The 54,548-nt window shown below is 66.0% G+C and carries 58 protein-coding genes, 1 tRNA gene, 1 pseudogene and 1 riboswitch (1 of these 61 running past the window's edge); of the genes and pseudogenes, 29 read left to right on the top strand and 31 right to left on the bottom strand.

The annotated features are described in order from the left end of the window. Positions 1-77 carry the final stretch of an alpha/beta fold hydrolase gene (locus DFR43_RS07300; protein ID WP_133597177.1) on the top strand. 850 nt of this gene lie to the left of the window's left edge, so 77 of the gene's 927 nt are visible here — the last part of the coding sequence; its start codon lies off the left edge, out of view; it ends in the stop codon at positions 75-77. Between the two features lie 14 nt (positions 78-91). On the opposite strand, the gene DFR43_RS07295 is transcribed toward DFR43_RS07300, so the two are convergent. Further along, the gene (locus DFR43_RS07295) at positions 92-943 is read right to left on the bottom strand and encodes a lysophospholipid acyltransferase family protein (protein WP_133597175.1); all 852 of its coding nucleotides are present in this window, start codon (positions 941-943) and stop codon (positions 92-94) included. Between the two features lie 136 nt (positions 944-1,079). Here DFR43_RS07295 and metK point away from each other — a divergent pair, with 136 nt between their 5' ends. After that, complete coding sequence (gene metK / locus DFR43_RS07290) at positions 1,080-2,261, top strand: methionine adenosyltransferase (protein WP_133597172.1); 1,182 nt, start codon at positions 1,080-1,082, stop codon at positions 2,259-2,261. Between the two features lie 68 nt (positions 2,262-2,329). On the opposite strand, the gene rfbD is transcribed toward metK, so the two are convergent. From rfbD to rfbB, 4 genes are all read right to left on the bottom strand, one after another. Continuing rightward, on the bottom strand, positions 2,330-3,280 hold the full coding sequence (rfbD, locus tag DFR43_RS07285; RefSeq protein WP_133597170.1) for a dTDP-4-dehydrorhamnose reductase: 951 nt from the start codon (positions 3,278-3,280) through the stop codon (positions 2,330-2,332). Next, positions 3,277-3,717 carry a type II toxin-antitoxin system VapC family toxin gene (locus DFR43_RS07280; RefSeq protein ID WP_133597168.1) on the bottom strand — a complete coding sequence of 147 codons (441 nt, stop codon included), beginning with the start codon at positions 3,715-3,717 and terminating at the stop codon, positions 3,277-3,279. Before DFR43_RS07280 ends, rfbD begins: the two co-directional genes overlap by 4 nt. Then, positions 3,714-3,971, bottom strand: coding sequence for a FitA-like ribbon-helix-helix domain-containing protein (locus DFR43_RS07275; protein WP_133597166.1), 258 nt, complete (start codon positions 3,969-3,971; stop codon positions 3,714-3,716). Before DFR43_RS07275 ends, DFR43_RS07280 begins: the two co-directional genes overlap by 4 nt. A gap of 84 nt (positions 3,972-4,055) precedes the next feature. Beyond that, positions 4,056-5,114, bottom strand: coding sequence for a dTDP-glucose 4,6-dehydratase (gene rfbB, locus DFR43_RS07270; protein WP_133597164.1), 1,059 nt, complete (start codon positions 5,112-5,114; stop codon positions 4,056-4,058). 171 nt (positions 5,115-5,285) lie between these two features. Here rfbB and DFR43_RS07265 point away from each other — a divergent pair, with 171 nt between their 5' ends. Next, entirely contained in the window at positions 5,286-5,549 is a 264-nt protein-coding gene (locus tag DFR43_RS07265) for an acyl-CoA-binding protein (RefSeq protein ID WP_133597161.1), read from the top strand. On the opposite strand, the gene DFR43_RS07260 is transcribed toward DFR43_RS07265, so the two are convergent. Further along, positions 5,519-6,685, bottom strand: a complete 1,167-nt coding sequence (locus DFR43_RS07260; RefSeq protein ID WP_133597159.1) for an aminopeptidase — start codon at positions 6,683-6,685, stop codon at positions 5,519-5,521. The genes DFR43_RS07265 and DFR43_RS07260 overlap by 31 nt on opposite strands. Beyond that, the gene (locus DFR43_RS07255) at positions 6,682-8,742 is read right to left on the bottom strand and encodes a molybdopterin-containing oxidoreductase family protein (protein WP_133597157.1); all 2,061 of its coding nucleotides are present in this window, start codon (positions 8,740-8,742) and stop codon (positions 6,682-6,684) included. Before DFR43_RS07255 ends, DFR43_RS07260 begins: the two co-directional genes overlap by 4 nt. 110 nt (positions 8,743-8,852) lie before the next feature. Between DFR43_RS07255 and DFR43_RS07250 the strand changes: the two genes are divergently transcribed. Then, positions 8,853-10,070, top strand: coding sequence for a M20 aminoacylase family protein (locus DFR43_RS07250; RefSeq protein ID WP_133597155.1), 1,218 nt, complete (start codon positions 8,853-8,855; stop codon positions 10,068-10,070). Here DFR43_RS07250 and DFR43_RS07245 read toward each other — a convergent pair. The 4 genes and pseudogenes from DFR43_RS07245 to DFR43_RS07235 form a co-directional block, all read right to left on the bottom strand. Then, entirely contained in the window at positions 10,022-10,819 is a 798-nt protein-coding gene (locus tag DFR43_RS07245) for a type III pantothenate kinase (protein WP_133597153.1), read from the bottom strand. The genes DFR43_RS07250 and DFR43_RS07245 overlap by 49 nt on opposite strands. Positions 10,820-10,870: 51 nt before the next feature. Continuing rightward, entirely contained in the window at positions 10,871-11,284 is a 414-nt protein-coding gene (locus DFR43_RS13805) for a rhodanese-like domain-containing protein (RefSeq protein WP_245988866.1), read from the bottom strand. Positions 11,285-11,482: 198 nt separating this feature from the next. Beyond that, positions 11,483-11,995 (bottom strand): annotated as a pseudogene (locus tag DFR43_RS13800) (MBL fold metallo-hydrolase); the annotation flags it as partial. Between the two features lie 24 nt (positions 11,996-12,019). Further along, positions 12,020-12,265, bottom strand: coding sequence for a metal-sensitive transcriptional regulator (locus DFR43_RS07235; RefSeq protein WP_133597149.1), 246 nt, complete (start codon positions 12,263-12,265; stop codon positions 12,020-12,022). A gap of 176 nt (positions 12,266-12,441) precedes the next feature. Here DFR43_RS07235 and icmF point away from each other — a divergent pair, with 176 nt between their 5' ends. Beyond that, positions 12,442-15,735 (top strand): fused isobutyryl-CoA mutase/GTPase IcmF, encoded by a 3,294-nt coding sequence (gene icmF, locus DFR43_RS07230; RefSeq protein ID WP_133597147.1) that lies wholly within the window; start codon positions 12,442-12,444, stop codon positions 15,733-15,735. 49 nt (positions 15,736-15,784) lie between these two features. Beyond that, entirely contained in the window at positions 15,785-16,696 is a 912-nt protein-coding gene (locus tag DFR43_RS07225; protein WP_342776095.1) for a DMT family transporter, read from the top strand. Here the strand turns inward: DFR43_RS07225 and DFR43_RS07220 are convergent. Further along, a complete protein-coding gene (locus DFR43_RS07220; protein ID WP_133597145.1) occupies positions 16,687-17,319 on the bottom strand; it encodes a 5-formyltetrahydrofolate cyclo-ligase in 633 nt (210 codons plus the stop codon). The genes DFR43_RS07225 and DFR43_RS07220 overlap by 10 nt on opposite strands. A 9-nt stretch (positions 17,320-17,328) precedes the next feature. Here DFR43_RS07220 and DFR43_RS07215 point away from each other — a divergent pair, with 9 nt between their 5' ends. The 4 genes from DFR43_RS07215 (at position 17,329) to DFR43_RS07200 (ending at position 22,057) form a co-directional block, all read left to right on the top strand. Continuing rightward, entirely contained in the window at positions 17,329-19,326 is a 1,998-nt protein-coding gene (locus tag DFR43_RS07215; protein ID WP_245988861.1) for a lytic transglycosylase domain-containing protein, read from the top strand. A gap of 24 nt (positions 19,327-19,350) precedes the next feature. Next, positions 19,351-20,295 carry a complex I NDUFA9 subunit family protein gene (locus tag DFR43_RS07210; RefSeq protein WP_133597143.1) on the top strand — a complete coding sequence of 315 codons (945 nt, stop codon included), beginning with the start codon at positions 19,351-19,353 and terminating at the stop codon, positions 20,293-20,295. Positions 20,296-20,379: 84 nt separating this feature from the next. Then, positions 20,380-20,685 (top strand): metal-sensitive transcriptional regulator, encoded by a 306-nt coding sequence (locus tag DFR43_RS07205; RefSeq protein WP_133597141.1) that lies wholly within the window; start codon positions 20,380-20,382, stop codon positions 20,683-20,685. Between the two features lie 52 nt (positions 20,686-20,737). Continuing rightward, the gene (locus tag DFR43_RS07200) at positions 20,738-22,057 is read left to right on the top strand and encodes a multifunctional CCA addition/repair protein (protein ID WP_133597344.1); all 1,320 of its coding nucleotides are present in this window, start codon (positions 20,738-20,740) and stop codon (positions 22,055-22,057) included. Between the two features lie 10 nt (positions 22,058-22,067). Here DFR43_RS07200 and trxC read toward each other — a convergent pair whose 3' ends face one another. The 3 genes from trxC to DFR43_RS07185 all read right to left on the bottom strand — a co-directional run bounded on the left by trxC (position 22,068) and on the right by DFR43_RS07185 (position 23,915). Further along, complete coding sequence (gene trxC, locus DFR43_RS07195; protein ID WP_133597139.1) at positions 22,068-22,511, bottom strand: thioredoxin TrxC; 444 nt, start codon at positions 22,509-22,511, stop codon at positions 22,068-22,070. 77 nt (positions 22,512-22,588) lie between these two features. Then, positions 22,589-22,783, bottom strand: coding sequence for a DUF2905 domain-containing protein (locus tag DFR43_RS07190; RefSeq protein WP_133597137.1), 195 nt, complete (start codon positions 22,781-22,783; stop codon positions 22,589-22,591). A gap of 10 nt (positions 22,784-22,793) precedes the next feature. After that, entirely contained in the window at positions 22,794-23,915 is a 1,122-nt protein-coding gene (locus tag DFR43_RS07185; protein WP_133597135.1) for a class I SAM-dependent methyltransferase, read from the bottom strand. Between the two features lie 7 nt (positions 23,916-23,922). On the opposite strand from DFR43_RS07185, the gene DFR43_RS07180 reads away from it, so the two are divergent. From DFR43_RS07180 to DFR43_RS07155, 6 genes are read left to right on the top strand one after another with little or no spacing between them, the layout of a single operon-like run. Beyond that, on the top strand, positions 23,923-24,660 hold the full coding sequence (locus DFR43_RS07180) for a hypothetical protein (RefSeq protein WP_133597133.1): 738 nt from the start codon (positions 23,923-23,925) through the stop codon (positions 24,658-24,660). Next, positions 24,653-25,456: an SDR family NAD(P)-dependent oxidoreductase gene (locus DFR43_RS07175; protein WP_133597131.1), complete on the top strand. Its 804-nt coding sequence runs from the start codon at positions 24,653-24,655 to the stop codon at positions 25,454-25,456. Before DFR43_RS07180 ends, DFR43_RS07175 begins: the two co-directional genes overlap by 8 nt. After that, positions 25,453-25,866: a dihydroneopterin aldolase gene (locus DFR43_RS07170; RefSeq protein ID WP_133597129.1), complete on the top strand. Its 414-nt coding sequence runs from the start codon at positions 25,453-25,455 to the stop codon at positions 25,864-25,866. The genes DFR43_RS07175 and DFR43_RS07170 overlap by 4 nt, the downstream gene beginning before the upstream one ends. Beyond that, entirely contained in the window at positions 25,863-26,246 is a 384-nt protein-coding gene (locus tag DFR43_RS07165) for a dihydroneopterin aldolase (protein ID WP_133597127.1), read from the top strand. Before DFR43_RS07170 ends, DFR43_RS07165 begins: the two co-directional genes overlap by 4 nt. Before the next feature lie 19 nt (positions 26,247-26,265). Next, entirely contained in the window at positions 26,266-27,198 is a 933-nt protein-coding gene (gene ttcA, locus DFR43_RS07160) for a tRNA 2-thiocytidine(32) synthetase TtcA (RefSeq protein ID WP_133597125.1), read from the top strand. Between the two features lie 3 nt (positions 27,199-27,201). After that, positions 27,202-27,852, top strand: a complete 651-nt coding sequence (locus DFR43_RS07155) for a DUF4136 domain-containing protein (RefSeq protein WP_133597123.1) — start codon at positions 27,202-27,204, stop codon at positions 27,850-27,852. 43 nt (positions 27,853-27,895) lie between these two features. Here the strand turns inward: DFR43_RS07155 and DFR43_RS07150 are convergent, their stop codons facing one another. Continuing rightward, the gene (locus DFR43_RS07150) at positions 27,896-28,876 is read right to left on the bottom strand and encodes a chemotaxis protein (protein WP_133597121.1); all 981 of its coding nucleotides are present in this window, start codon (positions 28,874-28,876) and stop codon (positions 27,896-27,898) included. Positions 28,877-28,967: 91 nt separating this feature from the next. Between DFR43_RS07150 and DFR43_RS07145 the strand changes: the two genes are divergently transcribed. After that, the gene (locus tag DFR43_RS07145; RefSeq protein WP_211338617.1) at positions 28,968-29,618 is read left to right on the top strand and encodes a histidine phosphatase family protein; all 651 of its coding nucleotides are present in this window, start codon (positions 28,968-28,970) and stop codon (positions 29,616-29,618) included. A gap of 27 nt (positions 29,619-29,645) precedes the next feature. Here DFR43_RS07145 and ruvB read toward each other — a convergent pair whose 3' ends face one another. Together ruvB and ruvA are read right to left on the bottom strand one after the other, a co-directional pair. Further along, positions 29,646-30,704 carry a Holliday junction branch migration DNA helicase RuvB gene (gene ruvB, locus DFR43_RS07140; RefSeq protein ID WP_133597117.1) on the bottom strand — a complete coding sequence of 353 codons (1,059 nt, stop codon included), beginning with the start codon at positions 30,702-30,704 and terminating at the stop codon, positions 29,646-29,648. A gap of 10 nt (positions 30,705-30,714) precedes the next feature. Next, on the bottom strand, positions 30,715-31,290 hold the full coding sequence (gene ruvA / locus DFR43_RS07135) for a Holliday junction branch migration protein RuvA (protein ID WP_133597115.1): 576 nt from the start codon (positions 31,288-31,290) through the stop codon (positions 30,715-30,717). 31 nt (positions 31,291-31,321) lie between these two features. Here ruvA and DFR43_RS07130 point away from each other — a divergent pair, with 31 nt between their 5' ends. From DFR43_RS07130 to ybeY, 3 genes are read left to right on the top strand one after another with little or no spacing between them, the layout of a single operon-like run. Further along, entirely contained in the window at positions 31,322-32,263 is a 942-nt protein-coding gene (locus tag DFR43_RS07130) for a PhoH family protein (RefSeq protein WP_133597113.1), read from the top strand. 9 nt (positions 32,264-32,272) lie between these two features. Next, a complete protein-coding gene (locus tag DFR43_RS07125) occupies positions 32,273-33,169 on the top strand; it encodes a metallophosphoesterase family protein (protein WP_245988860.1) in 897 nt (298 codons plus the stop codon). A gap of 16 nt (positions 33,170-33,185) precedes the next feature. Then, entirely contained in the window at positions 33,186-33,644 is a 459-nt protein-coding gene (gene ybeY / locus DFR43_RS07120; protein WP_133597111.1) for an rRNA maturation RNase YbeY, read from the top strand. Here ybeY and DFR43_RS07115 read toward each other — a convergent pair. The 4 genes from DFR43_RS07115 to tyrS are packed head-to-tail and all read right to left on the bottom strand — an operon-like array spanning position 33,632 to position 37,016. Further along, positions 33,632-34,369, bottom strand: coding sequence for a hypothetical protein (locus tag DFR43_RS07115; protein ID WP_133597109.1), 738 nt, complete (start codon positions 34,367-34,369; stop codon positions 33,632-33,634). The genes ybeY and DFR43_RS07115 overlap by 13 nt on opposite strands. Then, on the bottom strand, positions 34,366-34,809 hold the full coding sequence (dtd, locus tag DFR43_RS07110) for a D-aminoacyl-tRNA deacylase (protein WP_133597107.1): 444 nt from the start codon (positions 34,807-34,809) through the stop codon (positions 34,366-34,368). Before dtd ends, DFR43_RS07115 begins: the two co-directional genes overlap by 4 nt. Then, positions 34,806-35,735, bottom strand: coding sequence for a cation diffusion facilitator family transporter (locus DFR43_RS07105; RefSeq protein WP_133597105.1), 930 nt, complete (start codon positions 35,733-35,735; stop codon positions 34,806-34,808). Before DFR43_RS07105 ends, dtd begins: the two co-directional genes overlap by 4 nt. 24 nt (positions 35,736-35,759) lie before the next feature. Then, positions 35,760-37,016 carry a tyrosine--tRNA ligase gene (gene tyrS / locus DFR43_RS07100; RefSeq protein ID WP_133597103.1) on the bottom strand — a complete coding sequence of 419 codons (1,257 nt, stop codon included), beginning with the start codon at positions 37,014-37,016 and terminating at the stop codon, positions 35,760-35,762. A 206-nt stretch (positions 37,017-37,222) separates the two neighbouring features. Between tyrS and DFR43_RS07095 the strand changes: the two genes are divergently transcribed. Beyond that, positions 37,223-38,557, top strand: a complete 1,335-nt coding sequence (locus DFR43_RS07095; protein ID WP_133597101.1) for a M23 family metallopeptidase — start codon at positions 37,223-37,225, stop codon at positions 38,555-38,557. An 18-nt stretch (positions 38,558-38,575) separates the two neighbouring features. Next, entirely contained in the window at positions 38,576-39,697 is a 1,122-nt protein-coding gene (locus DFR43_RS07090; RefSeq protein ID WP_133597099.1) for an anhydro-N-acetylmuramic acid kinase, read from the top strand. Positions 39,698-39,770: 73 nt separating this feature from the next. Here DFR43_RS07090 and erpA read toward each other — a convergent pair whose 3' ends face one another. The 3 genes from erpA to rplM form a co-directional block, all read right to left on the bottom strand. Then, positions 39,771-40,136, bottom strand: a complete 366-nt coding sequence (gene erpA / locus DFR43_RS07085) for an iron-sulfur cluster insertion protein ErpA (RefSeq protein WP_133597097.1) — start codon at positions 40,134-40,136, stop codon at positions 39,771-39,773. Positions 40,137-40,323: 187 nt separating this feature from the next. Next, positions 40,324-40,716 carry a 30S ribosomal protein S9 gene (gene rpsI, locus DFR43_RS07080; protein ID WP_133597095.1) on the bottom strand — a complete coding sequence of 131 codons (393 nt, stop codon included), beginning with the start codon at positions 40,714-40,716 and terminating at the stop codon, positions 40,324-40,326. Between the two features lie 9 nt (positions 40,717-40,725). After that, complete coding sequence (gene rplM, locus DFR43_RS07075; protein WP_133597093.1) at positions 40,726-41,157, bottom strand: 50S ribosomal protein L13; 432 nt, start codon at positions 41,155-41,157, stop codon at positions 40,726-40,728. Positions 41,158-41,339: 182 nt separating this feature from the next. On the opposite strand from rplM, the gene DFR43_RS07070 reads away from it, so the two are divergent. Beyond that, positions 41,340-42,257 (top strand): 23S rRNA (adenine(2030)-N(6))-methyltransferase RlmJ, encoded by a 918-nt coding sequence (locus DFR43_RS07070; RefSeq protein ID WP_133597091.1) that lies wholly within the window; start codon positions 41,340-41,342, stop codon positions 42,255-42,257. Positions 42,258-42,300: 43 nt separating this feature from the next. After that, positions 42,301-43,092: a DUF3047 domain-containing protein gene (locus DFR43_RS07065; RefSeq protein WP_164499712.1), complete on the top strand. Its 792-nt coding sequence runs from the start codon at positions 42,301-42,303 to the stop codon at positions 43,090-43,092. 3 nt (positions 43,093-43,095) lie between these two features. Here DFR43_RS07065 and metF read toward each other — a convergent pair whose 3' ends face one another. The 3 genes from metF to ahcY are packed head-to-tail and all read right to left on the bottom strand — an operon-like array spanning position 43,096 to position 46,123. After that, a complete protein-coding gene (gene metF, locus DFR43_RS07060) occupies positions 43,096-43,923 on the bottom strand; it encodes a methylenetetrahydrofolate reductase [NAD(P)H] (protein ID WP_133597087.1) in 828 nt (275 codons plus the stop codon). Further along, positions 43,908-44,684 (bottom strand): TlyA family RNA methyltransferase, encoded by a 777-nt coding sequence (locus DFR43_RS07055; RefSeq protein WP_133597085.1) that lies wholly within the window; start codon positions 44,682-44,684, stop codon positions 43,908-43,910. The genes metF and DFR43_RS07055 overlap by 16 nt, the downstream gene beginning before the upstream one ends. A gap of 2 nt (positions 44,685-44,686) precedes the next feature. Beyond that, positions 44,687-46,123 carry an adenosylhomocysteinase gene (gene ahcY / locus DFR43_RS07050; protein ID WP_133597083.1) on the bottom strand — a complete coding sequence of 479 codons (1,437 nt, stop codon included), beginning with the start codon at positions 46,121-46,123 and terminating at the stop codon, positions 44,687-44,689. A gap of 62 nt (positions 46,124-46,185) precedes the next feature. Next, positions 46,186-46,324: riboswitch (S-adenosyl-L-homocysteine riboswitch) on the bottom strand. A gap of 155 nt (positions 46,325-46,479) precedes the next feature. Here ahcY and DFR43_RS07045 point away from each other — a divergent pair. Both DFR43_RS07045 and DFR43_RS07040 read left to right on the top strand, forming a co-directional pair. Further along, positions 46,480-47,409 carry a polyprenyl synthetase family protein gene (locus DFR43_RS07045; protein WP_133597339.1) on the top strand — a complete coding sequence of 310 codons (930 nt, stop codon included), beginning with the start codon at positions 46,480-46,482 and terminating at the stop codon, positions 47,407-47,409. Between the two features lie 13 nt (positions 47,410-47,422). Next, positions 47,423-47,499, top strand: a tRNA-Pro gene (locus tag DFR43_RS07040). Between the two features lie 120 nt (positions 47,500-47,619). Here DFR43_RS07040 and DFR43_RS07035 read toward each other — a convergent pair. Together DFR43_RS07035 and DFR43_RS07030 are read right to left on the bottom strand one after the other, a co-directional pair. Beyond that, positions 47,620-48,789: a patatin-like phospholipase family protein gene (locus DFR43_RS07035; protein ID WP_133597081.1), complete on the bottom strand. Its 1,170-nt coding sequence runs from the start codon at positions 48,787-48,789 to the stop codon at positions 47,620-47,622. Between the two features lie 31 nt (positions 48,790-48,820). Beyond that, complete coding sequence (locus DFR43_RS07030; protein ID WP_133597079.1) at positions 48,821-49,012, bottom strand: YgaP family membrane protein; 192 nt, start codon at positions 49,010-49,012, stop codon at positions 48,821-48,823. 154 nt (positions 49,013-49,166) lie between these two features. Here DFR43_RS07030 and DFR43_RS07025 point away from each other — a divergent pair, with 154 nt between their 5' ends. From DFR43_RS07025 to groL, 3 genes are all read left to right on the top strand, one after another. Beyond that, positions 49,167-51,221, top strand: coding sequence for a PhoX family protein (locus DFR43_RS07025; protein WP_133597077.1), 2,055 nt, complete (start codon positions 49,167-49,169; stop codon positions 51,219-51,221). Positions 51,222-51,430: 209 nt separating this feature from the next. Beyond that, a complete protein-coding gene (gene groES, locus DFR43_RS07020; protein WP_133597075.1) occupies positions 51,431-51,721 on the top strand; it encodes a co-chaperone GroES in 291 nt (96 codons plus the stop codon). A 122-nt stretch (positions 51,722-51,843) separates the two neighbouring features. Continuing rightward, entirely contained in the window at positions 51,844-53,478 is a 1,635-nt protein-coding gene (groL, locus tag DFR43_RS07015) for a chaperonin GroEL (protein WP_133597073.1), read from the top strand. An 80-nt stretch (positions 53,479-53,558) separates the two neighbouring features. On the opposite strand, the gene DFR43_RS07010 is transcribed toward groL, so the two are convergent. After that, on the bottom strand, positions 53,559-54,416 hold the full coding sequence (locus DFR43_RS07010) for a DUF6279 family lipoprotein (RefSeq protein WP_164499711.1): 858 nt from the start codon (positions 54,414-54,416) through the stop codon (positions 53,559-53,561). Between the last annotated feature and the right edge of the window lie 132 nt (positions 54,417-54,548).

Raw genomic sequence — 54,548 nt, 5'->3', positions numbered from 1 at the left:
ACTGGCTGCTGCATGAAGCGCCACAGGCGGTGCGCGAATACATCGCCGCCCAATTGCCCACTAGACCGGCCTCCTGAGCCGCGCCAGCGTCTCAAGCGGCTGGGGAATCGCCCGAGCGGGGGCCTTTGAAACGGGCATAGCCCCAGAGGTACTGCTGCGGGCATTGCCGGATCAAGGCTTCCATCGCCCGATTCATTTGCGCGGCGATGTCGTCGCTGCGCTCGGCCAAAGGCTCATCCATCACCGCCGCCCAAGGCTGCACATGCACCACGAAGCCACGCCCACCAGGCAAGCGCTCGCCCCAGGCCAGCAACACTTGCGTGCCCTCGACCTGGGCAAACCGTCCGGACAGCGTCATGGTATAGGCAGGACGGCCCCAAAACGGCGCCCACACCCCCATGCCATCGGGCGGCACCTGATCGGGCAGCAGCCCCACCGCCTCCCCACGCCGCAGTGCCCCGATGAGCTGCCGCACGCCACGCAGCGTGGCCGGCGCCGAGGCCATGCCGGGCCGGTTGCGCGCCGCTTCCAAGACCGGCGCCAGTGCCCGCTTGCGCGGCGGCCGAAACAGCACCGTCATGGGCTTGAGGTGCCCGAAGCGCTGCGCATAAGCCTGCGCCGTCACTTCGAAGCAGCCCATGTGAGGGGTCAGAAAGAGCATCCCCTGACCGCGGGCCAGGGCCGCTTCGATGTGCGCGGCCCCTTCCCAGCCCACCCGCACCGGCGGGCCGAACCACAGGCGCGGCAGTTCCAGCACCTGCTTGCCCGCCTCGCCCACCGACTGCCGACACTGCCTGGCGGAGAGCCCGGCCAGCGCCGTGTGCTCGCGCCAGCGCCGCCGGTACGCCGGCACCAGCAGCCACACCAGCCAACCCAGCGCCCAGCCCAGCGCGTGCAACATCGGCAGCGGAAAGCGCCCCAAAACCCTGAACAGCAACAGCATGCGAACGACAGATTACAATGAATGCATCGCCGAGTTACTGAACAACTTGCGGGCGATTCACAAATTCAGCTAAAGCGTTCGCCATAGCACTTCATGCCCGGCGACCGCCAGGCACATTTTCAAGGAGTGTATTCAAATGGCGAACGATTTCCTCTTCACCAGCGAATCGGTGTCCGAAGGCCACCCGGACAAAGTGGCCGACCAGATTTCCGATGCCATCCTCGACGCCATCTTCGATCAGGACCCGCGCAGCCGCGTGGCCGCTGAGACGCTGTGCAACACCGGCCTGGTGGTGCTGGCGGGCGAAATCACCACCAACGCGCACGTGGACTACATCCAGGTCGCGCGCGACACCATCAAGCGCATCGGCTACGACAACACCGAGTACGGCATCGACTACAAGGGCTGCGCGGTGCTGGTGGCCTACGACAAGCAGAGCAACGACATCGCGCAGGGCGTGGATCACGCCAGCGACGACTACCTCAACACCGGAGCCGGCGACCAAGGTTTGATGTTTGGCTACGCCTGCGACGAGACGCCCGAGCTGATGCCCGCCCCCATCTACTACGCGCACCGCATCGTCGAGCGCCAGGCGCAACTGCGCAAGGACGGCCGCCTGCCGTTCCTGCGCCCCGACGCCAAGAGCCAGATCACGATGCGCTACGTCGATGGCCGCCCGCACAGCATCGACACCGTGGTGCTGTCCAGCCAGCACAGCCCCGAGATGAGCGACGGCAAGCACATGAAGCCCGAATTCATCGAGGCCTGCATCGAGGAAATCATCAAGCCAGTGCTGCCCAAGGAATGGCTGCATGAGACGCGCTACTTGATCAACCCGACCGGGCGCTTCGTCATCGGCGGCCCGCAGGGCGACTGCGGCCTGACCGGGCGCAAGATCATCGTGGACACCTACGGCGGCGCCTGCCCGCACGGCGGCGGCGCCTTCAGCGGCAAGGACCCGACCAAGGTCGACCGCTCCGCCGCCTACGCCGCGCGCTACGTCGCCAAAAACATCGTCGCTGCCGGCCTGGCGCGGCAGTGCCAAATCCAGGTGAGCTACGCCATCGGCGTGGCGCGGCCGATCAACGTCACCGTCTACACCGAAGGCACCGGCGTCATCCCAGACGAGAAAATCGCCAAGATCGTGGGTGAGGTGTTCGACCTGCGACCCAAGGGCATCATCCAAATGCTGGACCTGCTGCGCCCGATCTACAGCAAGACCGCCGCCTACGGCCACTTCGGCCGCGACGAGCCCGAATTCACCTGGGAACGGACGGACAAGGTGCAGGTGCTGCGCGACCTGGCGGGTTTGCAGTGAAGCGGTCAAGGGGCTGAGAGGCCAAAGGGATGAGGCATCTGCGCACCCTGGCCCCTATCCGCTGGCCCTCAGTCCGGCATCGCCGCCAACAACCGCTCCACCCCCTGCTGCCAGGCGGGCAGGTGCAGACCGAACGTGGCTTGCAGCAAGGCGGTGTCGAGCCGGGAATTGTGCGGGCGGCAGGCGGGCGTGGGAAAGGCGTTGCTGGGCACGGGGTCGATGGCCTGGACGCGCCATCCGGCCTGGGGGTGAAGCTGGCGCGCCCGTTCGATGGCGAACTGGGCGTAGCCGTGCCAGGAGGTCTCTCCGCCAGCGGCGAGGTGGTAAGTGCCCTGCCCTTGGCCGGTCCGCAGCACTTGACGCACGGCATGGGCGGTGACGTCGGCAATCAGATCGGCCCCGGTGGGGGCGCCGAACTGGTCGTCCACCACGCTCAGGCGCTCGCGCTCCCGGGCCAGCCGCAGCATGGTCTTGGCAAAATTGCCGCCACGCACGCCATAGACCCAGCTGGTGCGGAAAATGAGGTGCTGGCGGCCGGCTTGCAAAATGCGTTGCTCGCCTTCGAGTTTGGTCAGGCCATAGACGTTGAGCGGGCCGGTGGCATCGCCCTCCTGCCAAGGTGTGTGGCCACTGCCGTTGAAGACGTAGTCGGTGCTGTAATGCACCAGCCAGGCGCCGACCTCGTGCGCGGCCTGCGCGAGCACGCCGGGGGCTTCGGCATTGATGCGCCGGGCCAGTTCGGGTTCGGTTTCGGCCCGGTCTACGGCGGTGTAGGCCGCGGCATTGACGACGACGTGCGGGCGCACGGCATGAACGGTGCGCGCCAGGCCGACCAAATCGGTCAGGTCGCCGCACAAAGGGTGTTCCAGCGGGGGCAGCCCCTGCCAGGCGGGTAGCTGGGCGGCTTGTTGAGGCGTCAGGCCATCGCGGTCCAGCGCGATGAGGTGGCCCAGTGGCGCCAGGCTGCGTTGCAGCTCCCAGCCGACTTGGCCGTTTTTTCCGAAAAGCAGGATTTTCATACGGGATTGGGCAGCCAAGGGTTGAGAACATCGAGCCCTTCGATGCCCGTGAAATCGGCGACGTTGCGAGTCACGAGCGTGGCCTGATGCAAAAGTGCCAGGGCAGCGATTTGGGCATCGGCATGTCCAATCGGCTGCCCGGCGCGGCTGCGCTGAGCCTTGACCACGGGGTACATGTGTGCAGCGGCGACATCGAAGGCCCACAGGCGGCCGGCGAAGTCTTGAGCGAACATGGTCCTGGTGGCGGCCTGCAGGGCACGTTGCCGTTGTCCGGCTGGCATCAGGGCCAGGCCAGCCTCGATGTCGGCCACGGTGATGGCGCTGGTGTAAAGGCAGTCTGGCGTCTGCCGCGCCACCCACTCCAGCACCGCTGGATGGGGTTGAGGCCGCATCCATTCCGACACCACATTGGTATGAAGGAGGTAGCGCTCGGTCATGCATCGAAACGGGGCAATTCGCGCTCGTTTTCACGGCGCGGGGGCGCACGCCAATCGTCGCTCTCCAACCCATGGAAACGCTGGCGAACCCGCTGTAGCCACGCGGCGCCATCCGGGGTGAGTTCACCCGAGGTCAGGGCTTCGGCCAGGATGAGGCGCGCTTCTTGCTCCATCGAGCGCCCATGTACGGCCGCGCGCAACCGCAAGCTGCGTTTGAGGTGCTCGTCCAGATTGCGTATGGTGAGTGTGGCCATGAGTTGAAGACCTCCGAGGGGGGCATGACGACTGCATTGCATTCAATGTAATCAATGGCTGCGACGCAGTCAAAGCAGCCAAACTCAACGGCCGTACTGCTTCTGCACCCACTCCCGATACGCCCCGCTTTGCACGCGCTGCACCCAGTCGGGGTGGTCGAGGTACCACTGCACGGTTTTGCGGATGCCGGTCTCGAAGGTTTCGGCGGGCTTCCAGCCCAGCTCGCGCTCGATCTTGCGGGCGTCGATGGCGTAGCGCCGGTCGTGGCCGGGGCGGTCGGCCACATGGGTGATCTGCTCGCGGTAGGAGCGACCGTCGGCCCGGGGGCGCAGCTCATCGAGCAACGTGCAGATGGTGCGCACGATCTCCAGGTTGGGCTTTTCGTTCCAGCCGCCGATGTTGTAGGTCTGCCCCGGCTGGCCGGCCTCCAGCACGCGGCGGATGGCGCTGCAGTGGTCGCGCACATACAGCCAGTCGCGCACCTGCTGCCCGTCGCCGTACACGGGCAACGGTTTGCCGGCCAGGGCGTTGACGATCATCAGCGGGATGAGTTTTTCCGGAAAGTGATACGGCCCGTAGTTGTTGGAGCAGTTGGTGGTGAGCACCGGCAGCCCGTAGGTGTGGTGCCAGGCGCGCACCAGGTGGTCGGACGCAGCCTTGCTGGCGCTGTAGGGGCTGTTGGGCTCGTAGCGGTTCGTCTCGGCAAACGGGGGATCGTTGGGCCCCAGGGTGCCATAGACCTCGTCGGTGCTGACGTGCAGGAAGCGGAAGGCGGTTTTATTCGCTTCGGGCAAGGCCGACCAATAGGCCCGCACGGCTTCGAGCAGGCGGAAGGTGCCGACGATGTTGGTCTGGATGAAGTCTTCCGGGCCATGGATGGAGCGGTCCACATGGCTTTCGGCGGCGAAGTTGAGCACCGCGCGGGGCTGGTGCTCGGCGAGCAGCCGCTCCACCAAAGCCCGGTCGCCCATGTCGCCTTGCACGAACACGTGGCGCGCATCGCCCTGCAGGCTGGCGAGGTTTTCCAGATTGCCGGCGTAGGTGAGCTTGTCGAGGTTGAGGACGGGCTCGCTGGACTGCGCAAGCCAGTCGAGCACGAAGTTGCTGCCGATGAAGCCGGCGCCGCCAGTGACGAGGATCATGAATGCAGAAAAGGCGTCTGAGCGAAAAGAGGCTGCAATTATCGGCCAGTTGACAGCTGCCCCGCCCTGCGCCGGCCCGAGGCGAGCATTCGGGGGCACAATGGGACTGTACGCCGGTGGCCAACGGGCCGCCGCCTCAACCGATGGATGCATTCACTCAGAGGAGCCCGCATGGTGACCGACACCGATCTGAAAGCCGCATTTGAAGCCGCCGTGGCGTCCACCAAGGACCTGACCCAACGGCCCGACAACGCCACGCTGCTGAAGCTGTACGCGCTGTACAAGCAGGCCACCGAGGGCGACAACGCCACCACCAAACCCGGCTTCAGCGATCTGGTGGGCCGCGCCAAGTGGGACGCCTGGGCCGCCCTCAAGGGGCTCAGCGCCGAAGAAGCGATGCAACGCTACATCGATCTGGTGGGCACGCTGGAGTGAAGCGCCGCGGCTGAGACCAATCCCTGCAACCGGGCTTCGCGCTGGGGTCGTGGCAGGCGGGCCAATTCACGCACGGCCCGGTAAAAGGCGGCAAAGTCCCGCCCCTGCTCATGGAACAGCGCCTCGAATGCCGGCACCCACTCGTCATAGGCGGCCTGAATGGCAAACAAGGCGTTGTTGGCTTGCTTCACCCATTCGTCGTAGCCGGCAAAGCCGTCCCATGCGGCCTTGAGTGTTTCGTAGCGTTGGCCAAATGCCTCGATGATCCGGGCTTTTTCCGCATCGGTGCGCCCGGCGGGCCAACCCTCCTGGGCCGCCTGGGTGTACAGCGCCTGCAAGGCGTCGCGCGTCTGACGGGTCAAGGCGCGAAAAGCCTGGCGGCGCTCGTCGAAAACCCGGTAAGCGGCCCGGGCCTCTTCACTCGCTGCCTGTGCCAGCCACAGGGTGCCGCCGATGCGCTCCACCGCCGTGGCAAAGGATTCGTTGAAGGCCGTGTCGCCGGCCACATACACCAGTTGGTGGGCCAGCTCATGGAAGATGAGCCGGGCCAGTTCCCCGTCCGGCAGGTGGATGAAGGTGTTGAGCAAAGGATCGCCGCCCAGCCAGTTGGTCCAGCCCAGGGTGGAATAGGCCGGCACCGGGTACACGCCCACGTCCCAACGGTCGGGCAAGCCGGCCGCAAAGGCCCGCGCGGCGGCTTCGTCGTAAAACCCCTTGTACCCCATGCAGCCGGCCACCGGGAAGCACCAGGCGTGCAAGGCCAGCGCATGGGGCGGCGCGGCCACCACATTCCAGACCACGGCGCGGCGTTGCAGATCGGCGTAGCGGGTGTAGCTGGCATTGCGGGGCAGGTGCAGCACATCGGCGGCAAAGGCGCGGATGGACTGCGCCAAGACCAGCCGCTGGCGCAGACGCTCGGGGGTATCGGGGTCGGCCAGCCAATCGGTCACCGGGCGTGCCGCACGCATCACGGCCAGGTGCCCGCTGACCGACTGCAGGTAATACGCCGGATCGGTCACCCACTGGCGGGTGGGTTCATCGTAACGGGCCACGCCGTCGCCCGATGGCGTGCCGGCGCAACCGGCCAGCAGCGCCAGCCCCGCCCACCAACCGATCCAGGGGAGCGCGCGCTTCATGCGCGGCGCACCTCCACCAGGCAATCGTAGAAGGTGGGCGCGCGCCCCAGGTCGGTCAGGCGCTGGTGGGTGAGCTCGTTGACGTTGGTGCCATTCAAGCCCAGCTTGCGCCACCAGATGCCCAGCCCATTGACCACGCCGGGGCGTGCCCGCTGCCCCACCCGCGCCACGCATTCGTAGCGGCCACGGTCGTTGAAGACGATGACGCGGTCGCCATCGGCCACCCCGCGGGGGGTGGCATCGTCGGGGTGCATTTCGAGCACCGGCTCGCCCTCCACGTCGCGCAGCGATTGCACGTTGACAAAGGTGGAGTTGAGGAAGTGCCGCGCCGGCGGTGAAATCATCGCCAGCGGGTAGCGTGGGTCGCTGCCCACGGCTTCGTGGTTGGGCAGCACTTGTGGCAGGCCGTCCATCCCTTGGGCCTGCAGGCGCTCGCTGAAAAATTCGCACTTGCCAGAGGGGGTGGGAAAGCCGCCCGCGGCAAACGGCGCGTCGGGCAGTGGCAGGCTGGCAAAGCCTTGTTGCAGCAAGGTGTCGAAATCGACCGCCGCGCCGAAGGCCTGACGGCACAGGGTTTCGTCGTCATCGTTGAAACACGGCTCGTCAAAGCCCATGCGCCGGGCCAGCTCACGAAAGATTTGGGTGTTGGGCCACGCCTGCCCCAGTGGAGCGATGGCCGGGCGGTTGAGCAGCACGTCGGTGTGCCCGTAGCTGGCGTGGATGTCCCAGTGCTCCAGTTGGGTGGTGGCGGGCAGGACGTAGTCGGCGTGGTCGGCGGTGTCGGTGAGGAAGTGCTCCAGCACCACGGTGAACAGGTCGTCGCGCGCAAAGCCGGCGGCCACCTTGCCCGACTCCGGGGCCACGGCCACCGGGTTGCTGTTGTAGACCACCAGCGCCTCGATGCGCGGGCCGAATTCGGGTGAGGCGGGGCGCAGCAGATCGTCGCCGATGGTGCTCATGTTGATGAAGCGCGGCGCGGGCACGCCCGAGCGCTGCAGCAGATCGGGCCGCTGCAACACATCGCGCTGCAGGGGAAAGGCGCCAGAATTGCTGAGCAGCAGGCCCCCGGCGCGATGGCGCCAGGCCCCCAGCACGGCGGGCAGACAGGCCACGGCACGCACGGCATTGCCGCCGCCGCGGGTGCGCTGCATGCCGTAGTTGAGGCGGATGGCAATCGGCTCCTGCCGCTCGAAGCAGCGCCCGATGTCCTGCGCCAGCTTCACGATCTGCTCGGCCGCGATGCCACAGACCGCCGCGGCGCGCTCGGGCGGCCATTCCAGCGCCCGGTCACGCAGCTGTGGCCATCCCAAGGTGTGCCGGGCGATATAGCCATGATCGAGCCAGCCGTGGACGATGCACTCGTGCATCAAGGCATAGGCCAGGGCGGCATCCGTGCCGGGCAGGATGGCCAGGTGTTCGTGGCATTTGTCGGCTGTCTCGCTGCGACGCGGGTCGATGCAGACCAGTTTGGCCCCCTGGCGCTTGGCCTCCTGGGCGTAGCGCCAGAAGTGCAAGTTGCTGCCGATGGAGTTGCTGCCCCAGATCAGGATGAGCCGCGACTCCGCGAAAAACTCCACCCGCATGCCCAGCTTGCCGCCCAGCGTGTACTCCAGGCCGGCCGCGCCGGCCGAGGCACAGATGGTGCGGTCGAGCCGGGAAGCGCCGAGGCGGTGGAAAAACCGCGCGGCGATGCTCTCGCCCTGCACCAGCCCCATGGTGCCGGCGTAGCTATAGGGCAGGATGGCTTGCGGATCGCGGATGGCGATGGCCTGCAGCCGCGCAGCGATGTCGTCCAGCGCCTCGGCCCAGCCCACAGGCTCGAACCGGCCGCTGCCCTTGGGGCCGGTGCGGCGCAGCGGGGTCAGCACGCGCTCGGGGTGGTAGGTGCGCTCGGTGTAGCGCGACACCTTGGTGCACAACACGCCGCCGGTTTGCGGGTGGGCCGGATTGCCCTGCACCTTGACGGCCACGCCGTCGGTGACGGTGGTCAGCAGCGCGCAGGTATCCGGGCAGTCATGGGGGCAGGCGCCCCGAATCACTTGGGTAGAAGCAGACATGGGCCGATTGTGCGACAGGCCATCAAAGCCCACCAGAGCGATCCGACAAAGACCACCACGACCCGGCTTTTTGGGTACGATGCCCTTTTGGAACCGACGAGGCAACGGCGATGAAACTCAACGACACCATCCTGGCCCAGGCTGCGCGCCTGACACAGATCCGACGCGACCTGCATGCCCACCCCGAGCTGTGCTACGAAGAAGTGCGCACGGCCGACATCGTCGCGGCCCAACTCACCGAATGGGGCATCGAGGTGCACCGCGGCCTGGGGGTGACGGGCGTGGTGGGGGTGGTGCATGGGCGCGACGGCGGCGCTTGTGGCCGGGCCGTGGGACTGCGGGCCGACATGGATGCGCTGCCCATGACCGAGCTCAACACCTTTGCCCACGCCAGCCAGCACCCGGGCAAGATGCACGCCTGTGGCCACGACGGTCACACCGCCATGCTGCTGGCCGCCGCGCAATACCTGGCCCAACACCGCGACTTCGACGGCACCGTGATCCTGATCTTCCAGCCGGCGGAAGAAGGCGGTGGCGGCGCGCGCGCGATGATCCAGGACGGCCTGTTCGAGCGTTTCCCTGTGGAAGCGGTGTTTGGCATGCACAACTGGCCCGGCTATCCGGTCGGCACCTTTGCCGTCAGCCCTGGGCCGGTCATGGCCTCCAGCAACGAATTCAAGATCACCATCCGCGGCAAGGGCAGCCACGCCGCCCTGCCCCACAACGGCATCGACCCGGTGCCCATCGCCTGCCAGATGGTGCAAGCCTTCCAGACCATCATCACCCGCAACAAAAAGCCGGTGGATGCGGGCGTGATTTCGGTGACCATGATCCACGCCGGCGAAGCCACCAACGTCGTGCCCGACCACTGCGTGCTGCAAGGCACGGTGCGCACCTTCACGCTGGAGGTGTTGGACCTGATCGAGCAGCGCATGCGCGAAATCGCCCAACACACCTGCGCGGCCTTCGGGGCCGAATGCGAATTCGAATTCCGGCGCAATTACCCGCCCACCGTCAACACCCCCGCGGAAACCGAGTTTGCCCGCGAGGTGATGCGCGCCATCGTGGGCGACGAGCAGGTGCGTGTGCAGGAACCCACCATGGGCGCGGAAGACTTCGCCTTCATGCTCCAGGCCAAACCCGGGGCCTATTGCTTCATTGGCAATGGCGACGGCTCGCACCGGGGCCGCTATGAGGGCGGCGGACACGACGCCGGGCCCTGCACGCTGCACAACCCGCGCTACGACTTCAACGACGACCTCATCCCACTGGGCGGGACTTACTGGGTGGAGTTGGCCACGCGTTGGCTGGCCGGGCCAAAGCGCTGATCGGCGATCGCCAGCAGCCCATCGAAGATCAGGCTTTCCACCAGTTCGAACGGCACCGTCATGCTGGGGGCCATCTTCCAGGCGGCGCCCCCGGTCATGATGCACATGGGCTCCTCGCCCGTGTGGCGGCGCAGATTGTCCACCATGCGCTGCACCGCGCCAGCGATGGCGAAGGTGCCGCCACTGGTCAGCGCATCGCTGGTGTTGGTGGGGAAGTTGCGCACCTCGCCGGTGGGCACGTGCAGGCCGGCGGTCCCGGACTCCAGCGCCCGCAGCATGATGCCGTGCCCCGGCAGGATGATGCCCCCCAGAAAGCGGCCATCGGCGTCGATGGCCTCCACCGTCACCGCGGTGCCGACCATGACCAGCACACAGGGCTTGCGCTGGGCACGTGCCACCAGCCGCTGCCGTGCGCCGATCATCGCGACCCAGCGGTCCGAACCGAGGCGGGCAGGATGGTCGTAGCCGTTCTTCAAGCCCGCTTCCTCGCTGCTGGACACCACCCATTGCGGCGCGACGTCCCACAGCTCCAGCTGTTCTTCCACCCGGCGCTTGACCGCGTCCCCGGCCACGATGCATCCCAGCACATGCGCAGGCGCACGCAACTGGGCCCAGTCGCCTTCGGCGAGCTTCTCGATGTTTTCCAGGAACTGCACGCCGTGCGCCAGCATGCGCGCTCCCACACCGGGCTCCTCGTACAGCGCCCACTTCAGGCGCGTGTTCCCCACATCCAGTGCTAGCAGTGTCATGCGGGGATGATAGCGTTGCACGCGCCGGGTCGGCGTTGCCGGGCTGGACGGTCAGTTCTGGCGCCAGGGCAGACCGTGGAAACGCCAGCCGCCCTTGTTGCCCCGGTGGGCTTGGCCGTCGGGGTCGCCTTCAAAGCCTTCGAGGATGTTGTAAGCCTCCAGGCCCAGCTCGGTGGCCCGCTTGGCGGCGGCGATCGAACGGGCGCCACTGCGGCACAGCATCACCAGCTTGCGGCCCTGCGCGGCGAGGGCCTGGATGCCGGCGTCGAAATCAGGATTGGGCACCATGCCGGGCCACTGCTTCCAGGCCAACGGCACGGCACCGGGCACGAAGCCCACCCATTCCCGCTCGGCATCGGTGCGCACGTCCACCAGCACCGCTTCGCCGGCCTGCACCCACTGCCAAGCCAGTTGCGGCGACACGTCGCCCGCATAGCCGCTGGCGGGCCGGGGATGTTGCAGCAGCGCCCCATCGGCGTCGTGCCGCAGACCGGAAGTGAGGTTGGCCGGCACGGCCTCGTCGATGCGCTTGGGCTTGGGCAGGTTGAGGCTGTTCATCAGCGCCACGAATTCCTCCAGCGTCTTGCCCGCCACACGGGCGTTGTGCTGTTTCTCGTGGCCAATGGTGCTGTGCGTGCGCCCCTGATAGTCGTGGCCGGGCCAGACGATGGTGTCATCGGGCAGCTTGAACAACACCTGGGTGAGGCTGTGGTACATGGCTTCGGGGCTGCCGGACTGGAAATCGGTGCGGCCACAGCCGTTGATGAGCAGGGTGTCGCCCGTGAACACGTGGCGCTGGCCATCGGCCTCCCAGGTGAAGCACATGCTGCCGGCGGTATGCCCCGGCGTGGCCAGGGCGCGAATCTTCTGCCCGCCAAAGACGAGCTCGTCACCGTCGTGCAGCTGGCGCGACGCGGTGGTGATGCCGCAGGCCGCTGGCGCGGCCGTGCGTGCGCCCGCGTGCTCGGCCAGCTTGCCGGCGCTGGTGATGTGATCGGCGTGGGCATGCGTCTCCACCGTCCAGACCAGCCGCAAACCGTATTCCTTGAGCACGGCCAAATCGCGGTCGAGTTGTTGGTCCACGGGGTCGATGATCAGGGCGTCGCGGGTGTCCACGTCGAACAGGACGTAGGTGTAGGTGCTGGAGTCGGGGTCGAAAAGTTGGATCGGTCGCATGGTCGGATGGCACGGGTAGGCGGTTCAGGAAAAACGGGCCAGCATGTCGGCCACGTCGTCGGGGGGCGTGTCGCCCTGCGCGATCAGGCAGCCCACCATGATAAAGAAAGACTTGTCCAGCGCCTTGCGCGCGGCCGCGAGTTGCTGCGCCACCCGCTCGCAGTCGGTGTCGGCCTCGATCAGGCGCTGGATGCCACGCAACTGCCCTTCGATGCGGCGCAGTCGCAGCAACAGGGCTTTCTTGCGTTCCGGGTCGCTGACGGCAAGCATGACCACCTCCTGGCTTAATACTATATGGGGTATTCTAGTCACTGAGGGCCGCGCCGACAACCCTCCCAAAGATTCTCAAGCCGATCAATTGACGGTAATATTGACGTTTACGTAAACGTCAATTAAAAATCTGCCAACCACCGCCCACCCGGGCATCGCCATCACGGAGACAACCGATGACCAACCTGTCCGCCGAATTCCAGGCCCTGGCGGAATACCGCCCCACGCACAAGGTGCGCTTCGTCACCGCCGCCAGCCTGTTCGACGGGCACGACGCGGCCATCAACATCATGCGCCGCATCCTGCAAAGCATGGGGGCGGAGGTGATCCACCTGGGCCACAACCGCAGCGTCGACGAGGTGGTCACAGCCGCCTTGCAGGAGGACGTGCAGGGCATCGCGGTCAGCTCCTACCAGGGCGGGCATGTGGAGTACTTCAAGTACATGGTGGATCTGCTGCGCCAACGCGGCGGCGAGCACATCCAGGTGTTTGGTGGTGGCGGCGGCGTGATCGTGCCCAGCGAAATCCGCGAGCTGATGGACTACGGCGTGGGCCGCATCTACAGCCCCGAAGACGGCCAGCGCATGGGCCTGCAAGGCATGATCGGTGAGATGGTCATGCGCTGCGACCGTGACCTCTCGCCCTATGCGCCGCGCGACATCGCGGCCATCCAGGGCCATAGCGACGCCGCCTGGCGGGCGCTGGCGCAACTGATCACGGTGGTCGAGAATGGCCAGGCCGACCCGGCCTTGCTGGAGAGCCTGCGCGCGGCAGCGGCCGGCACGCGGGTGCCGGTGCTGGGCATCACCGGCACGGGCGGCGCGGGCAAGAGCAGCCTGACCGACGAACTCATCCGCCGCCTGCGGCTGGACCAGGAGGACCGCTTGCGGGTGGCCGTCATCAGCATCGACCCGAGCCGGCGCAAGAGCGGCGGGGCGCTTTTGGGCGACCGCATCCGCATGAACGCCATCGGCCCGTGGCAGCAAGGCCCGCGCGTGTACATGCGCAGCCTGGCCACGCGCGACTTCGGCAGCGAAATCTCGGCCGCGCTGCCGGACGTGATCGCCGCCTGCAAGGTGGCCGGCTTCGACCTCGTGATCGTCGAGACCTCCGGCATCGGCCAGGGCGACGCCGCCATCGTGCCGCATGTGGATGTACCGTTGTATGTGATGACGCCCGAATTTGGCGCGGCCAGCCAGCTCGAAAAAATCGACATGCTGGACTTTGCGGAGTTCGTCGCCATCAACAAATTCGACCGCAAAGGCGCGCTGGACGCCCTGCGCGACGTGGCCAAGCAGGTGCAGCGCAACAAGGAGGCCTGGGGCAAGCGGCCGGAGGAGATGCCGGTGTTTGGCACCATGGCCGCGCGCTTCAACGACGACGGCGTGACCGCGCTCTATCAGGCGCTCAAGGCCCGGCTGGCCGAGCTGGGGCTGGGCCTGCAGGAAGGGCGTTTGCCCCTGGTGCATGTGCGCCACAGCAGCAACCAGACCCCCATCGTGCCGCCGGCACGCACCCGCTATCTGGCCGAAATCGCCGATACCGTGCGCGGCTACAAGCGCAAAGTGCACGAGCAGGCCCGACTGGCGCGGGAAATCCAGCAATTGCGCGCCACCGCGAGCATGCTTACCGTGCACAAATCCGGCCGCCCCAAGGCCGCCGAAGCCGTGCTCGACTTGGCCCAGCAGCGCGAAGAGCGGCAGGACCCCGCCGCCCGCAAGCTGCTGGCGCAGTGGCCCGCCATGCAGCAGGCCTACGCGGGCGACGAGTATGTCGTCAAGATCCGCGACAAGGAAATCCGCACCCAGCTCACCCACACGACGCTCAGCGGCAACAAGATCCGCAAGGTCGTGCTGCCGAAGTACGAGGACCACGGCGAGCTGCTCAAGTGGCTGATGCTGGAAAACGTCCCCGGCAGCTTCCCCTACACCGCGGGGGTGTTTGCCTTCAAGCGCGAGGGCGAGGACCCGACGCGCATGTTCGCCGGCGAGGGCGACCCGTTCCGCACCAACCGGCGCTTCAAGCTGCTGTCGGAGGGCATGCCCGCCAAGCGGCTGTCCACCGCTTTCGACTCGGTAACCCTGTACGGCGCCGACCCGGACCCGCGGCCGGACATCTACGGCAAGGTCGGCAACTCCGGCGTGTCCATCGCCACGCTGGACGACATGAAGGTGCTCTACAGCGGCTTCGACCTGTGCAACCCCAGCACCAGCGTGTCCATGACCATCAATGGCCCGGCGCCCACCATCCTGGCCATGTTCATGAACACCGCCATCGACCAGCAGATGGACAAGTTCCGCGCCGACAACGGCCGCGAGCCGACCGACACCGAAGCGGCCAAGATCAAGGAATGGGTGCTGGCCAACGTGCGCGGCACGGTGCAGGCCGACATCCTGAAGGAGGACCAGGGACAGAACACCTGCATCTTTTCCACCGAGTTCAGCCTCAAGGTGATGGGCGACATCCAGGAGTATTTCGTCCACCACAATGTGCGCAACTTCTACTCGGTGAGCATCAGCGGCTACCACATCGCCGAGGCCGGCGCCAACCCCATCAGCCAACTGGCGTTCACCCTGGCCAATGGCTTCACCTTCGTCGAGGCGTATCTGGCGCGCGGCATGCATATCGACGACTTCGCGCCCAACCTGAGCTTCTTCTTCAGCAACGGTATGGACCCGGAGTACACCGTACTGGGCCGCGTGGCGCGCCGCATCTGGGCCGTGACCATGCGCGACAAGTACGGTGCCAACGAGCGCAGCCAAAAGCTCAAGTACCACATCCAGACCAGCGGCCGCAGCCTGCACGCACAGGAGATCGCCTTCAACGACATCCGCACCACGCTGCAGGCGCTCATTGCCATCTACGACAACTGCAACAGCCTGCACACCAACGCCTACGACGAGGCCATCACCACGCCCACCGAGGAATCGGTGCGCCGCGCGATGGCGATCCAGCTCATCATCAACCGCGAGTGGGGGCTGGCGAAGAACGAAAACCCCAACCAGGGCGCTTTCATCATCGAGGAGCTGACCGAACTGGTCGAGGAAGCGGTGCTGGCCGAGTTCGAGCGCATCGCCGAGCGCGGCGGGGTACTCGGCGCGATGGAGACCGGCTACCAGCGCGGCCGCATCCAGGACGAGAGCATGCACTACGAGATGCTCAAGCACACCGGTGAGCTGCCCATCATCGGCGTCAACACCTTCCGCAACCCGCATGGCGACCCGATCCCCGAGTCGCTGGAGCTGGCCCGCTCCACCGAGGAGGAAAAGCAGTCGCAACTGCAGCGCCTGCGCGACTTCCACGCCCGCCACGCGCACGAGGCACCGGCGATGCTGCAGCGCCTGAAGGACGCCGTCATCGAGAACCGCAACGTCTTCGAGGTGCTGATGGACGCCGTGCGCTGCTGCTCGCTGGGGCAAATCACGCAGACGCTGTTCGAGGTGGGCGGCCAGTACCGGCGCAACATGTGAGTGCCCCAGTGGCCCCTGGGGCCTCCGGCGCAGCGGCTATATTCGGTCGGTGACTCAGGCCCACCCCCAACCCTCCGGCAATTTGCGCAGCATCACCGCCATGATCGCGGCGGTGGGCTGTTTTTCACTCATGGACACCGTGCTCAAAGTGCTTGCCGGGCACTACCCCGCCCTGCAAGTCGCGGCGATGCGCGGCATGGTGGCGCTGCCGCTGGTGTTCGCCTACCTGAGCTGGCGCCAAGCCTGGGGCAAGGTGTGGCGGCTGCGCTGGTCGCTGCACCTGCTGCGTGGCGTGCTGGCCGTGGGCATGCTGGGGCTGTTCACCTATGGGGTGCGCGGGCTGCCGCTGGCCAACGCCTACACGCTGTTCTTCGTGGCGCCTTTGCTCATCACGGTGCTGGCGGTGCCGTTTCTGGGCGAGCGGGTGCCCAAGGCCCACTGGTGGGCGGTGGCGATTGGGCTGGCGGGCGTGCTGGTGGCGCTGCGCCCCAGCCCTGACGCCTTCCTCGGCTGGGCGGGCCTGGCCGTGCTGGGCGCGGCCGCCTGCTACGCGGCTTCGGCAGTGGCCGGCCGGCTGCTGTGCCGCACCGACCCACCCGAAAGTCTGGTGCTGTGGTCGATGATGATGCTGTCGATCATGGGTGGCCTGCTGGCCGCCCCGGGGTGGGTACCGGTGGCAGCCGATCACTGGGGGCTGCTGGCGGCACTGTCGCTGACAGGCTTTGGCGGTCAATTGGCCATCACCGAGGCATTCCGTCACGGCCAGGCTTCGGCCGTGGCGCCGTTCGAATACACGGCACTGGCTTGGGGCATTGGCCTGGATTATCTGCTGTGGGCGGTGCTGCCCGACGGCTTCACCCTCACGGGCGCCAGCATCATCATCCTGGCCGGGCTGTACCTGCTGCGCCACGAACGGGTGCACCGACAGGCTGCGGTGCACACCAGCGCCGATCACCCCTGAGCCCCACCCGGCTCCAGCGGCCACGCCACGCCGTGGTCATTGAGCACGGCGTCCAGGGGGATGTCGTGCGGTTCCGGTTCCAGATCGGGCAGGAAGCCGATGCTGTAGCTCAAGCCCACGGTGAACGGACGGGGCTTGAGTTCATTGAGCGTGCGGTCATAGAACCCCCCGCCATAGCCCAGACGATAGCCCCCCGGCCCATAGCCCAGGCAAGGCACGAACAGCAGGGTGGGCTCGACGATCTCGGTGTCTTTGGGCTTGGGAATGCCGTAGGCGTCTTCCTCCATCGGGCAGCCCGGGTACCAGCGGTGGAAGGTCAAGGTGCGCGTAGCCTTGTTGATGACCGGCAACCCGATCTTGCGGCGGCGGCTGGCGGCCAGCGCATCGGCTTCCATGCCGGCCTCCTGCCACCGAAACAGCGCCGGCAAGGGGTCGAACTCGCCCTTGATGGGCCAGTAGGCGCCGATGACTTCGTCGGGCCGCTCCACCAGCCAGACGCGCATGACGCGTTGCAGGGCGTCGTTGCGGGCCAGGCGATCCTCCAGACGCAGCCGGGCCTGGAGCAACTGTTGGCGCCACTGCGCCTTGAGCGCTTTCTGGTCAGCAGGGGGTTTGTTGTCCATAATTCCCTTATGCGATGTTTTCCCACGCCCAAGCGCCACCTGTTGTGCATGGTCGCCGCCATCTTACTGCCTGTGACGGCCCTCTGGACGCCCGTCGCGGCCCAGACGCCTTCGGCCGCCGAGCGCGCCCTGCTCGACATGCGGCAAGCGTTTCAGGCACGCAACACCCAGCGCCTGACGGCGCTGCTGCCCCAGGTGACTGGCCACCCCTTGGAGCCGCTGGCCGGCTACTGGGAGTTGACCGCCCGCCTGCCCAACGCGGCCCCGCAGGAGATCCGCGCCTTCATGCGCCGCTGGGCCGGCACCTACTACGAAGACCGGCTGCGCAACGACTGGCTGCTCGAACTCGGCAAGGCCCGCGACTGGGCCACGTTCAGAGAGGAACTGCCCCTCTTTCGCATGAACGATGACCGCGAAGTGGCCTGCTACGCCCTGGTGGCCGACACCGAACGCCCGGCGGCCGAGCGCGCGGCCGAACTGCCTGCCCTGTGGCTGGCGCAACGCCGCGCCGACGACGGCTGCGCCCTGGCGGCCGAGCGGCTGCTGGCCACAGGCGCGTTGCCCGCCGATGTGGTCTGGCGCCGCGCACGGCTGGCGATGGAGCGCAATCAGCCGGCCATCGCCACCCAAGCCGTGGCCTTGCTCGACCCGTCGTGGGTGCCGCTGGTCCAGACGGTGCACAGCGACCCGGAACGCTACCTGGACGAAAAAGTCACCGCCATTCGCACCCGCACCAAAGAGCTCGTCACGCTGGCGCTGATCCGGCTGGCGGTGCGAGACCCCGAGGCAGCTGCCGCCGAAGCGTCCAAGCTGCGCTGGAAGGCGCAACTGACCCAGGAAGAACAAAGCTGGGTGTGGGGCGTGATCGGCCGGCGCCTGGCCCAGCGCTTGAGCCCCGATGCGATGGAAGCCTTTGCCAAGGCCCGCCACGAACACCTGAGCGACGAACACCTGGCCTGGCGGGTGCGCGCCGCGCTGCGCGCAGGCGCTTGGAGCGATGTGCACGACACCATCATGGCCATGAGCCCGGCGCAGCGCGACGAACCCGTATGGACCTACTGGCTCGCCCGCGCCCTGTTGGCGCAAGGCCACCCGGCCGCCCGCGCCCAAGCGCACGCCTTGTTTGACCGCATCGCCGGCCCGCAAGGCTTCTACGAGCAGTTGGCTCTGGAAGCGCTCGGACGCCCGGTGACCGTGCCTGCCGCGCCCGCCCCGCTGACGCTGGCAGAAGTGGCTGCCGCGCGCACGCACCCCGGTCTGCAACGGGCCCTGCTGGCCATTCAAATCGGCCTGCGCACTGAAGGTGTGCGCGAATGGCATTACACCGTAGCGTTGCACACCCCAGGCGGCATGAGCGACCGGGAACTGCTGGCCGCGGCCGATTTCGCCTGCAGCCGCGAAGTCTGGGACCGCTGCATCAACACCAGCAAACGCACCACGACCGAAATCGACCACCGCCAACGCTTCCCCATGCCGTTTCGCGACGCCGTGGTGCGTCGCTCCCAGGAAATCGGGCTGGATCCGGCTTACGTGTATGGACTGATCCGCCAGGAAAGCCGTTTCATCATGGACGCGCGCTCGCACGTGGGGGCTTCGGGCCTGATGCAGGTCATGCCGGCCACGGCCACGTGGACGGCCCGCCAGATCGGCCTGCGCAACTTCCGGCCCGAGCAGATCACCGACCGCGACATCAACATCACCATCGGCACCGCTTACCTCAAACTCGCGCTGGACGACTTCGAAGGCTCCATGCCCCTGGCCGCCGCGGCCTACAATGCCGGACCGGGACGTCCGCGCCAATGGCGCAACGGCCCGATCCTGGAGGCAGCGGTCTGGATCGAAAACATACCGTTCGAGGAAACGCGGGACTACGTCAAACGGGTGCTGGCCAACACCACCAATTACGCGGCGCTGATCACCGGGCAGCCGCAGCGGCTCAGCAGCCGGCTTGGCACCGTGGGTCCCCGGCCAGCCACCGCCCGCGCCCCCAATACCGATCTTCCCTGACATACCAGCCTCTACGCGCCCGACATGAAAAAAGTCCTGGTTCTCGGCGGCACCGGTTTCGTGGGCCGCCATGTGTGCGAACAACTCAACCGCTTCGGCATCCGCGCCACCGTGCCCACGCGGCGCATGATCCATGGCCGCAGCATCCAGATGTTGCCGCTGGTGGACGTGATCGAAGCCGATGTGCACGACCCCGCCACCTTGCAGCGCCTGCTGCCTGGGCACGATGCGGTGATCAACCTGGTGGCCGTGCTGCACGGCAACCGGGCCCGCTTCGAACAGGTGCACGTGGCCTTGCCGCAAAAGCTGGCCCAGGCCATGCAATCCACGGGCGTGCAGCGGCTCGTGCACATCAGCGCGTTGGGGGCCAACGTCGAGGGGCCCTCCCTGTACCAGTCTTCCAAAGCCCGGGGTGAAGCGGTGCTGCAAAGCGCTGGCCTGGCGCTGACCATCCTGCGCCCCAGCGTGATCTTTGGCGCCGAAGACCGCTTCCTCAACACCTTTGCCCGCCTGCAACGCGCCTTCCCCGTACTGCCCCTGGCGGGCAGCCGCACCCGGTTCCAACCCGTGTGGGTCGGTGATGTGGCGCAGGCCGTGGTGCATTGCCTGCGGCAGCCCCAAACCATCGGGCACACCTACGAATGCGTCGGCCCGTCGATCTATACCTTGGCAGAACTGGTTCGGCTGGCTGGCCGGCTCAGTGGCCGACAGCGCCCCATATGGCCACTGCCGGTGGCGCTGGGCTATTTCCAGGCCCTGCTGCTGGAATGGCTGCCGGGCGAGCCCCTCATGAGCACGGACAACCTGCGCTCCATGGAAGTGGACAACGTGGCCTCCGGCACCCTGCCTGGGCTCGAGGCGATCGGCATCACAGCGCAAGCGCTGGAGCCGGTCGCCGCCAGTTACCTGGACATGGCAGGCCGCGCCGATCCGTTGCTGGCGCTGCGCGAGCAAGCCTCGCGCCGCTGACCTCTGGTAAACCCGCAAGGCCACGGCGCATCGCCCGTTTTTTTGGCACACTTGTGCCTTTCAGCCTGATCGAAAGTCGCAGCCATGACCACTGCCAAACCCGCCCCCTCCCAGGCCACGCCCCGTGTCGTAAACGCTTATCGTTCCGAACACCAGCGTGACATCGTGAACCGGCTGCGCCGCATCGAAGGGCAGGTACGCGCCCTGGTGGAGATGGTCGAAAGCGGGCGCCCGTGTGAGGACGTGGCCCAGCAAATGTCGGCCGCACGCAAAGCCATGGACAAAGCCTTCTACCGCATGATGGCCTGTACCGTGCTGGAAGCCGTCAGCGGCAGCGATGCCGAAGCCGACGTGGAGCGCTCCACCCGGATCCTGGAAAAATACGCCTGATGCGCGGCAACGGCCCCCGGCTGGCCACGCCAGTCACACCGCTTCAAGCGTGATGGACATCTATCTGGTCGGTGGTGCCGTGCGCGATGGCCTGCTCGGGCACTTTCACACGGCGCACCGCCTGCCCAATGGCGCCGTGCACGCCGACCGGGACTGGGTGGTCGTCGGGGCCACGCCCGAGGCCATGCTGGCCCAGGGCTTCCTGCCCGTCGGACGCGACTTCCCCGTTTTTCTCCACCCCGTGACGCGGGAAGAATACGCGCTGGCCCGCACCGAGCGAAAGACGGCGCGTGGCTACCACGGCTTTCACTTCAACGCCGACCCCAGCGTCAGCCTGGAAGACGACCTGGCCCGGCGCGATCTGACCATCAACGCCATGGCGCTGCCGGCCAACGCCCTGGACACCGAAGGCCGCTTCGACCCCGCCAGCCCGGCTCTGGTGGACCCGTATGGAGGCCGGCGCGACCTGGCCGACAAAGTGCTGCGGCACGTGACGACAGCGTTTGTCGAAGACCCGGTGCGCATTCTGCGCATGGCCCGCTTCGCGGCCCGCTGGCCCGATTTCACGGTGGCCCCGGAGACGCTGGCGCTGATGCGGCAGATGGTCGAGCATGGAGAGGTCGATCACCTGGTGCCGGAACGCGTCTGGCAGGAACTCGCGCGCGGCCTGATGGAAGTGCGCCCATCGCGCATGCTCGATGTGCTGCGCGCCTGCGGGGCCCTGCGGGTGCTGCTGCCCGAAGTAGACCGGCTCTGGGGCGTGCCTCAGCGGGCCGAATACCACCCCGAGGTCGATACCGGCGTGCATTTGGGCATGGTGCTGGACATGGCCGCGCGGCTTCAAGCCCCGCTGACGGTGCGCTACGCCTGCCTGTGCCACGACCTGGGGAAAGGCACGACGCCCGCCCATCTATGGCCGCGCCATCTGGGCCACGAGGCGCGCAGCGTCCATCTCGCTCGCCAAGTGGGCGATCGCTGGCGCGTGCCACGCGACTGCCGCGAACTGGCCGAAGTGGTGGCCCGGGAACATGGCCACATCCATCAAAGCCTGGGCTTGGGCGCCGATGCCGTGCTGCGGCTGCTGCAACGCTGCGACGCGCTGCGCCGGCCCGCGCGCTTTCACGACGTGTTGCTGGCCTGCGAAGCCGACGCCCGCGGACGGCTCGGCCACGAGGAAGACGCCTACCCCCAGGCGCGCCGCCTGGCCGATGCCCTACAAGCCGCCCTGGCCGTGGACACCGCGCCGCTGGCCGCAGCCCTGCAGCAACAAGGGCTCGGCCCCGCGCAGTTGGGGCCGGCCATCGCCCGCGCGATCGAGCAGGCGCGGCGGCACGCCATCGCCCACACGCTGCAGGCAGCGCCAGCGCCCTGACGCCACCCCCTCATCCCGCCAGATGGGCACGGGTCCAACGCACGATGTCCCCCTGCCCCATGGCCCCGGCCTGCCGGGCCACTTCGCGCCCACCGCTGAACAGCACCAAGGTCGGGATGCTGCGAATCTGGTAACGAGCCGCCAACCCCGGCGCCTCCTCGGTATTGACCTTGGCCAGCCGCACCTGCGGTTCGAGCTGGCGGGCAGCCGCCTCGAAAGCCGGCGCCATCATCCGGCACGGCCCGCACCAGGGCGCCCAGAAATCCACCAGCAGCGGCACATCGCTGCGCAGCAGGTGCCGCTCGAACGACGACTCGTCCAACGCCACCGGCTGGCCCGCAAACAGCGGCCGGTGACAGCGGCCGCAATCCGGCGCCGATGACCAATGCGCCAGCGGCAAGCGGTTGGTGGTGTGGCAGTGGGGGCAAACAACGTGCAGGGTGGATTCCGTCATGGGGGGGACCTCTCGAATCGAATCTGCTCCCCAAATGCGGCCCATGGAGCGGATTTCAATAGATACCCACCCAGGTATCAAACCAGCTTGGCGATGAGGCTCGCCGCCATGCTCAACAGCAAGGTGGTCGTCACCGGCAGAAACCACTCACGGCCAAAGGCCCGAAAACGCAAGTCACCCGGCAGGCGACCGAAGCCCAGCTTCTGCAGCAGCGGCGTGAACCAGCTGATGAGCAGCAACGCCAGGAAAATGACGATCACCCAGCGGATCATGACCAGCCCCTCATAGCGTATGCGTGCGGTCGCCCTGGGCAAAACCCACCGGCGTCCAGCCGCGGCTGCTGGCCGGCGGCGCGAAGCCGATCACCTTGAACAGTTCGCCCATCTCATGCTCGTGGACGAGCTTCAGCACAGGCGCCCGCTGGGCCAAAGGCAGGCTGTCCAGCCCATCGAGCAAGCCCGCGTTGAGCAGAAAACGGCCCTGGCTGGTGTAGCCCAGCACGTCCAGCCCGGCCTCCTGGGCAGCCAGGGCAATGCCCGTGAAATTCACATGGGCGGTGATGTCTTTGCGGCCCACGTCGCTCAGCGGGTCGCTGTCGCTGCGGTGCAAGCGATGGCACATCAAGGTGCCCATGTGGCGTTGCGCGTGGTAGTACTCGGCTTCGGGAAAGCCATAGTCGATGAAAAAGGCCGCCCCACGCCGCAGACGCTCACCCACCGTGCGCACGAATGCCTCGGCCTGGGGATGGATCTCGGTGAGATAGTCATGCGCCCCAGGCACCTCCACCGGGGGACGCAGCGCGGTGGGGCAATCGGCCCAGCTCAATCGCACAGCACCATCCGGGGCCTCGCGAACCGCCACCCCCCGCTCGTGCCAAGTGCCCGCCTGGCGCACGAGCAGGCGCACGGGCATGGCGTCGAGCACCTCGTTGCCCAGCAGCACCGCTTCCAGCGTCTGCGGCAACGCTGACACCCAGCGCACCCGCCCCCCCCAGCGCGTCAGCCGCGCCTGCTGACGCTGGCGCAAGCTGGCCGACACCTCCACAATGGTGTAGCTGCGCAGCGGCACGCTTTCGGCCTGCAAGCGGCTCAAAACCTGATCGGCCAAAGCCCCCGAACCCGCCCCAAACTCCCAGACCTCATGGACCCCGGTGGCGGCCAACGCCTGCGCCACCTGCCGACCCAGCGTCTCGCCAAAACGAGGCGACAGCTCCGGGGCGGTGATGAAGTCGCTGCCATCACCCAGGCCAGTCCCAAAGATGGGAGTGTCGCCCGCATAATACCCCCCTTGCGGGTGATACAGGGCAATCTGCATAAATCGCTCAAAGCCTAACCACCCGCCCGATCTGGCCGCTGCATGCCGGATCGCTTTCTCCAGATCGTCTGCATCAGACACCCACGACATCTCCAATATGCTCCAAGACAATGCGCGGCTGTCGAACGACCTGATCCGCTGGCTCAAATTGCTGGCCCTACCCCGCTGGGCCAAAGTGGCTCTGGCCATCATCATGCTGTTCACCCTGGCCAATGCGCTCGGACTGCTGGTCAATGGCATGCTGTCACGAGACAAGGATGCCATTGCTGCCGGCATCACCATGATGACGGTAGGACTGCCCGTGGGCCTGATGGTGGTGGCTTTGGTATTTGGTGACGGCGGACTACGCCGACTCAAGAGCCTGACACACAGCGTTCTAAATGAGGACATCCCCACCGCCCTGCATGAGAATTTTAACGCCCGCCCTTTCGAACCTGCGGGCTGGATACCTCGACTGCACACCCGAACCAACGGCTGCTGCGCCGACTACCACGTCCTGCCTCCCGGTGCCGAAACAAAAACAGCCATTCTGCATTTCATCGTCGAACTCAACGTCAACAAAGTCAATCTTGTCCTCTTGCTGCCTCACGCCCCCGATCTGGAGTACGCAACGGCCTATTTCAAACGTTCGTCATCTTTGCAGTCTTGCCTGGAAGGCGCACAACGCGAGGGCTATGCGCTCAGCGACACTCCCGAACACCGCAGCGGCATGACGGGGCTTGTGCTCACGCGTACACTCCACGAGGATTTCCTGCTCGATCCGGCCCGGCGACTGTACTTCGCGCAGGATTTGGCGTTTTTCATACGTGGAATGATCGAGGCTCACCGTGGCTGAACAACGGGTACTTATAACCGGCGGTGCGTTGCGACTGGGCGCAGAGTTCTGCTTGGCATTTGGAGCGACTGGCTGGCACGTGCTGTGCCACTGTAATCGCTCCAGAACCGAAGCCGAAGCACTGCAACAGCGACTCCGCGCGGCGGGCATGCACATCGACGTGGTGCAGGCCGATCTGGCCAATGGAGAGCAAAGGGCGCAGTTGTTCGAACACATCCTGGACCGATTTGGACCCGTGGATGGGCTGATCAACAATGCTTCGCTATTTGAGCCCGACACGGGCCTGGAGTGGGAATCCGAACAGGCGCGGCGTCAACTCGAGGTCAATCTGCTGGCACCACTGAGTTTGGCCAGTTTGCTGGCCAAACAAGCAACCGAGCCAGCGACCGAGACTCCATCGCGTTTTGTGATTCATGTGCTGGATCAAAAGGTGCTCAACCTCAACCCCGACTATTTCAGCTACACCATCTCCAAACTGGCCTTGGAACGCGCGGTGGCCTTGCAGGCTCAGGCACTGGCTCCCCACGCACGAGTCTGCGGGGTGGCCCCTGGCCTGCTGTACGAGAGCGGCCCGCAAAGCACGGCAAACTGGCTCAAAGCCAGCCGCGTCAACCTGCTTCGACGGCCCACTTCACCTGCCGATGTGGCCCAGACAGCCCTGTTCTTGGCCCGAACCCCTTCTATCACGGGCGTCACCATTGCCGTGGACAACGGCCAGCACCTTGTTCCGCTGGAGCGTGACGTAATGTTTGTCGTCGAGGAGCTGCTTGGCAACACCACCTCAGACACCCCATGAATACACCTTCCATCCCCCCGGATCTCCACTGGCTGCTGCACTGCCGCAAACTGTTTCTTCGCCGTCACGAAGTGATGGTGAACATGGGCGCCCACGCCTTCGAGAAGCACGGGCCGCAGCGGGTTTGGATCGATGTCGATCTCTATGTTCCGTACGAGTCATCCACCCCGAGCCATGACGCACTGCATGAAGTGGTGGATTACGATTATGTGCGCGAAGCGGTCGCCCGGCTGATCGCGGGACGACACATCACCCTGCAGGAAACGCTGGCCGACGCGCTGGCCACCGAACTTCTCAAACATCCGCAAGTACTGGCGGTGCGACTGTCCACCTCTAAACCCGACGTTTATCCCGACTGCGAAACCGTCGGCGTGGAGGTGTTTCGACTGCATACAAGGACCCGCACGTGAACCACGATCGAGCCCCACGGCATGGGCAGCAGATCCTGACCTTGACCGGCCTGCGCTTCAATGCCAACCTGGGCATATTGCAGCATGAAAAGCACGGCCCCCAGCCCATCCAGGTCGATGCCGAGCTCAACCAGGGCACCCAGCCCCTGATGCCGCACGACGACGACATTTCCCATGTGCTGGACTACCGCAAGGTGCGCCAGATCATCATCGACGAGTGCACCGCCGAACACGTCAACCTGCTGGAGAGCCTGATCGGCAAGCTCACCCACCGGCTGATGCAGTTGCCCGGCGTCATCGGGGTGCGGGTGAGAATCGCGAAGCTGGAAATTTTTGACGACTGCGAAGTGGCCATCCGCATGGAAAGCGGGCAGTGGTGACCCCTCCAAGGACAACGACATGACGACCGACACCCCCACGCCAGAAGCCGTGGATGCGAAAAAGGCCCTCAAAATCGAGCGCGAAGACCACAAGCTGGAAAAGCGGCTGTGCCGCCTGGTGGGCGAAGCCATCACCGACTACCAGATGATCGGCGCGGGCGACCGGGTGATGGTGTGTCTCTCGGGCGGCAAGGACAGCTACACCCTGCTCGACATCCTGATGAAGCTGCGCCAGCGCGCGCCGATCGACTTCGAGCTGGTGGCCGTCAACCTGGACCAGAAACAGCCGGGATTTCCGGCCCACGTGCTCCCCGAATACCTGAGTCGGCTCGGCATTCCCTTCCACATCGAGACGCAGGACACTTACAGCGTCGTCAAGAAGGTGATCCCCGAGGGCAAGACCATGTGCAGCCTGTGCAGCCGGCTGCGTCGCGGCATTCTGTACAAGGTGGCGCGCGAGTTGGGCTGCAACAAGATTGCCCTGGGCCACCACCGCGATGACATTCTGCAGACGCTGTTCCTCAACATGTTCTTCGGCGCCAAGCTCAAGGGCATGCCGGCCAAGCTCGTCAGCGACAACGGCGAATTCATGGTGATCCGCCCGCTGGCCTACGTGGCCGAGAAGGACATCATCCGCTGGGCGCAAGTGCGGCAATTCCCCATCATCCCCTGCACGCTGTGCGGCAGCCAGGACAACCTGCAGCGCGTGCAGGTGGGCAACATGCTGCGCGAATGGGACAAGAAATTCCCCGGCCGCCTCGACAACATGCTCAAGGCCCTGCAGCACGTGGTGCCCAGCCATCTGATGGACCGCCAGCTGTTTCCGTTCGAGACTCTGCAAACCACTGGCGTGGCCGACGAGGGCGGCGACACCGCGTTCGACGAGGAACCCTTGCCCGCGCCCCCTACTCTACCCACCGAGCAGGTCATCGCCTTGACCCCGACGCCCTGAACCATGCCTTCTCTGGCCCATCCACCCACCTGGCGCTTGGCCCTGGCCGGGCTGGGCCTGGCGCTGGCATCGCTGCTCGGGGGGTGCGCCAGCGTGATCCGGCTGGACCATGACGTGCGCAGCTATGCCCAATGGCCCGCGGCCGAGCGGCCTGCGGCGGGCGACCGCTTTCGGTTCGAGCGCCTGCCATCCCAACAGACCCACGCGCAGGCCCAAGGCCGGCTCGAATCCCTGGTGGCTGAGCGGCTTGGCGCCTGGGGGCTGGTGCCTGAGCCGCAGGGAACGGAAAGCGCCAAGTGGTCGGTGGAAGTCAGCGCCCGCGCTCAGCGGCTGCCGCATGCACCTTGGGAAAGCCCCTTCGACCCGTGGCCGGGCCCGGGGCTGGCTGGGCGGGATTATGTGGTCACCGGCAGCGGCCAAGTGGTGTGGATGCCACTGTTCGTGCGCATGCCCACGCCCTATCACCAGCGCGAACTCTCGATCGTGTTGCGCGACCGGCGCACCGGCGCGGTCGTTTACGAAAGCCGGGCCGCACACGACGGCCCCTGGCCCGACCGGCCAGCGTTCTGGGCCGCCTTGGTCGAAGCGGCTCTGAACGGTTTCCCCGAGCCCCCCAGCGGAGGACGGCGGGTCGTGACCGAAGTGCCGCGTTGAGACAGAGGGCCCGCCCGGACCAGGGCCGCTCAACCGGAGCCGTTCAAGCCGCGACCGCCTCGTAGCGCGCCAGCACCTGCCGCAAGCTGTCGGCCAGTTCCTTGGCCGCGAATTTGGCCACGTAGGCGTCCGCGCCCGCGCTGCGCACGTGGTTCTCGTTGGTGTCTCCCGTCAGGGAAGAGTGGATGACCACCGGCACCCCGCGCATGGTCACGTCCTTCTTCACATTGCGCGTCAGGGTGAAGCCATCCATTTCGGGCATTTCCAGGTCGGTCAGCACGACGGCCACGCGGTCATGGAAAGGCATGCCGGCCTTCTGGCATTCGGCCGCGATCGCTTGCAAGCGGTTCCACGCCTCCTGCCCGGTCTTGTACATTTCGTAAGGCAGCCCCAAAGCTTTGAGCTCCTGTTCGATCATGCTGCGGGCCACGAAGGAATCGTCCGCCGCGATCACGACCGAGCCAGGCCGGATCTTGACCACCGGGCCCACGGCATTGGCCTTCACCTCCACCTCCTGGCTGGGCAAGATGCGCTGCAAGATGGACTCGACATCCAGAATCTGGGCCAGCCGGGTGGTGTTTTGGTCGCCGTCGAGCCGCGCGATGCTGGTCACGTAGCCGCGCGCCATCGAATCCTCGGCCGACAAGATCTGGCTCCAGTCCAACCGCACAATGTCTTCGACCGACTCGGCGGCGAACGCCTGGGTGGTACGGGCGTACTCGGTCACCAGCATGATGTTGAGGCCCGTCTTGGGCACGCAGCCCACCACGGCCGGCAGGTCGATGACCGGAATCACCTGGCCGCGCAGGTTCACCACACCCAGCACATGCTGCGGGGCGCCGGCCATGGCAGTGACTTCGGGCATGGCCACGATCTCTCGGATCTTGAACACGTTGATGCCAAACAGCTCCGAGCGCTCGCTGCCCGGGGCCTCCCCCAGACGGAACAACAGCATCTCGAACTTGTTGGACCCGGTGAGATTGGTGCGTTCGTCGATGTCTTTCTGGATGGAGGAAGCGCTCATGGTGACTCCTGTCCGGCTGCGGCAACGTGCCTGCCTCGCTACCATTCTAGGGCGAGATTCATCAAATCTCATCCACCATGGAGGACGAGGCGTGCATTGCACCCGCATTGTGGCGATTCGCCACGGGGAAACGGCCTGGAACCGCGACACCCGCATCCAAGGCCAAATCGACATTCCGCTCAACAACACGGGCCACTGGCAGGCCCGGCGCACCGCCGAAGCGCTGCGCGGCGAAGACGTGACCGCCATTTACGCGAGCGACCTCAGCCGCGCCCACCAGACGGCCAGCGCCATCGGCCAAGCCCTGGGTCAGCCGGTGCAAATCCATGCTGGGCTGCGGGAGCGCTGTTTCGGCATTTTCCAGGGACGGACCTGGGCTGAGCTCGAAGCTTCGCACCCCGATGTGGCGCTGGCCTGGCGGCGCCGGGTGCCCGATTTCGCCCCCGAAGGAGGGGAATCCTTGCTGACGCTGCGCGAGCGCGTGGAGCAAACCTTTGCCGAACTCGCCGCCCGGCACCTGGGCGAACAGATCGTGGTCGTGGCCCACGGCGGGGTGCTCGACATCCTCTATCGCGCAGCCACCCGCATGGACTTGCAAGCCCCGCGCACGTGGGCCCTGGCCAACGCCAGCATCAACCGCGTGCTGTGGTCGCCCGAAGGGCCCAGCCTGGTGGGCTGGGGCGACGTGAGCCATCTGCAGGCCCCCGAATCGGCGCAGAGCCTGGACGAGCGGCTGGCCTGATCAGGCAGCCGCGCGATGCTTGCCACGTCATGCCTGGAACAGATCCGCCCCGCCCGCCGAAGGCGGCTGCAGCCCCAGGTGCCTGAACGCCGCCAGCGTGGCCACCCGCCCGCGCGGCGTGCGTTGCAGGTAGCCCTGCTGGATCAGGTAGGGCTCGATCACGTCCTCGATCGTGCCTGGCTCCTCCCCGATGCTGGCGGCGATGTTGTCCAACCCCACCGGGCCGCCATCGAACTTGTGGATCACCGCTTCCAGGAGCTTGCGGTCCATGAGGTCGAAGCCGAGGGGGTCCACATCCAGCATGGCCAGCGCCTGATTGGCCATGGCCAAGGTGATGGTGCCGCTGCCCTTGACTTCGGCATAGTCGCGCACGCGGCGCAGCAGCCGGTTGGCAATCCGCGGCGTGCCGCGCGAGCGGCGCGCGATCTCGAACGCCCCGGCCGGCTCGATCGGCGCGCCCAGCAAACCGGCCGAGCGCGTCACGATGCGGGCCAGTTCCTCGGGGGTGTAGAACTCCAGCCGCCCCACGATGCCGAAGCGGTCGCGCAGCGGGTTGGTCAGCATGCCCGCGCGCGTGGTGGCCCCCACCAGCGTGAAGGGCTGCAGGTCGAGCTTGATCGAGCGCGCCGCGGGCCCCTCGCCGATCATGATGTCGATCTGGTAATCCTCCAACGCCGGGTAGAGGATTTCCTCCACCACCGGCGACAGGCGGTGGATCTCGTCGATGAACAGCACGTCATTCGGTTCCAGGTTGGTCAGCAGCGCGGCGAGATCCTTGGGCTTTTCCAGCACGGGCCCACTGGTCTGCCGCAGGTTGACGCCCAACTCGTGCGCGATGATGTGCGACAGCGTCGTCTTGCCCAGCCCCGGCGGGCCGAACAGCAGCACGTGGTCCAGCGCCTCGCCGCGTTTCTTGGCCGCGCCGATGAAGATTTCCAATTGCTCGCGCACCTTGGCCTGACCGACGTATTCGGTCAGGCCCTTGGGCCGCAAGGCCCGCTCCAGCGCCTCCTCGCGGCTGTTTTCGGGCGCGGCCGACACCATGCGCCGCGGCGCGGGGGTGAACTCGTCGGTCTGGATGCTCATGCCCGCGCCCTCACTTGGCCAGCGCCTTGAGCGCCAGCTTGATGCCCTCGCTCACCCCCACGCCCGCCGGCAGCGCCTTGAGCGCGGCGGCCGCCTCTTTGTCGTTGTAGCCCAGTGCCAGCAGGGCCTGCTGGATGTCGGCCAACTCGTCGCTGTGGGCCACTGCGCCCACCGGCCCCAGGTCAAGGCCCATCTTCCCTTTGAGTTCGAGCAACAGGCGCTCGGCCGTTTTTTTGCCGATGCCGGGCACCTTCACCAGACGGCCCGCCTCCTGCGCCGTGACGGCCTGGGCCAGCTCCTGCACACTCATGCCCGACAAAATGGCCAGCGCCGTGCGTGGCCCAACCCCTGTGATCTTGATCAGCTGGCGAAACGCCTCCCGCTCGGCCGCCGACGCAAAGCCATAGAGGATCTGCGCGTCCTCGCGCACCACGAAGTGCGTCAGCAGCGACACCTGCTGCCCACAGCCCGGCAGGTGGTAGAACGTGCTCATGGGCACATCCACCTCGTAGCCCACGCCATGGCAGTCGAGCAGGATTTGCGGGGGGGTTTTCTCCAGCAGGGTGCCGGTCAACTTGCCTATCATTGCAGCATCTTCCTTTTCCTGGATTATCGGTTTGATTCTTCGCCACACCTTCACCCCGCCCGACAATCTGCGCATGTCGCACCTGTGCGGCCCCATGGACGCGCACATCCGCACCATCGAGGCGGCGCTGCAAGTCAAAATTGCCCACCGCTTCGAGCAATTCCGCATCGAAGGCCCCAAGCGCCAAGCCGAGCAGGCGCTGGAGGTGATCCAGGCGCTGTACGAAATGGCGCGCACCCCGATTCCGGCCGAGCAGGTGCAGCTCATGCTCAGCGGCGACACCGCCCAGCCCGACGACGGCGTAGAAGCCGTGGTGGTGCAAACCAAGCGCGGCGAAGTGCAGGGCCGCACCGCCAACCAGAAGCGCTATCTGGCCAACATGGCCACCCACGACATCACCTTCGGCATCGGCCCGGCAGGCACGGGCAAAACCTATCTGGCCGTGGCCTGCGCCGTGGACGCGCTGGAGCGCAACGCGGTGCAGCGCATCGTGCTGACGCGGCCCGCCGTGGAAGCCGGCGAGCGCCTGGGCTTTCTGCCGGGCGACCTGGCCCAGAAGGTGGACCCCTACCTGCGCCCGCTGTACGATGCCCTGTACGACCTGATGGGCTTTGACAAGGTGCAAAAAGCGTTCGAGCGCCAGCAGATCGAAATCGCGCCACTGGCCTTCATGCGCGGGCGCACGCTCAACCACGCCTTCGTCATTCTGGACGAAGCGCAGAACACCACACCCGAGCAGATGAAGATGTTCCTCACCCGCATCGGCTTCGGCTCCAAGGCCGTGGTCACGGGGGACGTGAGTCAGATCGACCTGCCGCGCAGCCAGCTCAGCGGCCTCATCGATGCCGAGCGCGTGCTCAAACGCATCCAAGGCATCGCCTTCACGCGTCTGACCAGCGCCGACGTGGTGCGCCACCCGCTGGTGGCCCGCATCGTGGACGCCTACGAAGCACGCGGGGGCCAGGCAGACTGACCCCGCCCCATGCCCGCCATACCCACCATGCGCACCATTGCCTTCGTCTCCGACATCCACGGCAACCTGCCTGCGTTGCAGGCCGTGGCCGCAGACATCGCGCGGCAAGGCGCCCAAGTGGTGGTGAACCTGGGCGATGCCTTCAGCGGCCCCCTATTGGCCGCCGAAACCGCCCGCTGGCTCATCCATGACGCCCAGCAGGCCACCGCCACGCCCTGGCTGCACATCGCCGGCAACCATGAGCGGCAACTGCTGGCCGTGGCCGATCGGCGGGCATCGCCAGCCCTCACCGACCCTGCGGACAGCAACCCCACCGACAGCGATCACTTGGCCGCCCAGCAGATGGACGACGCCCTGCTCGCATGGATACGCCACCTGCCCGCCCCCACCCGGCCCGACCTGCTGACGGGCTCCTGGCGCGCCGACCTGCTCGGCCCGGAAGTGGGCCTGTGCCACGGCAGCCCACGCAGCGACGTCGAATACCTGCTCGACACCCCCGAGGGCGAACTGATTCGACCTGCCAGTGTCAGTGAACTCGACGAACGGCTGGCCGGGCGGATTCCCTCGTCCATCACGCTGCTGGCTTGCGGCCATTCCCATCTGCCACGCTCGCTCACCCTGCCACGCGCCGGCGCCACGGCGCTGCAGTTGCTCAACCCGGGCAGCGTGGGCCTGCCCGCCTACGACGACGACACACCCTACCCCGCCTCCCGCTACCACCGGGTGGAAAACGGCAGCCCCGACGCGCGCTACGCCCTGGCCACCCAAGCAGCCCCGCGCCAGCCCTGGACCCTGGCCTGCCGTTCGGTGCCCTACGATGCCGAACCCATGGCCCGGCTGGCCGAGCAACGTGGCTGCCCCGACTGGGCCCATGCCCTGCGCACCGGCCGCATGCCGCGCCCCTGACTGCAACCCTTTCACCATGCCCCTGCCCGCCTTGACCCTGTCTCTGCAATTCGCCCGCTTCCACGACGTGGCCCTGCACCGCGCGGCCCTGCCGCGAAGCCAGGTGACGCGCTGGCTGCGTCATGCCCTGGATGCCGACGCCGAGCTCACGGTGCGCATCGTCGATGCCGATGAAGGCCAGGCCCTCAACCGCGACTACCGCGGCAAAGACTACGCCACCAACGTGCTCACTTTCGACTACGCCACCGAACCCGTGGTGATGGCCGATCTGGTGCTGTGCGCCCCCGTGGTGGCCCGCGAAGCCGCCGAGCAGGGCAAAACCCTGCGCCAGCACTACGCCCACCTGTTGGTGCATGGCGCACTGCACGCCCAAGGCTGGGACCATGAAACCAGCGATGCCGACGCCGAGGCCATGGAAGCCCGCGAAATCGACATCCTCACCCGGCTGGGTTTTCCCAACCCTTACGCCACCTGAGGGTCCAAGGCCTCGCGCCAGCGCCGGATCGCCGGCAGGGACTGGAGATAGTGATAAGCGATCTGGGCCTCGCTGTAGCGCGCCTGCTCGCCCACCGGGCAGGCCAGACGCGCCAGGCAGCGATCCTGGCACGGCGATGCGGGCCGCAAGCGGTGATCGATGCAGGCCCTCAACCCAAAACCTGCAGCAGCCACCTCTGGCCGGCCAGCCACCAGCGCGCCCGCTGGGCAGGCCGCCACACAAGGCTGGGCGCTGCACGACAGGCAGGGCGAGGACTGCTGGCGGCGCGGCGTCACGGGCAAAGCGGTATCGGTCAGGAGCACGGCACGGTAGGCAAACCAGCTCCCCCATTCGGCATCCACCCCCACCCGAAAAGGCGAGGGTTGGTGCCAGCCGGCGAGTTCCCCCAGGCGCTGCAGCCCCACGGGCCGCTCGCCAGGAAACACCAGCCACCAGCGATGGCCCGGCAATGACGCCGCCATCCAGCGCCTGACGCATTCGGCCACGAACGTGTCCACCGGATCGCTGCCGTGCATGCCCCGACGCTGCAACGCCTCCCAGAACGCCCGGCTATGGTGACCGATGAGCACAAGCTGGCGCCAACTCGCCCGCTCGGCGGCACTCAGGCACAGCCCCTGCAGCACGTCCGCGGGCAGGGTGTCGATGTCCCACACGGCCTGCAACGACAGGCCTTGCTCGGCAAGTGGCCCGAACACGGCGCTCATGGGCGCAGCTCGATGGGGATCGTCACCGGCCCGTCGTTGACCAGATGGACCTGCATGTCGGCGGCAAATTGCCCCGTCTGCACCACGGGATGCGCGGCCCGGGCTTGGGCCACGAAGTACTCGTACAGACGCCGGCCGTCTTCGGGCGCGGCGGCTTGGCTGAAGCTGGGCCGGTTGCCGCCAGAGGTATCGGCGGCCAGCGTGAACTGACTCACCAGCAGCAGCCCGCCACCCACGTCCTGCACGCTGCGGTTCATCTTGCCGGCTTCGTCAGCGAAGATGCGCAGCTTCAGCACCTTGGTCAGCAGCTTGTCGGCCACGGCCTCGGTGTCTCCACGTTCGGCGCACAACAGCACCAGCAGCCCGGGGCCAATCTCTCCCACAACCGTTGCGGCCACTTCCACCCGTGCTTGGCGCACCCGCTGCAGCAAAGCCTTCATATGAGATCGTCCTCGTCCTGGAAATGGGCTTCGACTTGATGCGGCAACAGTTGGATCGTGGCCCGCAGGCCCGGCACCGCGCTCATGAGGGCTTGCTCCACGCTGGCCCGCAAAGCAGCGGCCCGGCCCAGCGACCAGTTGGCCGGCAGGTGCATGTGCACATCGACGAAGCACCGGTGGCCTGCGCGGCGGGTGTGCAAGTGGTCAAACCGCACGATGGTCGCCTCGCCGCGCCGGTGCTCGAACTGGGCCAGCGTGTCCCGGATGGTGGCCTGCACCTCGGCATCCACCGCCTGGTCCATCAACCCCTGGGCCGATTTCCACACCAGCCGCCCCCCCTCGCGCAAGATGTTGAGCGCCACGCCGATGGCCACGAGAGCATCCAACCAGAGCCAGCCCGTCCACGCCACCAACACCAGCCCGGCCAGCACCCCGGCCGATGTCCACACATCGGTGAACAGGTGCCGCGCATCGCCTTCGAGCGCCATGGACCGATGAACCCGGGCCGCCTGCAACATCACCCAGGCCAAGGCACCGTTGAGCACCGCGCTGAGCAGCGACAGCCCCAGGCCCCAGCCCAACTGCTCCAACGGCTGCGGCACCAGCAGCCGCCCCACGGCAGCCCACAAAATGGCCAGCGCCGCCACAATGATCAGCACCCCCTCGAAGCCCGAGGAAAAATACTCGGCCTTGTGGTGTCCGTAGGGGTGGTCGTCATCGGCGGGCCGCTCGGCCACGGTCACCATCAGCAAGCCAAACGTCGCGCCCGCCAGGTTGACGAGCGATTCCAGCGCGTCAGACAGCAGACTGATCGAGCCCGTGATCCACCAGGCCCCCATCTTCAGGATGATGGTCAGCACCGCCACCACCACGGAGACCGTGAGCAGGCGGCGCGGCGTCAGGCGCTCCATCAGGCGGGCGTTCATGGGCGTTGGGCTGGCAGGCCCCCGTCATCCGCCCAGCGTCACGCGGGCAAACTTGCGCTTGCCCACCTGCACCACATAGGTACCGGCCCCGAGCTTGAGGCCTTTGTCGCTGACCACGCCGCCATCCACCCGCACGCCAGCGCCGTCGATCAGGCGGTTGGCCTCGCTGCTGGACGGCGCCAGCCCGGCCTGCTTGAGCACCGCGCCGATGCCCAGCGGGGCGCCGCCTTCGCCCAGCGAAAGACGGACTTCCGGAATCTCATCCGGCACGCCCCCCTTGCTGCGGTGGATGAAATCCTGCTCGGCCGCCTCGGCCGCCGCCGGGCTGTGGAAACGGGCCGTGATCTCCTTGGCCAGCATCACCTTGGCCTCTTTGGGGTTGCGCCCCTGCGCCACTTCGCGCCGCAGCGCGTCGATCTCGGCCTCGGACTTGAAGGACAGCAGCGTGTACCAGCGCCACATCAGCTCGTCGCTGATCGACAGCACCTTGGCGAACATGGTGTTGGCATCCTCGGTAATGCCGATGTAGTTGCCCTTGGACTTGGACATCTTCTCCACGCCATCGAGCCCCTCCAGCAACGGCATGGTCAGGATGCACTGCGGCTCCTGCCCGTACTCGGCCTGCAGGTGGCGGCCCATGAGCAGGTTGAACTTCTGGTCGGTGCCGCCCAGTTCCAGATCGGCCTTCAGCGCCACCGAGTCATAGCCCTGCATCAGGGGGTACAGAAATTCGTGCACGCTGATGGGCGTGCCCGCCGTGAAGCGCTGGTGGAAGTCGTTGCGCTCCATCATGCGCGCCACGGTGTACTTGGCCGCCAGCTGGATCATACCCATGCTGCCCAGCGGAAGTGACCACTCACTGTTGTAGCGAATCTCGGTCTTGGCCGGGTCCAGCACCAAACTGGCTTGCTTGTAGTAGGTTTCGGCGTTGGCCTTGATCTGCTCCGGCGTCAGCGGCGGGCGCGTGCTATTGCGGCCCGACGGATCGCCGATCAGGCTGGTGAAGTCACCAATCAGGAAGATCACCGTGTGCCCCAGATCTTGCAACTGGCGCATTTTGTTCAACACCACGGTGTGGCCCAGGTGGATGTCCGGCGCGGTCGGGTCCAGGCCCAGCTTGATGCGCAGCGGCTGGCCCGTGGCCTCACTTTTTTGCAACTTTTTCAACCAATCCGCCTCAGGAATGAGTTCCTCGCAGCCTCGGCGGGTCACGGCCAGGGCGTGTTGGACGGCATCACTCACGGTGACGGGCGGATTCTCGGGCGAGGAACGTTCGGTCATGAGGGTTTCTACAGATGTCGGCCGGGCCGCTCGGGTTTATACTCGGGGGTTGGATTGGCGAGGGATTTTAGTTGGCTCGCTTCTTGCTGCTCACACTAGCAACCCAAAAGGCAGCGCACCGAAGCTCGTCCTCTACCCCATCAGCACCACAGCCCCGCATTGTGCACCGCTTCGGTACACAGGGTGGCTTTTGACGCAGAAACCGCATGAACGAACTGGCCCGACAGATCCGATCAACGCTGAACAAGCACCCCAAGCGGGTCATGGCGGGCCTGGGCGCCGTCCTCCTCGGCACGGGCGTGACGGCTTTCGGCATCGCGCCGCTGGACGCGGACATCGACCAGATGCCCGTGCGCCAGCTCATCGAGCCAGTACAGCTCACCGCCTGGTCTGCCCAGTCATCCCTCGAAGCCCCGGTTCCTTTCATCCTTTTCCGCAGCGACGTCACCCGCCGCGACGACACCGTCCAAAGCCTGCTGCAACGCCTGGGCGTCAATGACGCGCAAGCCCAGCAATTCCTGCGCCGCGACACCACCGCCGCCGAACTGCTGCGCGGGCGGGCCGGCAAGCTGGTGCGGGCCGAAACCAACGACGATCAGCAACTCGTGCGCCTGACCGCGCGCTGGATCGCCAATGACAATGCCGACCACTACCAGCGTCTGGTCATCGAGCGCCAAGGGGAAGGCTTCGAGGCACGCCTGGAAAAGGGCGAGTTCACCAGTTCGGTCCGGCTGAGCAGCGGCACCATCCGCACCTCGCTGTTTGCCGCCACCGATGCCGCGCGCCTGCCCGACAGCATCGCTTCGCAGTTGGCCGACCTGTTCTCCGCCGAAATCGACTTCCGCCGCGACTTGCGCGCTGGCGACACCTTCAGCGTCGTCTACGAAGCGCTGGAGGCCGATGGCGAATTGCTGCGCTACGGCCGGCTGCTGAGCGCCGAATTCGTCAACAAAGGCAAAGCCCATCAAGTGCTGTGGTTCGAAGAGCCCGGCAAGAAAGGCGCCTACTACACCTTTGAAGGCGAAAGCACCCGCCGCGCCTTCCTCGCCTCGCCGCTGGCGTTCTCTCGCATCAGCAGCGGCTATGGCATGCGCTTCCATCCGGTTCACGGCGGCCAACGCCCCCACTTGGGCGTGGACTATGCCGCGCCGACCGGCACCCCCGTTCGAACCGTGGGTGACGGCGTGGTGCAGTTTGCCGGCTGGCAACGCGGCTACGGCAATGTCGTTTACATCCAGCACCGGCAAGACAAAGTCACCGTCTATGCCCACCTGCATCGCATCGATGTGCGCAAAGGGCAGCGGGTGGAGCAGGGTCAGTTGATTGGCCAGGTCGGTTGCACGGGCGTGTGCACCGGCCCGCACCTGCACTTTGAATACCGCGTCCGTGGCGAGCACCGCGATCCGCTCATCATCGCCCGCGAAGGCGGTGGCGGCGAACCGGTCTCGGCCAAGGCCCGGCCGGCCTTCGATGCAGCCGCACAAGCCATGCGGCTGAAACTCGCCTCAGCCTCCACCATCGTCCAGGCGAGCGCCGACTGACTCCCCCTGTCGCGCTGCATGACGGATTGCACCATCGGCCTCATGTCCGGCACCTCGCTGGACGGCGTCGATGGCGTTCTGGTTCGCTGGACCGAGGACGCGCCCGAAGTCCTGGCCGCAGCGTCGGTGCCGTTTCCGCCCGAACTGCGCCTGGCCTTCCTGGAGCTCAACCAAGCCGGACACGACGAACTGCACCGCTCGGCCCAGGCCGCCCATGCGCTGGTAGACCTTTATGTGCGCATCGTCGAGGATTTGCTACAGCAAACCGGTTTGCCCGCGCTGGCAATCAGCGCCATCGGGGCACATGGCCAGACCGTGCGCCATCAGCCGCCCGGCAGCGCCGCCTCCGCCCCTTACACCTGCCAGCTCAACCACCCCGCCCTGCTGGCAGAGCGCACCCGCATCACCGTGGTGGCCGATTTCCGCAGCCGCGATCTGGCCGCCGGCGGACAAGGCGCCCCCCTGGTGCCCGCTTTTCACCAACACCTGTTCGCCATCCCCGGCCAATCGGTCGCCGTGGTCAACGTCGGGGGCATTGCCAACATCACCGCCCTGCCGGCCCAAGGCCCTGTGCGCGGCCTCGACACCGGCCCCGGCAACGTGCTGATGGACCTCTGGTGCCACCGCCATACCGGCGCCTGGTTCGACGAAGACGGCCGCTGGGCCGGCAGCGGTCAGGTGCACGAAGCCTTGCTCGAACATTTGTTGCGCACGCCTTACTTCCAGCAGACTGGGGTGAAAAGCACTGGACGCGATTTGTTTCACGCCGCCTGGCTGGACACACAATTGCAGGCTTTTGCGCACCTGCCCCCCGCCGATGTGCAGGCCACCCTCACACAATTGACCGCCCACACCATCGGCCACACCCTGCGGGCTTGGGACTGGGGGGCACACCCGCTGCAACACGTCTGGGTGTGCGGAGGCGGCAGCCGCAATGCCACCCTGATGCGGATGCTGGCCGAGACGATCGACCCAGTGCCCTTGCGCGCCACCGACGAAGCCGGATGGCCGGCTCACTGGGTGGAAGCCGCGGCCTTCGCCTGGCTGGCCCGACAAGCCTTGCTGGGACGCCCCGGCAACCTGCCCAGCGTCACCGGCGCCCTAGGCCCTCGCATTCTCGGGGCTATCTACCCCGCCTGAATACGCCAACTGCCCCCCAAAAAACCAAGGCCCTCGCAGGGCCTTGGTGGCTTCATGTCCTCAAAGCAGATCGTCACACGCTGAAACTGGATCCACAACCACACGTGGTTGTCGCGTTCGGGTTCTTGATCACGAACTGAGCGCCTTGCAAATCTTCTTTGTAGTCGATCTCGGCCCCCACCAGGTATTGGTAGCTCATGGCATCGATCAGCAGCGTCACCCCGTTCTTGGTCATCTGGGTGTCATCCTCATTGACTACTTCGTCGAAGGTGAAGCCATACTGAAAACCGGAGCACCCGCCACCCTGCACGAACACGCGCAGTTTGAGGTCGGGGTTGCCCTCTTCGGCAATCAGGTCGGCCACTTTGGCCGCCGCCGCGTCCGTGAAAATCAGCGGCGCAGGCATCTCGATATCGACGTGTTCGGCAACTGCAGTCATGGTGAAAACCTTTGGGACAGAACGCAGAAATGGAATACTAAAGCAAAACGCTCAGGATTGGCGAACGTCTGGGGATTGACGCCTGGCGCATCGGGGTTATTGCCGCCCGCCAAGCCCTGCAGACGTGAAAAACCGCCAGCGGCGGCATGCGCCGTGGCGGTTTGTAGGCAGGCTGCAAGGCAACCGATCAGCGCTTGGAGAACTGCTTGCGACGGCGAGCAGAGCGCAGACCGACCTTTTTACGCTCGACCTCGCGGGCATCACGGGTCACGTAGCCCGCCGCGCTGAGTGCCGGCTTGAGCGATGCGTCGTAATCGATCAGGGCACGGGTGATGCCATGACGCACGGCGCCGGCCTGGCCGGATTCGCCACCACCGTGGACGTTGACCTGGATGTCGAACGTTTCCAGGTTGTCGGTCAGCACCAGCGGCTGCTTGGCGATCATGATGGACGTCTCACGCCCAAAATAGGCTTGGATGTCCTTGCCGTTGACCGTGATCTTGCCGGAGCCCTTTTTCAGAAACACGCGGGCGACGCTGGATTTGCGACGACCGGTGCCATTGTTCCAATCACCAATCATGTGAGCTCCTTAGATGTCCAACACTTTGGGCTGCTGGGCGGTGTGCGGGTGCTCGGCACCGGCATACACCTTGAGCTTCTTGATCATGGCGTAGCCCAGGGGACCCTTGGGCAGCATGCCCTTGACGGCCTTTTCCAGGGCGCGGCCGGGATGCTTGGCCTGCATGTCACGGAACGTGGTGCCGTAGATGCCACCAGGGAAGCCGGAGTGACGGTAGTACACCTTGTCCAAGGCCTTGTTGCCCGTGACTTTGAGTTTGGAGGCGTTGACCACGACGATGTAGTCACCGGTATCCACATGAGGGGTGTAAATGGCCTTGTGCTTGCCGCGCAGACGGCGTGCCACTTCGCTGGCGACACGTCCGAGCACCTTGTCGGTGGCGTCAATCACAAACCACTCGTGCACCACCTCAGCGGGCTTTGCGCTGAAGGTTTTGGTCATGAGTTTGCTCACAGAGTTGGTTTGACGGGTTCTTTTCCACGGTCGGTGCCACTCTGTCGGCGGCCTCTTAGGTGGGGGCAAAGCTCCGCTGCGGAACCCAAAATCGCCGCGAAGCCTTTCATTATAACCAGCCCGAGCACCCGAAGGCAAATCCGCCGTGCATCGGCTACCATGCGCCCATCATGTTCAGCTACCGACACGCCTTCCACGCCGGCAACCATGCCGACGTGCTCAAACACCTGACCTGGGTGGCCATGCTGCGCTACCTGATGCAAAAAGACACCGCGCTCTGGATCGTGGACACTCATGCGGGTGCCGGACTGTACCGGCTGGACCATGAGCACGCCCGCACCTCGGCCGAATCGGACGCGGGCATCCTCAAACTCTATGCCGCCGCACAGCAGGCACACCCATCGGGGCAACCCGTCCCTGAAGCCGTCAGCGATTATCTGAACTTGGTCAATGGCTTCAACCCCGAAGGGATCTGCCGCTTCTACCCGGGGTCTCCATGGATCAGCCAGGCTCTGTTGCGGCCGCAGGACAGACTCAAACTGTTCGAGGTGCACCCTACAGACGCAAGGGTGTTGCAGCGTCAAGTGGAAGAACTCGACAAAGCTCGGCAAATCGAGGTGCTGCGCCGTAGCGGATTCGACGGCTTGCGTGCTCTGCTGCCACCGCCAAGCCGACGTGCCGCCGTCCTCATCGATCCGAGCTACGAAATCAAAACCGACTATGCCGCAGTGCTGGATTGCCTTGAAGACGCCATCCGACGCTTCCCAACAGGCAACTACGCCGTGTGGTACCCGGTCATTGGTCGCCCGGAAGCACACGCACTGGCGCGCAAACTCAAAGCCCTAGGGACACGGCTGCAACGGGCCTGGCTGCAAGCCGAACTGAATGTGGGCCTGCAACCCGACAGCAGCACCGCGGCCCGGGTGGCTCAGGGCCGTACTCACGGCAGCCTGCGCGCCAGCGGCATGTTCGTGCTCAACCCCCCCTACACCCTGGCCACGCAACTGCGCGATGCCCTGCCTTGGGTCATGGACGTGCTGCGCGAGCCTCGCGGCGCGACGTGGCGCGTCGTGACCCAGGAGGGCTAGGCGCTGTCACGAGTTGGCCATGCGCCTACGGCATGCTTCCGTCATGACTCCTCAACGCCAGCCCCCTACTGACATCGTCCGGCGCCAGTGGCTCGCCTGGGCGGCGGCATTGCCCCTGCTGCCAGCCTGCATCAGCCCCGCCCACATGCCGACAGACGAGGCGTCCGCGCATCCGGGCGCAGACCTCAATGATTCTGCCTGGGCACGGGCCCATCGCCTCCCAGGCATTTCAAGCCGCTGGCAGCACCGCACCTTCCCGAACCGCCAACCTGTGCGCTACGAACCGGTGGCCGACTGGCACGGACGGCCCGCCCTCAGAGCAACGGCGCAACGCGCCAACAGCCTGGTCCATCTGCCTTTGCGCCACCCCATAAGCCCCCGGACCCATTGGGCCTTCAGTTGGTGGGCGTCGTCGCTGAACCCACAGACCGACATCACCGACCCTTCACGCAATGACGTCACACTGCGCTGGACACTCACTTTCGACGGCGACCGTGCCGCGTTCAGCCGCCGCGATCACATGCTTTCCGAGCTGGCCTTGCTCATGACCGGCGAACCCTTACCGCATGCCACGCTGATGTATGTGTGGGACCCTGTCCACCCGGTAGGCTCGATACTGCCCCACCCTCACACCGAACGCATACGCCATCTGGTGGTGCAGAGCGGCACAGAGGGTCTTCAGCAATGGCAGTACCACGAACGGGATCTGTATTCGGATTTTGAAGCCGCGTTTGGCGAATCGCCCGGCGCACTGCTGGGCATCGGTGCTTTCACCAATTCCAACAACACCGGCCACCCCACGCAAGCATGGTATGGACCGGTGGCGCTGACCTGAGCCTCACAACCCCAGCCGCTCGCACAGCGCCAGGGTTGGGCCGCTTTGGTTCATGGTGTAGAAATGCAGGCCGGGCACGCCAGCGCAGCGCAGTTGATCGCACAGGTCGGTCACCACATCCAGGCCAAAGGCTTGGATGCTGGCGGTGTCGTCGCCGAAGGACTGTAGGCGCAGGCGGATCCACCGCGGCACTTCGGCGCCACAGGCGTCTGAGAAGCGCAGCAACTGCGACGCATTGGTGATGGGCATGATGCCCGGCACGATGGGCACGTCCACCCCGAGTTTGTGGGCGTCGTCCACAAAGCGGAAATAGGCGTCGCTGTTGAAGAAATACTGGGTGATGGCAGAGTCGGCCCCGGCTTTGACCTTGGTGGCGAAGGCTTGCAGGTCGGCCTGGGGCGAGCGAGCCTGCGGGTGCACCTCGGGGTAAGCGGCCACCTCGATGTGAAAAGCATCCCCCATTTCAGCGCGGATGAAGGCCACCAGATCGCTGGCGTACTGAAATTCGCCCCCCAGGCCATAGCCACTGGGCAAGTCGCCCCGCAAGGCCACCAGGCGGCGCACCCCCATGGCTTGCAGCTGCTGCAGCTGCTCGCGCACCCGGTCTCGGGTGGCGCCGATACAGGAAAAGTGGGACGCCGCCGCCACCCCCTCGGCCAGGATATCGGCCACGGTGGCAAAGGTGCCCTCTTGGGTGGAGCCGCCCGCGCCGTAGGTGACGGAGCAAAACTGTGGGCGCTTGGCGTACAGCTGTTGCCGCACGTGGCGCAACTTCTGCGCGCCTTCTGCCGTCTTGGGTGGAAAGAATTCGAAGCTCAGGGGCAAGCCCATACGAAAAACTCCCGGTTCCCATCACCGCCGGTGATGGGGCTTTCAAAATAATCGCGCAAGGTCAACCCGTGATCGGCGCAGGCTTGGTGAATGCGTTGCGCCACCAGGGGGTAGCACGCTTCGTCCCGAACCAGGCCGCCTTTGCCGATGAACTGGGGCTGCAGCTCGAACTGGGGCTTGACCAGCATCAGCAGATCGCCATCCGGCTGGAGCAGGGGCAGCAGCGCGGGCCACACCAGGGTTTGCGAGATGAAGGACAAATCGCCCACCACCAGATCGAAAGGCCCGCCAGCCGATGGCCCCGCGCCGGCGTGCAAGCGCTGCGCTGACAGTTCGCGGGCATTGCATTTTTCGATGGCGATGACCCGAGGATCGGACCGAAGGCGTGGGTGCAATTGCCCTTGCCCGACATCCACCCCCACGACCCGCGCCGCTCCGTGCTGCAGCAGGCAATCGGTGAAGCCCCCCGTGCTCTGCCCCACGTCCAGGCAGACTTTGCCCGCCACGGCCAGCCCCGTGCGGCGCAAAGCACCTTCGAGCTTGAGCCCGCCGCGCGAGACGTACTGCAGTTGCGCCTCATCGGCCAGCCACAGCTCGGCGTCTGCGGGCAGTTCCTCGCCGTTTTTGGCCACCGGCTGCCAAGCGGCCTCCACGCTGGGGCGGCGCCAGCGCACGCCCGAAGCAATCAGCCGCTGGGCTTGCGAGCGCGACGTGGCCAAGCCCCGCTGCACCAGCAGTTGGTCGGCACGCGAGGTCGGCACGGTCAGTAACGGTAGGTGTCGGGCTTGAAAGGGCCGTGCTTGGGCACGCCGATGTAGGCGGCTTGCTCATCGGTCAGCTCGGTCAGCTTGGCGCCAAGTTTCTTGAGCTGCAACCGGGCCACTTTCTCGTCGAGATGCTTGGGCAACACGTACACCTTGCCCACGTCGTAGCCATCTGGGTGGGTGAACAGTTCGATCTGCGCGATCGTCTGGTTGGCAAAGGAACTGCTCATGACGTAGCTGGGGTGGCCGGTGGCGCAGCCCAGGTTGACCAGCCGCCCCTTGGCCAGCAGGATGATGCGCTTGCCATCGGGGAAGATGACATGGTCCACTTGGGGCTTGATTTCTTCCCAGCGGCAGCGGGCTTCCAGCGCGGCCACGTCGATTTCGTTGTCGAAGTGGCCGATGTTGCACACGATGGCCTGGTCTTTCATCCGGGCCATGTGCTCGTAGGTGATGACGCTCTTGTTGCCGGTGGCCGTCACGAAGATGTCGGCCTGGCTGCACGCCTCGTCCATGGTGACCACGCGGTAGCCTTCCATGGCGGCTTGCAGGGCGCAGATGGGGTCGATTTCGGTCACCCACACTTGGGCCGACAGCGCCCGCAGCGCCTGGGCGCTGCCCTTGCCCACGTCGCCATAGCCGCAGACCACGGCGATTTTGCCGGCGATCATCACATCGGTGGCGCGCTTGATGCCATCGACCAGCGACTCGCGGCAACCATACAGGTTGTCGAATTTGCTCTTGGTCACCGAGTCGTTCACATTGATGGCACGGAACATCAACGTGCCCTTGGCCGACATTTCTTTGAGACGGTGCACGCCGGTGGTGGTTTCTTCGGTCACGCCGATGATCTGCGCCGCCTTGCGGCTATACCAGGTCGGATCCTGGGCCAACTTGGCGCGAATGGCGGCAAACAGGATGCGCTCTTCCTCGCTGCCGGGCTTGTCCAACACTTCCGGACGGCGCTCGGCCTCTTTGCCCAAGTGCATCAGGAGGGTGGCATCGCCGCCGTCGTCCAGAATCATGTTGGGGCCCTCGTCCGGGCTGCCCGCTGGGCCGAACTCGAAAATGCGGTGGGTGTAGTCCCAGTATTGCTCCAGCGTCTCGCCTTTGATGGCGAAGACCGGCGTTCCCTTGGCAGCGATGGCCGCAGCGGCATGGTCCTGGGTAGAAAAAATGTTGCAAGACGCCCAACGCACCTGGGCCCCGAGGGCTTGCAGCGTCTCGATGAGCACGGCGGTCTGGATGGTCATGTGGAGGCTGCCGGCAATGCGCGCGCCCTTGAGCGGCTGCTTGGCGGCGAACTCCTCCCGAATGGCCATCAGACCAGGCATTTCCGTCTCGGCGATCTGGATTTCTTTACGGCCCCAGTCGGCCAGACCGATGTCGGCAATGACGGCATCGGCGATCAAAGGGTGTTTCAATGGTGCATTCATGGTGGCTCCAGCAGCGAAAGGGAAGAACCCGGGTCTGCGGAAGCACAGCTCACCACACGACCCGTGGGCGAGCGTCGTTGCGGCAAGGATGCCACCCACCAACGGTGGGGCCATCTGCTGCCGAGCCTCGCCCTGCGCAGCCGCTGCGCACCATCGCACACGATGAGGCCAACGACCAGGGCTGCAACGCTCCTCGGCAGCCTCGCCATTATAGGAAACGCCAGAGACCTTTGGGGGACTTCCTATAATCGTCTGTCGCTCCGTGGCTTGCTGCCGCCCCGTCTTGCTTGTTTTGCCGCCCCATCTTGAACGCCACCGCTTCCGCCCCTTCTGCCCTCTCCCTCGTGGCCGCCGACATGCGCTTGGTGGACGAGGTGATTCAACGCAGCCTCGACAGCGAAGTGCCGCTGGTTGGCCAGGTGGCGCAGTACATCATAGGCGCAGGCGGCAAGCGTGTGCGGCCTGCACTCTTGCTCATGGTCTGCGGCGCCTTGGGTTGCCAAGACCCGCGCCGGCACAGCCTGGCGGCGGTGGTGGAATTCATCCACACCGCCACCTTGCTGCATGACGACGTGGTGGACGAATCCACCCTGCGCCGGGGCCGTCACACGGCCAACCAGGTATTTGGCAACGCCGCCAGCGTGTTGGTTGGCGATTTCCTCTACTCCCGCGCCTTTCAGATGATGGTGCAGGCCGGGGAAATGCGCATCATGGAGGTGCTGGCCGACGCCACCAATGTGATTGCCGAAGGCGAAGTGCTGCAACTGATGAACATGCACGACGCCAGCCTGGATGAAGCGGCGTATCTGCGTGTCATCCGCGCCAAAACGGCCAAACTCTTTGAAGCCAGCGCCCGGCTGGCGGCCATTCTGGCCCAGGCCGACCCCGCCCTCGAAACCCGCTGCGCCGAATACGGCCAAGCCCTGGGCGCGGCCTTTCAGGTGGTGGACGATGTGCTGGACTACGAAGGCGACGCGGCCGAACTGGGCAAAAACCTCGGCGATGACCTGCGCGAAGGCAAAGTCACCCTGCCCCTGATCTGCACGCTGCGCCGCTGCACCGAGGCGCAAGCCCGCCTGATCCGCCAAGCCATCGAGACCGGCAACACCGACCAAGCCTCAGACATCCTGGACATCGTGCGCCACAGCGGCGGCCTGCAAGACGCCAAACGCGCCGCCCAGGCCGAAGCACAACGCGCCATCGACGCAGCACGCGCCCTGCCCCGCAACGAGTGGTCCGAAGGTTTGCTACAATTAGCGGCTGTGCTTTTGGAGCGCCGCTCCTGAAAAGCCATCACAACGGGGTGTAGCTTAGCCTGGTAGAGCGCTACGTTCGGGACGTAGAGGCCGGAGGTTCGAATCCTCTCACCCCGACCAGGATTTACGGAACATCAACGGTAACTTCCCCGAATAAGTCGGCCGTGCGGAAAGTAGAAGTTTCCGCAGACGAGTTTCTGCACAAAGAAACCAAGGTTTACCAACTGACCTGTTCCCTACCTACCACCCAAAAAACCGCTCGATCTCCTCCCGCTGCCTCCACGCATCTTCACGGCCCAGCGCCGTGAGCTCGCGGGTGTAAGCAGCCTCGAACAGGAGGTAGCTCAGCAGGGCACTGTCTTGCCGGGGCTCGCCCCGGCTTCTGGGGCCCAGCACTTGCAGCAGTTGCCTGACCGTGGCCGGCAGGGCGTCGGCGTGGCGGGCGGCGATCTCGTCGAGCCGCTGCGACGGCGCAATCAGCAGCAGCTCGATGGGGCGCAGCCGGGTTTGGCATTGCAATTCGGGCGGCATCAGGCTGAGCGTGTGGTTGATGCGGCGCAGCCGCTCCACGTCCACCGCCAGGGTATCCAGAAAGATGCTGGACAGGGCATGGCCCGCGATCTGGGCCAGCGAGGGGTATTCGGGATGGTCTTGCCGGGGCGGCGGGGGTTCGGCCATGCGCCCGGCCCCGATGACCAGGATGCGGCTGGCCCCCAGATGTATGGCCGGTGAGATGGGCGCGGTCTGCCGCATGGAGCCGTCGCCGAAATAGGCCAGCCCGTGCGGCCCTTGCAAGGCCACCGCCGGAAAGAGGAAGGGAATGGCGGCGCTGGCCAGCAGGTGGTCGATGGTGATGTCGCCATGCATGGCCAGCCGCTGGTTGCGCACCCAGGGTTCGGCCTCGTGGCCGCTCTGGTAGAAGGTGACGTGCTCGCCGCTGGCGTAGTTGGAGGCCGTCACGGCCAGGGCGCGCAGGTGGCCCTCCTCCAGATTGCGCGGCAGGCGCTCCCACTCCATCTGCTCGGCCAGCAGGCGGCGCAGCGGTTCGTTGTCGAGCAGCGAGCGTGGGCGCAGCCGGCGGTTCATGAACAGCCAGCCCAGCCCCAGCAGCGACAGCCATCGCGCCCCGGATCGCAACATGTCGGTCCAGTCGGCCCGGTACACCTGCTGCGCATGGAAGTTCTCCCACACGGCCACGAGGCGCCGCACGGTGTCGTCAAACGCATGGGCGCCGCAGGCCAGCGCGGCGGCATTGATGGCGCCGGCCGAGGTGCCGCATATCACCGGAAACGGATTGCCTTCATCGACGCGACATTCGCGGCGAATTTGGGCAATGGCATCGAGCACGCCCACCTGGTACGCTGCCCGCGCACCGCCTCCGCTCAGTATCAGCCCCACCGTCTCCGTCATGGAGCCATGATAGTCAGGGCCAGCCGCCGCTTCAATCCTTGGTCTTGCAGGTGCTGATACCAAACGGCAGATAAGCCGGGCACCAGCCAATGGCGGCCGTGACGATCGGCACGATGCCGATGTAACCCCAAGCCCCCACCGTGCCGGTGGCCGCCAGCCCAATCAGCAGCAGCCCCACCACCACCCGCGCGATGCGATCCCATCCACCCACATTTGGCTTCATACGGCACTCCTTTCGGTTCGCAGGCCCCTAGCGGCCTGTGGTGATGCCAATGTTATGCCAAAGCCGGCCACGCGCAAGGTTTCACGGATTTTTCACACAGCCCCCCTATCGTTGCCGGCGCAAGACTTCGACTTGTGCAACCGAGGAACCTTCGATGAACCCCATCCCCTCTCAACTCGTGATCGACAACGGCGCCGGCGACGAGCCTTTGGGCAACCACAGCCCGAACCGCCACTTCGACGACGTGCTTCAGGCCCACCTGAGCCGGCGCAACGCCCTCAAGGGCACGCTGGGCGCTTCCATTGCCGCGCTGTTTGGCGGCGTGGGCCTGGCCGGCTGCGCCACCCCTGGCACGGGCGCTGGCGGCCAGGGGCCGCTGATCGGCTTCAAGGCCGTGCCCGTGAGCAATGCCGACACGGTGCTGGTGCCGCCGGGCTACAAGGTGCAGACCTTCGTGCCCTGGGGCACGCCGATCACCGGCAACATGCCGGCCTTCGATCCGCTGAAAAACACCGGCGCCGATCAAGCCCAGCAGGTGGGCATGCACCACGACGGCATGCACTTCTTCCCCATCGAAGGCAAGGACCCGTACCAGGGCAGCTCCACCGAGGGCCTGCTGGTGATGAACCACGAATACGTGGAGCCGCGCTTTCTGCATGCATCGGCCGTGGGGCAAAAACTCAACAGCGATGCCGTGCCCGCCCTCGTCAATGGCAAGCGCCCCGCCGACGAGTGCCTCAAAGAGCTCAACGCCCACGGCGTTTCGGTCATCCACATCCGCCGCGAGGCCAACGGCCAGTGGGGCGTGGTGGCACCCAGCCGCTACAACCGCCGCATCACCGGCCTGACGCCGATGGAGATCAGCGGCCCCGTGCGCGGCACCGATTTCGTCAAGACGAAATACAGCCCCGACGGCACCCGCACCCGCGGCACGCTCAACAACTGCGCCCATGGCGTCACGCCGTGGAATACCTACATGATGGCCGAGGAAAACTGGGCCGGCTATTTCATCAACAAGGTCGGCGCCAACGGCCGCACCCGCGAGCAGTCGCGCTATGGCGTGCGCCACAACGACAGCCGCCCGCCCACCTCCCGCTACGGCTGGGAACTGGCCGACAGCGGGGCCGAGGAATACGCCCGCTTCGACGTCTCGGCCAAGGGCGCCAATCCCACCCAGGACTACCGCAACGAGGCCAACGGCTTTGGCTGGATGGTGGAATTCGACCCGTTCGACCCCAACAGCACCCCGGTCAAGCGCACCGCCCTGGGCCGCTTCGCGCACGAAGGCATCATCTTCCAGCCCGCCGTCGAAGGCAAGCCGGTGGTGTGCTATTCGGGTGACGACGCGCGCGACGAGTACATCTACAAATTCGTCTCCAAAGGCGTGTACCGCAAGGCCGCGGGCAAGGCCAACAGCGCCCTGCTCGACGAAGGCACCCTCTACGTGGCCAAGTTCAACGACGACGGCACCGGCGAGTGGCTGCCGCTGGTCTTCGGCCAGGGCCCGCTGACGCCCTTCCGCTTCAACAGCCAGGCCGACGTGCTGGTCAACACCCGTCTGGCCGCCGACACCGTGGGCGCCACCAAGATGGACCGCCCGGAATGGGGCGCCATCGACCCCAAGACCGGACAGGTGTACTTCACGCTGACCAACAACAGCGACCGCACCCGCGCCGACAAGGCCAACCCGCGCGAGAAGAACCGCTGGGGCCACATCATCCGCTGGAGCGAAGCCGGCAACGACCCCACCGCCACCAAATTCCAGTGGGACATCTTCCTGCTCTCCGGCCCGGAAAACGACTCCCAGTTCGCCGGCAAGCCGCTCAACGCAGACCAGATCCACAACAGCCCCGACGGCTTGTGGTTCGACAAGGACGGCCGCCTCTGGATCCAGACCGACATCAGCGAAAGCGCCATGAACAAGGGCGACTATGCCCAGTTCGGCAACAACCAGATGCTGTGCGCCGACCCGCGCACCCAGACGCTGCGGCGCTTCCTCGTCGGCCCGCTGGGTCAGGAGATCACCGGCGTGGTCACCACCCCGGACGGCAAGACGATGTTCGTCAACGTCCAGCATCCGGGGGCCACCACCAGCGCCGACGACTTCGCCGCCGGCAAGCTCACTGGCACCTGGCCCAACCAGGGCCGCTACCCGCGCTCGGCCACCTTGGTCATCACCAAGGAAGACGGCGGGGTCATCGGCACCTGAGACCCACCCATCACGGTTCGGGAAAGCGCGCGGGCCCGACCCGCGCTTGTGGCCGCCAACGCCCTCGGGCGTTGGCGGTTTTTTTATCGGCGCGGCCTTGAAATCCGCCCGAGCCACCCTTATGATTAGCACTCGTTGACGGCGAGTGCTAACAATGCCCCGCCGTCACGTTCTGTCCAACCAACGTTGTGTTCTACACAGGAGAACTCATGAAACTTCGTCCTCTCGCCGATCGCGTGATCGTCAAGCGTCTGGAAAACGAAACCAAAACCGCTTCGGGCATCGTGATTCCCGACAACGCCGCCGAGAAGCCTGACCAGGGTGAAGTGCTGGCCGTGGGCCCCGGCAAAGCCAATGACAAAGGCGAAGTCAAGCCCCTGAGCGTGAAAGTGGGCGACCGCGTGCTGTTTGGCAAGTACAGCGGCCAGACCGTCAAGGTCGATGGCGAGGAACTGCTCGTCATGAAAGAAGACGACCTGTTCGCCGTCGTTGAAAAGTGATCGCAACGCGATCACTTTCGTCGCAGGCCAACTTGGCGCAGCCACGTTCAGGGCCACCGGCCCGGCCGAAGACAAAAGTGGGTCGCGCACCAAACCCTTGAAACCGAATTTGGAGATTTGAAATGGCAGCAAAAGACGTAGTGTTCGGCGGCGAAGCCCGCGCCCGCATGGTCGAAGGTGTCAACATCCTGGCCAACGCCGTCAAAGTGACCTTGGGCCCCAAAGGCCGCAACGTGGTGCTGGAGCGCTCCTTTGGCGCCCCCACCGTGACCAAGGACGGTGTGTCCGTGGCCAAGGAAATCGAGCTCAAAGACAAGCTCATGAACATGGGCGCCCAGATGGTCAAGGAAGTCGCTTCCAAGACCTCTGACAACGCTGGCGACGGCACCACCACCGCCACCGTGCTGGCCCAGGCCATCGTGCGCGAAGGCATGAAGTACGTGGCCGCTGGCATGAACCCGATGGACCTGAAGCGCGGCATCGACAAGGCCGTGGACGCCCTGATCGCCGAGCTGAAGAAGGCTTCCAAGCCCACCACCACCAGCAAGGAAATCGCTCAGGTGGGCTCCATCTCCGCCAACAGCGACGCTTCCATCGGCCAGATCATCGCCGACGCCATGGACAAGGTGGGCAAGGAAGGCGTGATCACCGTCGAAGACGGCAAGAGCCTGCAAAACGAGCTGGATGTCGTGGAAGGCATGCAGTTCGACCGCGGCTACCTGAGCCCCTACTTCATCAACAACCCCGACAAGCAGGCCGCCATCCTGGAGAACCCCTTCGTCCTGCTGTTTGACAAGAAGATCAGCAACATCCGCGACCTGCTGCCCACCCTGGAGCAAGTGGCCAAGGCTGGCCGCCCGCTGCTGATCATCGCCGAGGACGTGGAAGGCGAAGCCCTGGCCACGCTGGTGGTCAACACCATCCGCGGCATTCTGAAGGTCTGCGCCGTCAAGGCCCCGGGCTTTGGCGACCGCCGCAAGGCCATGCTGGAGGACATCGCCATCCTGACCGGTGGCAAGGTGATCGCCGAGGAAGTGGGCCTGACACTGGAAAAAGTGACGCTGGCCGATCTGGGCCAGGCCAAGCGCGTGGAAGTGGCCAAGGAAAACACCACCATCATCGACGGTGCTGGCAAGGCCGAGGACATCGAAGCCCGCGTCAAGCAAATCCGCGTGCAGATCGAGGAAGCCACCAGCGACTACGACCGTGAGAAGCTGCAAGAGCGCGTGGCCAAGCTGGCCGGCGGCGTGGCCGTGATCAAGGTGGGGGCCGCCACCGAAGTGGAAATGAAAGAGAAGAAGGCCCGCGTGGAAGACGCGCTGCACGCCACCCGCGCTGCCGTGGAAGAAGGCATCGTGGCCGGCGGTGGCGTGGCGCTGCTGCGTGCCCGTCAGGCCGTCGGTGAGATCAAGGGTGACAACGCCGACCAGGACGCCGGCATCAAGCTGGTGATGAAGGCCATCGAGGCCCCGCTGCGCGAGATCGTGGCCAACGCCGGTGGCGAGCCCTCGGTCGTGATCAACAAGGTGCTCGAAGGCAAGGGCAACTTCGGCTTCAACGCCGCCAACGACACCTATGGCGACATGATCGAGATGGGCATCCTGGACCCGACCAAGGTGACCCGCACGGCGCTGCAGAACGCCGCTTCCGTCGCGTCGCTGATGCTGACCACCGAGTGCATGGTGGCCGAGGCGCCGAAGGAAGAAACCCCCGCCCCGGCCGCTGGCGGCATGGGTGGCATGGGCATGGACATGTAATGCCCAAGCGCTAGACGCGCTGAGCCTGCATCGCAGGCCAACGACCGCCGGGTTCACCGCCCGGCGGTTTTTTTATGGGTTCAACGGCCGTTGCTCAACGCCAGGAATTCGCGCTCGAAGCCCTGGAGGCGTTGCACGGCGCGCTCGCGTTGGGCCGCCGTGGTGCGGTTGTGCAACTCGGCCAGTTGGACACACGCGGCCAGCGTTTGTTGCTCGCTGGCACGGCGTTCGGCTTCGGTGGGCGGCACCAAGACACGGTTCCAGCCGGCTTGCACCTCGCGAACGGGGTCGGCGCCGGCGCGGATGCGCTCCACGGTGGCCACGGTTTCGGCATGGCGGCGCTGGCGCTGGGCCAGGGCGTGTTCGCCGTCGAAAGGGTTGTCGGCCAGGCGCTGGGCCAGCCAGGCACGCTGGTCATCATCGAGCCGCCCGTACAACATCTCGGCGCGATCGATGGCCCGCTTCAGGCGCTGGGGCGAGACCTGCCCAGGTGGATCGATGAAGTCTTGGGCGAAGCGGGCGTCTTGCCGGCGCTGGTGGCGGTTCCAGCGGTCGATCTGGGCGTCGCTGAGGCTGGGCGCCAATGCAGCCATCACGGGCAGGAGGCGCTCGGCGGCTTGCAACCCCCACTCGCGCACCTGCTCGAAGGCCTGGCACACCTGATCCGCGGTGAGATCGTCCCGGGCCAGGGTTTGCCATTGGCGCAGCGCGGCGGCATAGCGCGGCAGGTGCGCTTGGCGGTGCCAGTCGTGCCAGTCGGCCAGGGCGGGCCGCACCACGGCGGACTGGGTGTCGGTGAGGCCCAGCATCGCATCGAGCCGCCAGAGCATCCAGGTCGGCAGGCGGTTGTAAGTCACGGAGACCAGACTGCATCCGGTCAACAGCGTGACCAGCATGAGCGCGAGCCCTCCTTGAGCGAGACGGCGGGACAGTCGCATGACAGGCGTCGAAGTCAACACACGCCTTGGATGCTACGGAAGGTCTGCAAAACCTTCCTGCCAGACTGCCGGGATGGGACAATAGCGACATGAAGCAGATGAGTCTGGAGGCGCCGATGTATACGGGCTTTG

It is taken from the genome of Tepidicella xavieri, from assembly GCF_004363315.1.
GTDB classification, from domain to species: Bacteria; Pseudomonadota; Gammaproteobacteria; order Burkholderiales; family Burkholderiaceae_C; genus Tepidicella; species Tepidicella xavieri.
This window is presented reverse-complemented; position numbering and strand designations above follow the sequence as displayed.

Coding starts and splice junctions, on each gene's coding strand:
- DFR43_RS07295 (WP_133597175.1), bottom strand. CDS start 943: ATGCTGTTGCTGTTCAGGGTTTTGGGGCGCTTTCCGCTGCCGATGTTG.
- metK (WP_133597172.1), top strand. CDS start 1,080: ATGGCGAACGATTTCCTCTTCACCAGCGAATCGGTGTCCGAAGGCCAC.
- rfbD (WP_133597170.1), bottom strand. CDS start 3,280: ATGAAAATCCTGCTTTTCGGAAAAAACGGCCAAGTCGGCTGGGAGCTG.
- DFR43_RS07280 (WP_133597168.1), bottom strand. CDS start 3,717: ATGACCGAGCGCTACCTCCTTCATACCAATGTGGTGTCGGAATGGATG.
- DFR43_RS07275 (WP_133597166.1), bottom strand. CDS start 3,971: ATGGCCACACTCACCATACGCAATCTGGACGAGCACCTCAAACGCAGC.
- rfbB (WP_133597164.1), bottom strand. CDS start 5,114: ATGATCCTCGTCACTGGCGGCGCCGGCTTCATCGGCAGCAACTTCGTG.
- DFR43_RS07265 (WP_133597161.1), top strand. CDS start 5,286: ATGGTGACCGACACCGATCTGAAAGCCGCATTTGAAGCCGCCGTGGCG.
- DFR43_RS07260 (WP_133597159.1), bottom strand. CDS start 6,685: ATGAAGCGCGCGCTCCCCTGGATCGGTTGGTGGGCGGGGCTGGCGCTG.
- DFR43_RS07255 (WP_133597157.1), bottom strand. CDS start 8,742: ATGTCTGCTTCTACCCAAGTGATTCGGGGCGCCTGCCCCCATGACTGC.
- DFR43_RS07250 (WP_133597155.1), top strand. CDS start 8,853: ATGAAACTCAACGACACCATCCTGGCCCAGGCTGCGCGCCTGACACAG.
- DFR43_RS07245 (WP_133597153.1), bottom strand. CDS start 10,819: ATGACACTGCTAGCACTGGATGTGGGGAACACGCGCCTGAAGTGGGCG.
- DFR43_RS07235 (WP_133597149.1), bottom strand. CDS start 12,265: ATGCTTGCCGTCAGCGACCCGGAACGCAAGAAAGCCCTGTTGCTGCGA.
- icmF (WP_133597147.1), top strand. CDS start 12,442: ATGACCAACCTGTCCGCCGAATTCCAGGCCCTGGCGGAATACCGCCCC.
- DFR43_RS07220 (WP_133597145.1), bottom strand. CDS start 17,319: ATGGACAACAAACCCCCTGCTGACCAGAAAGCGCTCAAGGCGCAGTGG.
- DFR43_RS07215 (WP_245988861.1), top strand. CDS start 17,329: ATGCGATGTTTTCCCACGCCCAAGCGCCACCTGTTGTGCATGGTCGCC.
- DFR43_RS07210 (WP_133597143.1), top strand. CDS start 19,351: ATGAAAAAAGTCCTGGTTCTCGGCGGCACCGGTTTCGTGGGCCGCCAT.
- DFR43_RS07205 (WP_133597141.1), top strand. CDS start 20,380: ATGACCACTGCCAAACCCGCCCCCTCCCAGGCCACGCCCCGTGTCGTA.
- DFR43_RS07200 (WP_133597344.1), top strand. CDS start 20,738: ATGGACATCTATCTGGTCGGTGGTGCCGTGCGCGATGGCCTGCTCGGG.
- trxC (WP_133597139.1), bottom strand. CDS start 22,511: ATGACGGAATCCACCCTGCACGTTGTTTGCCCCCACTGCCACACCACC.
- DFR43_RS07190 (WP_133597137.1), bottom strand. CDS start 22,783: ATGATCCGCTGGGTGATCGTCATTTTCCTGGCGTTGCTGCTCATCAGC.
- DFR43_RS07185 (WP_133597135.1), bottom strand. CDS start 23,915: ATGTCGTGGGTGTCTGATGCAGACGATCTGGAGAAAGCGATCCGGCAT.
- DFR43_RS07180 (WP_133597133.1), top strand. CDS start 23,923: ATGCTCCAAGACAATGCGCGGCTGTCGAACGACCTGATCCGCTGGCTC.
- DFR43_RS07170 (WP_133597129.1), top strand. CDS start 25,453: ATGAATACACCTTCCATCCCCCCGGATCTCCACTGGCTGCTGCACTGC.
- ttcA (WP_133597125.1), top strand. CDS start 26,266: ATGACGACCGACACCCCCACGCCAGAAGCCGTGGATGCGAAAAAGGCC.
- DFR43_RS07155 (WP_133597123.1), top strand. CDS start 27,202: ATGCCTTCTCTGGCCCATCCACCCACCTGGCGCTTGGCCCTGGCCGGG.
- DFR43_RS07150 (WP_133597121.1), bottom strand. CDS start 28,876: ATGAGCGCTTCCTCCATCCAGAAAGACATCGACGAACGCACCAATCTC.
- ruvB (WP_133597117.1), bottom strand. CDS start 30,704: ATGAGCATCCAGACCGACGAGTTCACCCCCGCGCCGCGGCGCATGGTG.
- ruvA (WP_133597115.1), bottom strand. CDS start 31,290: ATGATAGGCAAGTTGACCGGCACCCTGCTGGAGAAAACCCCCCCGCAA.
- DFR43_RS07125 (WP_245988860.1), top strand. CDS start 32,273: ATGCCCGCCATACCCACCATGCGCACCATTGCCTTCGTCTCCGACATC.
- ybeY (WP_133597111.1), top strand. CDS start 33,186: ATGCCCCTGCCCGCCTTGACCCTGTCTCTGCAATTCGCCCGCTTCCAC.
- DFR43_RS07115 (WP_133597109.1), bottom strand. CDS start 34,369: ATGAGCGCCGTGTTCGGGCCACTTGCCGAGCAAGGCCTGTCGTTGCAG.
- dtd (WP_133597107.1), bottom strand. CDS start 34,809: ATGAAGGCTTTGCTGCAGCGGGTGCGCCAAGCACGGGTGGAAGTGGCC.
- DFR43_RS07105 (WP_133597105.1), bottom strand. CDS start 35,735: ATGAACGCCCGCCTGATGGAGCGCCTGACGCCGCGCCGCCTGCTCACG.
- tyrS (WP_133597103.1), bottom strand. CDS start 37,016: ATGACCGAACGTTCCTCGCCCGAGAATCCGCCCGTCACCGTGAGTGAT.
- DFR43_RS07095 (WP_133597101.1), top strand. CDS start 37,223: ATGAACGAACTGGCCCGACAGATCCGATCAACGCTGAACAAGCACCCC.
- DFR43_RS07090 (WP_133597099.1), top strand. CDS start 38,576: ATGACGGATTGCACCATCGGCCTCATGTCCGGCACCTCGCTGGACGGC.
- erpA (WP_133597097.1), bottom strand. CDS start 40,136: ATGACTGCAGTTGCCGAACACGTCGATATCGAGATGCCTGCGCCGCTG.
- rpsI (WP_133597095.1), bottom strand. CDS start 40,716: ATGATTGGTGATTGGAACAATGGCACCGGTCGTCGCAAATCCAGCGTC.
- rplM (WP_133597093.1), bottom strand. CDS start 41,157: ATGACCAAAACCTTCAGCGCAAAGCCCGCTGAGGTGGTGCACGAGTGG.
- DFR43_RS07070 (WP_133597091.1), top strand. CDS start 41,340: ATGTTCAGCTACCGACACGCCTTCCACGCCGGCAACCATGCCGACGTG.
- DFR43_RS07065 (WP_164499712.1), top strand. CDS start 42,301: ATGACTCCTCAACGCCAGCCCCCTACTGACATCGTCCGGCGCCAGTGG.
- metF (WP_133597087.1), bottom strand. CDS start 43,923: ATGGGCTTGCCCCTGAGCTTCGAATTCTTTCCACCCAAGACGGCAGAA.
- ahcY (WP_133597083.1), bottom strand. CDS start 46,123: ATGAATGCACCATTGAAACACCCTTTGATCGCCGATGCCGTCATTGCC.
- DFR43_RS07045 (WP_133597339.1), top strand. CDS start 46,480: ATGCGCTTGGTGGACGAGGTGATTCAACGCAGCCTCGACAGCGAAGTG.
- DFR43_RS07035 (WP_133597081.1), bottom strand. CDS start 48,789: ATGACGGAGACGGTGGGGCTGATACTGAGCGGAGGCGGTGCGCGGGCA.
- DFR43_RS07030 (WP_133597079.1), bottom strand. CDS start 49,012: ATGAAGCCAAATGTGGGTGGATGGGATCGCATCGCGCGGGTGGTGGTG.
- DFR43_RS07025 (WP_133597077.1), top strand. CDS start 49,167: ATGAACCCCATCCCCTCTCAACTCGTGATCGACAACGGCGCCGGCGAC.
- groES (WP_133597075.1), top strand. CDS start 51,431: ATGAAACTTCGTCCTCTCGCCGATCGCGTGATCGTCAAGCGTCTGGAA.
- groL (WP_133597073.1), top strand. CDS start 51,844: ATGGCAGCAAAAGACGTAGTGTTCGGCGGCGAAGCCCGCGCCCGCATG.
- DFR43_RS07010 (WP_164499711.1), bottom strand. CDS start 54,416: ATGCGACTGTCCCGCCGTCTCGCTCAAGGAGGGCTCGCGCTCATGCTG.